Annotated in this window: 42 protein-coding genes and 2 pseudogenes; 7 read left to right on the forward strand and 37 right to left on the reverse strand. The window is 40.2% G+C overall.

Annotated features, from left to right (window positions below; genetic code table 11):
- Positions 1-76: 76 nt before the first annotated feature.
- The 24 genes and pseudogenes from DUT71_RS19360 to DUT71_RS19480 all read right to left on the reverse strand — a co-directional run.
- The gene (locus DUT71_RS19360) at positions 77-2,350 is read right to left on the reverse strand and encodes a multicopper oxidase family protein (RefSeq protein WP_113664199.1); all 2,274 of its coding nucleotides are present in this window, start codon (positions 2,348-2,350) and stop codon (positions 77-79) included.
- A 13-nt stretch (positions 2,351-2,363) separates the two neighbouring features.
- A complete protein-coding gene (locus tag DUT71_RS19365; RefSeq protein ID WP_070566710.1) occupies positions 2,364-2,819 on the reverse strand; it encodes a heme-binding domain-containing protein in 456 nt (151 codons plus the stop codon).
- Between the two features lie 32 nt (positions 2,820-2,851).
- On the reverse strand, positions 2,852-3,268 hold the full coding sequence (locus tag DUT71_RS19370; protein ID WP_113664200.1) for a hypothetical protein: 417 nt from the start codon (positions 3,266-3,268) through the stop codon (positions 2,852-2,854).
- A gap of 26 nt (positions 3,269-3,294) precedes the next feature.
- Positions 3,295-3,819 (reverse strand): DUF305 domain-containing protein, encoded by a 525-nt coding sequence (locus tag DUT71_RS19375; RefSeq protein WP_113664201.1) that lies wholly within the window; start codon positions 3,817-3,819, stop codon positions 3,295-3,297.
- Positions 3,820-3,830: 11 nt separating this feature from the next.
- Positions 3,831-4,490 (reverse strand): DUF3347 domain-containing protein, encoded by a 660-nt coding sequence (locus tag DUT71_RS19380; RefSeq protein ID WP_113664202.1) that lies wholly within the window; start codon positions 4,488-4,490, stop codon positions 3,831-3,833.
- Positions 4,491-4,495: 5 nt separating this feature from the next.
- Positions 4,496-6,616 (reverse strand): heavy metal translocating P-type ATPase, encoded by a 2,121-nt coding sequence (locus DUT71_RS19385; protein WP_113664203.1) that lies wholly within the window; start codon positions 6,614-6,616, stop codon positions 4,496-4,498.
- A gap of 18 nt (positions 6,617-6,634) precedes the next feature.
- On the reverse strand, positions 6,635-6,940 hold the full coding sequence (locus DUT71_RS19390; protein WP_113664204.1) for a phosphoribosylpyrophosphate synthetase: 306 nt from the start codon (positions 6,938-6,940) through the stop codon (positions 6,635-6,637).
- A 14-nt stretch (positions 6,941-6,954) separates the two neighbouring features.
- The gene (locus DUT71_RS19395; protein ID WP_113664231.1) at positions 6,955-7,830 is read right to left on the reverse strand and encodes a DUF3347 domain-containing protein; all 876 of its coding nucleotides are present in this window, start codon (positions 7,828-7,830) and stop codon (positions 6,955-6,957) included.
- A 727-nt stretch (positions 7,831-8,557) separates the two neighbouring features.
- Positions 8,558-8,779: a heavy-metal-associated domain-containing protein gene (locus DUT71_RS19405; RefSeq protein WP_024566625.1), complete on the reverse strand. Its 222-nt coding sequence runs from the start codon at positions 8,777-8,779 to the stop codon at positions 8,558-8,560.
- Positions 8,780-8,878: 99 nt separating this feature from the next.
- Positions 8,879-11,290 carry a heavy metal translocating P-type ATPase gene (locus DUT71_RS19410; protein ID WP_113664206.1) on the reverse strand — a complete coding sequence of 804 codons (2,412 nt, stop codon included), beginning with the start codon at positions 11,288-11,290 and terminating at the stop codon, positions 8,879-8,881.
- 88 nt (positions 11,291-11,378) lie between these two features.
- The gene (locus DUT71_RS19415; protein WP_024566623.1) at positions 11,379-11,942 is read right to left on the reverse strand and encodes a helix-turn-helix domain-containing protein; all 564 of its coding nucleotides are present in this window, start codon (positions 11,940-11,942) and stop codon (positions 11,379-11,381) included.
- A 115-nt stretch (positions 11,943-12,057) separates the two neighbouring features.
- Positions 12,058-12,882, reverse strand: a complete 825-nt coding sequence (locus DUT71_RS19420; protein WP_002981101.1) for an RteC domain-containing protein — start codon at positions 12,880-12,882, stop codon at positions 12,058-12,060.
- 335 nt (positions 12,883-13,217) lie between these two features.
- Positions 13,218-15,263, reverse strand: coding sequence for a heavy metal translocating P-type ATPase (locus DUT71_RS19430; protein ID WP_113664207.1), 2,046 nt, complete (start codon positions 15,261-15,263; stop codon positions 13,218-13,220).
- A gap of 18 nt (positions 15,264-15,281) precedes the next feature.
- Entirely contained in the window at positions 15,282-16,556 is a 1,275-nt protein-coding gene (locus tag DUT71_RS19435) for an efflux RND transporter periplasmic adaptor subunit (protein ID WP_076390103.1), read from the reverse strand.
- A gap of 2 nt (positions 16,557-16,558) precedes the next feature.
- Positions 16,559-20,926 carry a CusA/CzcA family heavy metal efflux RND transporter gene (locus DUT71_RS19440; protein ID WP_113664208.1) on the reverse strand — a complete coding sequence of 1,456 codons (4,368 nt, stop codon included), beginning with the start codon at positions 20,924-20,926 and terminating at the stop codon, positions 16,559-16,561.
- Between the two features lie 143 nt (positions 20,927-21,069).
- The gene (locus DUT71_RS20620; protein WP_311394713.1) at positions 21,070-21,396 is read right to left on the reverse strand and encodes a DUF6660 family protein; all 327 of its coding nucleotides are present in this window, start codon (positions 21,394-21,396) and stop codon (positions 21,070-21,072) included.
- A 23-nt stretch (positions 21,397-21,419) separates the two neighbouring features.
- Complete coding sequence (locus tag DUT71_RS19450; protein ID WP_113664210.1) at positions 21,420-21,863, reverse strand: Fur family transcriptional regulator; 444 nt, start codon at positions 21,861-21,863, stop codon at positions 21,420-21,422.
- Positions 21,864-21,884: 21 nt separating this feature from the next.
- On the reverse strand, positions 21,885-22,007 hold the full coding sequence (locus tag DUT71_RS20560; RefSeq protein ID WP_262484119.1) for a hypothetical protein: 123 nt from the start codon (positions 22,005-22,007) through the stop codon (positions 21,885-21,887).
- A gap of 15 nt (positions 22,008-22,022) precedes the next feature.
- Complete coding sequence (locus tag DUT71_RS20420) at positions 22,023-22,208, reverse strand: hypothetical protein (protein ID WP_205313999.1); 186 nt, start codon at positions 22,206-22,208, stop codon at positions 22,023-22,025.
- 76 nt (positions 22,209-22,284) lie between these two features.
- A complete protein-coding gene (locus DUT71_RS20580; protein ID WP_089741001.1) occupies positions 22,285-22,491 on the reverse strand; it encodes a GDCCVxC domain-containing (seleno)protein in 207 nt (68 codons plus the stop codon).
- A complete protein-coding gene (gene merTP / locus DUT71_RS19465) occupies positions 22,491-23,093 on the reverse strand; it encodes a mercuric transport protein MerTP (RefSeq protein ID WP_089741003.1) in 603 nt (200 codons plus the stop codon). The genes DUT71_RS20580 and merTP overlap by 1 nt, the downstream gene beginning before the upstream one ends.
- Positions 23,087-23,464, reverse strand: a complete 378-nt coding sequence (locus DUT71_RS19470) for an ArsR/SmtB family transcription factor (RefSeq protein ID WP_024566613.1) — start codon at positions 23,462-23,464, stop codon at positions 23,087-23,089. The genes merTP and DUT71_RS19470 overlap by 7 nt, the downstream gene beginning before the upstream one ends.
- Positions 23,465-23,613: 149 nt before the next feature.
- Positions 23,614-24,012, reverse strand: a pseudogene (locus tag DUT71_RS19475) (conjugal transfer protein TraG); the annotation flags it as partial.
- A gap of 138 nt (positions 24,013-24,150) precedes the next feature.
- Positions 24,151-24,717 (reverse strand): annotated as a pseudogene (locus DUT71_RS19480) (phage integrase SAM-like domain-containing protein); the annotation flags it as partial.
- Positions 24,718-25,877: 1,160 nt separating this feature from the next.
- Between DUT71_RS19480 and DUT71_RS19485 the strand changes: the two are divergent.
- Complete coding sequence (locus DUT71_RS19485; protein ID WP_113664211.1) at positions 25,878-26,117, forward strand: hypothetical protein; 240 nt, start codon at positions 25,878-25,880, stop codon at positions 26,115-26,117.
- 126 nt (positions 26,118-26,243) lie between these two features.
- Here the strand turns inward: DUT71_RS19485 and DUT71_RS19490 are convergent, their stop codons facing one another.
- The 4 genes from DUT71_RS19490 to DUT71_RS19505 all read right to left on the reverse strand — a co-directional run bounded on the left by DUT71_RS19490 (position 26,244) and on the right by DUT71_RS19505 (position 36,380).
- Positions 26,244-28,154, reverse strand: coding sequence for a T9SS type A sorting domain-containing protein (locus DUT71_RS19490; protein WP_113664212.1), 1,911 nt, complete (start codon positions 28,152-28,154; stop codon positions 26,244-26,246).
- Positions 28,155-28,175: 21 nt separating this feature from the next.
- Complete coding sequence (locus DUT71_RS19495; protein ID WP_113664213.1) at positions 28,176-31,184, reverse strand: T9SS type A sorting domain-containing protein; 3,009 nt, start codon at positions 31,182-31,184, stop codon at positions 28,176-28,178.
- A gap of 135 nt (positions 31,185-31,319) precedes the next feature.
- The gene (locus tag DUT71_RS19500) at positions 31,320-33,074 is read right to left on the reverse strand and encodes a RagB/SusD family nutrient uptake outer membrane protein (RefSeq protein ID WP_113664214.1); all 1,755 of its coding nucleotides are present in this window, start codon (positions 33,072-33,074) and stop codon (positions 31,320-31,322) included.
- 12 nt (positions 33,075-33,086) lie between these two features.
- Positions 33,087-36,380: a SusC/RagA family TonB-linked outer membrane protein gene (locus DUT71_RS19505; RefSeq protein ID WP_113664215.1), complete on the reverse strand. Its 3,294-nt coding sequence runs from the start codon at positions 36,378-36,380 to the stop codon at positions 33,087-33,089.
- A 238-nt stretch (positions 36,381-36,618) separates the two neighbouring features.
- Between DUT71_RS19505 and DUT71_RS19510 the strand changes: the two genes are divergently transcribed.
- Both DUT71_RS19510 and DUT71_RS19515 read left to right on the forward strand, forming a co-directional pair.
- Positions 36,619-37,371, forward strand: a complete 753-nt coding sequence (locus tag DUT71_RS19510; protein ID WP_113664216.1) for a rhamnogalacturonan acetylesterase — start codon at positions 36,619-36,621, stop codon at positions 37,369-37,371.
- Positions 37,368-38,141 carry a rhamnogalacturonan acetylesterase gene (locus DUT71_RS19515; protein ID WP_113664217.1) on the forward strand — a complete coding sequence of 258 codons (774 nt, stop codon included), beginning with the start codon at positions 37,368-37,370 and terminating at the stop codon, positions 38,139-38,141. Before DUT71_RS19510 ends, DUT71_RS19515 begins: the two co-directional genes overlap by 4 nt.
- 19 nt (positions 38,142-38,160) lie before the next feature.
- Here DUT71_RS19515 and DUT71_RS19520 read toward each other — a convergent pair whose 3' ends face one another.
- The 4 genes from DUT71_RS19520 to DUT71_RS19535 all read right to left on the reverse strand — a co-directional run bounded on the left by DUT71_RS19520 (position 38,161) and on the right by DUT71_RS19535 (position 43,003).
- Positions 38,161-39,345, reverse strand: a complete 1,185-nt coding sequence (locus DUT71_RS19520) for a putative glycoside hydrolase (protein WP_113664218.1) — start codon at positions 39,343-39,345, stop codon at positions 38,161-38,163.
- Positions 39,346-39,495: 150 nt separating this feature from the next.
- Positions 39,496-40,251, reverse strand: a complete 756-nt coding sequence (locus DUT71_RS19525; RefSeq protein ID WP_113664219.1) for a glucosamine-6-phosphate deaminase — start codon at positions 40,249-40,251, stop codon at positions 39,496-39,498.
- Positions 40,252-40,277: 26 nt separating this feature from the next.
- Complete coding sequence (locus DUT71_RS19530) at positions 40,278-41,717, reverse strand: Gfo/Idh/MocA family protein (RefSeq protein WP_113664220.1); 1,440 nt, start codon at positions 41,715-41,717, stop codon at positions 40,278-40,280.
- Between the two features lie 272 nt (positions 41,718-41,989).
- On the reverse strand, positions 41,990-43,003 hold the full coding sequence (locus DUT71_RS19535; protein WP_113664221.1) for a LacI family DNA-binding transcriptional regulator: 1,014 nt from the start codon (positions 43,001-43,003) through the stop codon (positions 41,990-41,992).
- Between the two features lie 235 nt (positions 43,004-43,238).
- Between DUT71_RS19535 and DUT71_RS19540 the strand changes: the two genes are divergently transcribed.
- Positions 43,239-44,456 carry a Gfo/Idh/MocA family protein gene (locus tag DUT71_RS19540; protein ID WP_113664222.1) on the forward strand — a complete coding sequence of 406 codons (1,218 nt, stop codon included), beginning with the start codon at positions 43,239-43,241 and terminating at the stop codon, positions 44,454-44,456.
- Positions 44,457-44,497: 41 nt separating this feature from the next.
- Here the strand turns inward: DUT71_RS19540 and nagA are convergent, their stop codons facing one another.
- Positions 44,498-45,682 carry an N-acetylglucosamine-6-phosphate deacetylase gene (gene nagA, locus DUT71_RS19545; RefSeq protein ID WP_113664223.1) on the reverse strand — a complete coding sequence of 395 codons (1,185 nt, stop codon included), beginning with the start codon at positions 45,680-45,682 and terminating at the stop codon, positions 44,498-44,500.
- A gap of 18 nt (positions 45,683-45,700) precedes the next feature.
- Positions 45,701-47,023, reverse strand: a complete 1,323-nt coding sequence (locus DUT71_RS19550; protein WP_113664224.1) for a sugar MFS transporter — start codon at positions 47,021-47,023, stop codon at positions 45,701-45,703.
- 237 nt (positions 47,024-47,260) lie between these two features.
- Here DUT71_RS19550 and DUT71_RS19555 point away from each other — a divergent pair, with 237 nt between their 5' ends.
- The 3 genes from DUT71_RS19555 to DUT71_RS19565 all read left to right on the forward strand — a co-directional run bounded on the left by DUT71_RS19555 (position 47,261) and on the right by DUT71_RS19565 (position 51,553).
- Positions 47,261-48,778 (forward strand): tagaturonate reductase, encoded by a 1,518-nt coding sequence (locus DUT71_RS19555; RefSeq protein WP_113664225.1) that lies wholly within the window; start codon positions 47,261-47,263, stop codon positions 48,776-48,778.
- The gene (locus DUT71_RS19560) at positions 48,778-50,430 is read left to right on the forward strand and encodes a UxaA family hydrolase (RefSeq protein WP_113664226.1); all 1,653 of its coding nucleotides are present in this window, start codon (positions 48,778-48,780) and stop codon (positions 50,428-50,430) included. The genes DUT71_RS19555 and DUT71_RS19560 overlap by 1 nt, the downstream gene beginning before the upstream one ends.
- 97 nt (positions 50,431-50,527) lie before the next feature.
- Positions 50,528-51,553 carry an FAD:protein FMN transferase gene (locus DUT71_RS19565; RefSeq protein WP_113664227.1) on the forward strand — a complete coding sequence of 342 codons (1,026 nt, stop codon included), beginning with the start codon at positions 50,528-50,530 and terminating at the stop codon, positions 51,551-51,553.
- Between the two features lie 503 nt (positions 51,554-52,056).
- Here DUT71_RS19565 and DUT71_RS19575 read toward each other — a convergent pair.
- The 3 genes from DUT71_RS19575 to DUT71_RS19585 form a co-directional block, all read right to left on the reverse strand.
- Positions 52,057-52,563, reverse strand: coding sequence for a TlpA family protein disulfide reductase (locus tag DUT71_RS19575; RefSeq protein WP_113664229.1), 507 nt, complete (start codon positions 52,561-52,563; stop codon positions 52,057-52,059).
- A gap of 294 nt (positions 52,564-52,857) precedes the next feature.
- Positions 52,858-54,183 carry a redoxin family protein gene (locus DUT71_RS19580; protein ID WP_113664230.1) on the reverse strand — a complete coding sequence of 442 codons (1,326 nt, stop codon included), beginning with the start codon at positions 54,181-54,183 and terminating at the stop codon, positions 52,858-52,860.
- 268 nt (positions 54,184-54,451) lie between these two features.
- On the reverse strand, positions 54,452-54,986 hold a 535-nt coding region (locus tag DUT71_RS19585), incomplete at its 5' end, for a hypothetical protein (protein ID WP_162796131.1).

The following is a 54,986-nucleotide window of genomic DNA, read 5'->3' on the forward strand; positions in this document are numbered from 1 at the left end:
GGGTGACCAGCTTGGAACGAAAGGCAGTGGTTACTTTCAACGAAATCTACAGTTTACAACCCTTAGTTATTTAATTTTAATAAGTCAATGCCAGCCCCACACCAAAGCCCATATCGCTATCATAGTGGGTACGTATACCTATATTCTTATTAATGATATACCTAAGTTCTCCCATATACTCTAAGTCGGTATTCACCATAAAACCACCTCTTAGTCTTTTTGAAATTGGTATATCTTCACGCATTAACTGCAATCTCACAATTCCATCATGATATACTTCTGCCTGAAAATTGACCAGCATAGGTAACGTATACATAAACCCTAAACTGAACGCCCTGCGGGTGTCTTTCTTGTTGGTTTGTCCAAATATGTTCTTTTCGTGTTCATCTTCTCCCATTTTACGGTAGCGGTAATCAAAACCTACAAAGGGCATGAACCATTGCATCTTTCCAATGTATCTACCTAAATGGGTTTCTACTTCATAACCGTGCATACTATTATAGCCTAAACGCCATTCTGTTCCTAATTGGTAGCGTGCATTCATTAGCATAGCTTCTCCATCATTACCATTGGTTGCAAAATCGTTTTGTGCCATAAAATGAGGCATATTACTTTCTCTTTGCAATTCTTTATAGGCTTTTGCCTTGTCGGGTAGATAGGGGTTATTGTAGTCTCCAACTTCAAAGACCCTGTTCATTCCCGCCATCATGTGATATAATATATGGCAATGAAAGAACCAATCACCTTCCTCATTTGCTAAAAACTCAATGGTATCTATTTCCATAGGCATGATATCCAACACATTTTTAAGCGGCGATTTTTCGCCTTTTCCGTTTATCACCCTGAAATCAAATCCGTGAAGATGCATTGGATGCCGCATCATTGAATTATTATAAATGGTAATCCGTAGAATTTCTCCTTTTTTTACAGGTATTTTGTCAGTTTCCGAAAGTATTTTATTATCCATGCTCCATACATAGCGGTTCATGTTGCCAGTAAGTGTGAATTTCAACTCTTTTACAGGCGCATCATTTGGAAGAGAGGTGTTATAAGGTGATTGCAACATAGCATAATTTAATGTTTTGATGTCTCCCAAGGCATTAGCGTTGTAACGGTTAGCGTCGTTATCCATATCCATACCCTCATGCTTACTGTGGTCTGCTTTTTTTGTTGCATCTCCGGTAATTTCGGGATACATCACTACATTCATGTCCATTTGGTTAAGGCTCATCTTCATGCCCATATCGTCCAAATCGCCATTCATTTTCATCATATCGTTCATCATCTTCATCCCCTCGAAATACTTCAATCGTGGGAGTGGAGAAATAAGCTGTTTGACCCCATCACCTATAAAGTAACTCGCAGATTGTGTCCTGTCTTCGGTTGTTGCTAAGAACTCGTAAGCCAAACCATCTTGAGGGATAGTCACTACAATATCGTAAGTTTCAGAAACGGCAATGATTAACCTGTCCACCTCTACAGGCTCAACATCATTCCCATCATTCGCTACTACTGTAATTTTTCCTCCAGCATACCGTAGCCAGAAATATGAAGACGCCCCTCCATTGGAAACACGCAATCTGACTTTGTCGCCTGCTTTTAGCTTTTTACCATCAATTGTTTTCAAATCGGTGCTATGGCTACCATTTATTAGGATTTTATCATAGTAAACGTCACTGACATCCATCGCCAGCATCCGCTTCCACTCGTTTTTTACCTTTACCCCTAATTTTCCCTCCTTAATAGCTTCAACATATGATTGTGTTGCGCCTTTCTTAATGGCCGCCCAATCATTTGCATTGTGTAGCATACGGTTGATATTATCGGGGTTAAGATTTGTCCACTCACTTAATATAATTGGAACGGTCGGCAAATCGTCAATTCCTTTTCTGAATGTCTTATCATCGCTTCTTTTCTTCATGATAAAACTTCCGTACATGCCAATCTGCTCCTGCAATCCTGAGTGGGAATGGTACCAGTGCGTACCATGCTGGATAATCGGAAAACGGTAGGTGTAGGTTGTGCCCGGTGCGATGGGTTTTTGTGTAAGCCAGGGCACACCGTCTTCTTTATTGGGCAGGAACACACCATGCCAGTGAAGTGATGTGCTTTCTTTCAATTGGTTGTGCACCACTATTTCGGCAGTGTCGCCCTCGGTAAAGGTAAGGGTGGGCATGGGGATTTGCCCGTTTACGGCAATTGCCCTTTTTTGCTTACCTGCATAGTTGACAAGCGTATCTTTTACATACAGCTCGTAATGCACCACTCTCTGTGCAAACAGCGTTTGCGTGCAAAGCAGTATCAGCACTGTTTGCAAAATTCTTATAGGTATTTTATTATATCTGTTCATGATTTGAAAAATTTTATTTAATGCTGTCTTCCATTGTGCTAAACCACGCTATCAAAACCTGCTTATCCTCCGGTGACAATACTGCATTGCGATGAATTAGTGTGTATGATGACAACGGCATTTCCCCGTCCTTAACCTGCCCGGCCATAGCCCTGAACTTGTTTCGCTGTCTGCGGACAGAATAGTCGCCAAATTCGCTAAAGTTGAGTTCCTCTTTCCCCTTTTTTATATGCTCTGCCATGTACCATGCGCCGGGCTGGATACGGCTGTACCACGGATAATGGGTATTGTTGCTATGGCAGTCATAACAGGACTGAACAAGGATAGCCTTTACATTTTGGGGTACGGCGTACACCCTTTCGATATGGGTGGCTGGCACTTCAACCGCCTGGTTCCGTAAGGGCTGAAAGAACTGTATGGCAATCAGGACGACAGCCAGCCCCAATATGATTTTCTTCTTTATGGTCATAATTATTTTATTGTGGCTTCATCTTTTTGTGTCTACTGTTTTTTCACATACTTGGCATAATTCTCCTTGTTTTCAAAATAAGAAACTTGACCGTTATTTCCTGTCACAGCAATCACCGCATTCGCTTTGTCTACCTGCTTATGGGAATAGGGGTCTATCGCCATCCGCACGGTCGCATCTTTTGGAATACGTTCCTTACACATTTCGCAACATCCGTAATAGGTTTTACCATCAAATTTTACGTCAAACTGCCTTTTGCCCATATAGGCATCGTTGACCATGCAGACTTCATCCGATGGAACCAATTCACCTATTTGGTTACTATGCCCGTGGCTTTCCGGAGTTGCCTGCGAATGCTGTGTCGCTTCATCCTTATTTGACCCTACCTGTCCGCAAGCGGTGAATAGCAGGGCTGATAAGGAAATAAAGCCGATTATTATTTTGTTCATGTCCAAACTTGTTTTTTTAAATTTTATTATTTACTTTCTTCAAACTCTTTTAGCTTGCGCTTCATTAGTTCAATTTCTTCCGCTTGGGTTTTAAGTATATTTTTTTGCAGCTCTATCAGTTCCGGGTCGGTCAGGTGTGCCTTTTCGGACATCAATATGGCTGCTGCGTGATGGGGTATCATACCCTTTGCAAACTGCTTGTCCCCGACATTGATTTGTTCCCTGATACCAAACCATGAAAAGATGCCAACAGCAACCGAGATGATGGCTATCGCCCAATTCATCTTCCTGTTGGGGTACATTACTTTCATTATCGCTAATTCGATAAGCAGCATTGCCGAGGTCATCAGCAGGGTCATGTACAAATTGTTGATATTGGGTATCAGGTTCTGCCACCCGTCAATCATGGCGTACATGATAAAATACATCACTGCGAACATGGCTAAAGCCATCACCGCAAAGCGTTTGTACATGGCCGAAGCATGTTTTGTATTGTGCGTGCCATGCTCCGAGGAATGACCCGCATGGTGACTGTTTTGCATATTTTCCATAACCCTGAATTTTATTTGCTGTTAATTGTTTTTTCCACCTTACCGCAGGTCAGCATTTTAGAACCGTAGTAAGGGTTTTTGATTTCCTTGTTTTCGCTGAACCAAACAGCACCCTTACCGTCATTGAACATCGGGCAATGGTCCTGATACAATGTTTGCGATGTACCGAACAAATCAATCAGGTCTTTCAAATCTTCGCCAAGCGAGGCCAAATGTTCCCGTTGGTGGTGAATGTTGCCAACATTTTCGTTGATATGTTCCGCATGTTCTTTTGCATCGTCCGCTATTTCCATGTACTGTTTATGCTTATCGGCAGGAATAGCTTTCAAGTCCACTTTATTCAAAGTGGCTAATAGTTTTTTTCCTGCACTGGCTGCAGCTTTGTCATTGTCTGAAACAAGGGCATTCTTTAATGAAAGATAATCTGTAACGATGGGTGCGATAGAAAATTTCTTTTCTTGTTCAGTTGCTGTTGTTTGCTGACCGTTCGGTGTTTCACTTACGCCAGGCGCAGCTATCGTATCACCTCCGTTTGGTTGGGAAACTGTCTGTTCTTGTGATACATCTGAAGTATCGTTTGAAGATTGCTCGTTCTTGTTCGACACCTGATTGCATGATACTGTTATAAATGCCATGGTAACGGCAATAATTGATAATGTTAGATTTTTCATTTTATTTATTTTTTGATTTTTAAAAAACTTGCGTTAATAGCCACTACAATGGTACTTACACTCATCAGTACAGCGCCCATGGCAGGACTTAGAATAAAATTTGGATAGAGTACGCCTGCTGCAAGCGGTATTGCCACTACGTTGTAGCCAACCGCCCATATCAGGTTCTGTACCATTTTTTTATAGGTAAGTTTGCCGAAGTCGATCAATTTGACCACGTCCCTCGGATCGCTGTCTACCAATATGATATCCGCTGTTTCGGCAGCAACGTCCGTACCAGAACCAACGGCAATACCGACGTCTGCCTGTGCCAGTGCCGGTGCATCGTTCACACCATCACCTGTCATTGCCACGACTTCGCCTTTATCTTGAAACTCTTTTACTTTTTCTTGCTTGTTGTGTGGAAGCACATTGGCTAAATATCCGTCCATTCCTAATTTCTCTGCTACCGCAGCAGCAATCTTGTCGTTATCCCCGGTGAGGAGAAAGGACTTAATACCCATTTTTTTGAGCTCATCAATCGCTTGTGCCGAACCCTCACGGATGCTATCTGCCAACGTAATGATGCCGATTACCTGATCATCAATGAGAACGAAGTTTACCGTTTCGGCTTCCTGATTGATTTCGGCTGGAACTTCTGGCATTTGAAGGTGGTTTTCGGTGAAATAATTCGGACCGCCAGCTACGACATTTTTACCGTTTACAACACCTTTTACACCTATGCCCTGCATATAGCTGAAGTTTTGAGATTTCCATAAGTTGAGGCTCTTTTCTTTCAACGTAGCCATGATGCCTTTTGCAATGTGGTGTTCTGAATTTTGCTGTACTGCGGCAGCGTACTGGATAACCTCATCGGCATTATATTCCTCTGTTAATGGAATGACCTTTTCTACAGCATGTGAGCCTTTAGTGAGCGTTCCTGTCTTATCAAAAATGACTGTAGAGAGTTTTCGGGTTGTTTCAAACGCTGTTCGGTTGCGGATAAGCAGACCATTGGTTGCAGAAAGCGTTGTGGAAATGGCAACTACCAACGGGATTGCTACGCCCAATGCGTGCGGGCAGGCTGTTACCATCACTGTCACCATTCTTTCAAGCGCAAAGGCAATATCTCCACTGCTTGCATACCAATAGGCAAATGTGGCTATGCCCACGGCAATGGCAATAAAGGTGAGCCATTTGGCAACTTTGTCCGCAAGGTTTTGCGTATTGGACTTAGTGGCTTGTGCCTCCTGCACAAGATTGATAACCCTGTTCAGGTAGCTGTCTTTTCCAACGGCTGTTACCTTAACTTTCAGCGCACCATCGCCATTGATAGAGCCTGCGATGACCTTTCCGTCCTTTTCCTTTTTTACGGGAACACTTTCTCCGGTAAGCATACTCTCGTTGATATATGAAAGCCCATCCAGAACCAATCCATCGGCTGGAATTTTTTCACCCGGTTTTATGATAGCCGTTTCACCGCTTTGCAGGTCTTCGAGCTTTATCTTTACGGCTTCTCCGCCACGTTCCACGGTAACATCGTTGGGCAGCAAAGCCACCAATGACTGCAATGCCCGTGAAGCAGCCATTTGGGAACGCATTTCCAGCCAATGCCCTAACAGCATGATGTCAATAAGGGTTGCCAGTTCCCAAAAGAAGTCCATACCCTGCAAGCCAAATACAACGGCTACGGAATAAACATAGGCTACGGATATGGCAATGGCGACAAGGGTCATCATGCCTATGGCTTTGGCTTTTATCTCGCCAATCATTCCTTTTAGGAATGGCAAGCCTCCATAGCTATAAATCACCGTACCCAATGCCAGCAGCACATATTTATCGCCATTGAAAGCAAGGGAGAAACCCAACCATTGCTGTATCATGTGAGACAGGAGCAGGATAGGGATTGTAATGACAAGGCTTATCCAAAAACGTGTGAGGAAATCGCCTGTATGATGTCCCTCATGTTTATTAAAGGTTTCATCAGCATGGCCATGTTGAGAATGCCCGGAATGCCCATGTTCTGATGTGTGTTCATGAGAAACTGACGCACCGCCAACGGGAACCAATGCCATGCCACAGAGCGGGCATTTGCCCGGTTCGTCTTTTAGCACCTGTGGGTGCATAGGACAAGTATATTTTTTCATAACAAGGGGTTTTAAAAGTTATGTTGCACTTAATTTTTTTGCCATCTCATGGGTCATTTCTTCGGCATAAGTACCATAGGCATCAACAAGTACGCCTTTATTCTTACCATCATTGGACGATATGGCATAAATCACGGCATTGTTATCAGGACTGCTGTCGAGGCTTTCAAACCTATGAGTTTCCGTAACCGTAAAATCCTCCGGTTTTAGTTTCAGGCTCCTTGACGTACAGTACAGACAGTCCGGCAACAGACTAAAGTCCATACTGTACCCACGTTGTCTTAGGTCTTTAAGCGCCTGCACCATGTCATTGTACTGTACCATAGCTTTCAGACCTGTTATTTAATGGTTTCGACCGTACTGCCGCAGGTAAGCATTTGTGAGCCGTAATATGGATTTTTAACGGCATTCTCCTTACTTAGCCAATTGGCTCCCTTACCTCCATTGTACATAGGGCAGTGCTGGTAATAAACGGGGGTATCCTGCTTAGAAACTTTGGCAAGTGTGTAGATGCTTTCCGAAAGTGCCGCAAAAGCACTTCTTTGTTTTGCAACATCTTTTGATTTTGAAATGCTTTCCGCATTGGCCGTCAAATCCTGCATCACTTTCATCCAAGCCGTATGTTCCTCTGCCGATAGCTTGTTCATATCGACTGCTTTAAGGGATGCAGCCAATTCAGCGGCTTTGGCAGATGCGGTCGCCGCATCGGTTTTTATCAAAGCGTCTTTCACTGAAAAGTAGTTGTCAAATACAGCTTTTAGCTGTGATTGGTTTTGAGCTGCATCTTTGTTAGCTGCCATTTGGCTATGGTCGTGATTGCCATGTCCGGCATTCATGTCCATGCCAGCCTCTTTGTTTTTGGCAACCGTCTTCACGGGTCTATCATACTGGCAGCAACCAGCCAGTTTAGCATATACGTCATCCGGCGCACGGAACTTCTCGCTGTCATAACCAGCCAAAGCGATACGTTTCAGGATTTCATCCTGATTTGTTTTGTCGCCGTCATACGTGAGCGTAGCCATCTTGGTATCTTTGTTCCAGTCCACACTGGCTACCTTTTTTACGTTACCTGCTTTTTCGATGGTGGCTTTGCACATACCACAATTGCCATAAATTTTTACGGTTTCCGTTTTCGCATTCTTGATTTGTGCAAACACGTTTATTGATGATAGTAATACGGCGATTACCATCACTATTTTTGATAATGATTTCATAATAATATACATTTTCGGAAAAGGGGTATTAGCAAACCCATTTCCCTTGAATTTTAAAATAAATAGTACAAATAGGGGATTTGCAAAAGCCGGAATAGCTTTTGACAAGGCACACCTATGGCTATCAGGCCATAGTTTTAGCTTATTTTAGGAGGTAGCCAAATGAAGAAAAATCCCGAAGAATAGTAGGCTTCCTTGAAACCGAATTTTTGCTTTTTAACTTCAGCAAATGGATTTTTAGCTTTTAATTCGATTGGGATTGGTAAGTATAGGGAGGTAGTTGAAGCACTGCATCTGCAAGAGCTATGTGAACAACCACCATCGCAGTTGCCGCTTTTGCATTTTTTGCAGGATTTGCCCTTACAACCTTTTTTATGTTCTGATTTTTTGGATTTCTCTTTTGAGCAGGACCGCTCGGTCTTTGTCGAATTTTTGGAACAGGCAAAACTCTGGCTTGGTATCATAAAGAAAACCAGACAGAAGAGTGTCAAAATGCCTATATGTATTCTATAATTTTTCAACTCAACAAAGTTACAAATAAGATTGGTTTTTTATATTGTTTTTACATTTTTTTTTGCTATATAGGCAAAATTTCTCTATATAAACAAACAATGTTACGACCACAACAAGATATCCTCTTTCTTCAGGGTTTGATGAAATGCCTTTTTCGGCAACCCAACCTTCAGAAAATTCGGTCGGAAAAAGGACATTTCAAAAGGTAGTTGGCTTAGGCATTCAAAGGTTCTATTTTGAAGCCTGCCTTTTGTACGGTCGATATTACTTCCTGCTCGGTAATGCCCTCGGACTTCACTGTAAGTACCTTGTCCTTGTTGGCCGTGTCCACTTCCCAATGGCATATGCCCTCTGCCTTGTCCAAGTGCGGTTTTACAGATGCGATACAACCGCCGCAATTGATGTTCGTCTTGAATTGAAATTGTTTATTTTCCATTGTTAATAAATTTTAAAGTTATCTGATTATGCAAATTTCCGTACTATTCAGTTCAGTATTGTTGTGTAATTTCTTGTTTGATTTGTGAGATTTACTGTTTTATTTCTTCCACTTCAACCGCAGGCTGTTACTGACCACGCTCACACTGCTCAATGCCATTGCCGCACCCGCAATCATCGGGTTGAGCAGGAAGCCGTTAACAGGGTAAAGGATGCCTGCCGCTACCGGAATGCCGATTACGTTGTAGATAAACGCCCAGAACAGGTTTTGCTTGATGGTGGCTACGGTCTGTTTGGACAAGCGTATTGCCTGCGGTATTTTGGTCAGGTCGGATGAAATGATGGTCATCTTGGCTACGTCCATTGCGATGTCGCTGCCTTTGCCCATTGCGATACTTACATCGGCTGTTGCCAATGCGGTGCTGTCGTTGATACCATCGCCCACCATTGCCACTACCTTTCCTTTACTTTGCAGTTCTTTCACAAAGTCGGCTTTGTGCTGTGGCAAAACTTCGGCTTTGTAATGCTTGATGCCTGTCTGCTCCGCAATGGCTTTAGCGGTAGCTTCATTATCTCCGGTCAGCATATACAGGTCAATGCCCATTTCCTGCATGTCCCGGATAGCCTGCACCGATGTTTCCTTAATCTTATCGGCGATAGCGATTACAGCAAGAGCCTGTTTGCTGTTTGCAAACCAAATAACGGTTTTGGACTGTTTGCCCCATTCTTCGGCCTGGTCTTGTAATTCGCGGGCAATGGCAATGTTGTTTTCTGCCAATAGCTTTTTGTTGCCTACATAATAGGTTTCGTTGTCATGGTCTGCTTTTGCGCCTTTGCCCGTAATGCTGTCGAACATGGATAAAGAGGTGGTCGCTACCTCATCAAGATGCTTCACTACGGCTTCTGCCAATGGATGCTCGGATTGCTTTTCGATGCTCAAAAGGATTTCTTTTGCGGTGTCCTCATTGTTCAGCCATTTAATGCCCGTTACCTGTGGTCTTCCCTCGGTGATGGTTCCGGTTTTGTCCAAAACGATGGCATTTACTTTTTTGGCCAGTTCCAAACTTTCGGCATCCTTTATCAAAATGCCTTTCTCCGCACCTTTACCAACGCCTACCATAATAGCGGTGGGTGTCGCTAAGCCTAAAGCACAGGGGCAGGCAATGACCAATACCGTAACGGCTGCCAACAGACCTTGAACAACCCCGTTTTCGCCTCCCAAAATCAACCATAGTGTAAATGTCAGGATGGCAATGCCTATCACTGTGGGAACAAAGATGCCCGCAATCCTATCGACCAGTTTCTGTACGGGTGCTTTGCTTCCCTGTGCATCCTGCACCATTTTGATGATGTGGGCAAGCATGGTTTCTCTGCCCACTTTTACCGCCTTGAACCGGAAGCTGCCTTTTTGGTTAATCGTTCCTGCAAATACTTTTTCTTTTTCTTTTTTCAATACAGGTACAGGCTCACCGCTTAACATGCTTTCGTCCACATACGAATTGCCCGATATGACCATGCCGTCTACCGCAATCTTTTCACCGGGCTTTACGAGTATCACATCGCCTGCGCTTACGTCTTCGATAGCGGTCTGCTTTTCCGTTCCATCCGCCTGTACCACGATGACCGTTTTTGGCTGCAAGCCCATCAGCTTCTTAATGGCAGAAGAGGTGTTGCCTTTGGCTCTTTCTTCCAGCAGTTTCCCTAACAGGATGAATGCGATAATAACGGCAGCCGCTTCAAAATATACGTGGGCGTGCAGTCCCCGTTGATGCCAAAAGTCGGCAAACAGCATATTGAAAACACTGAACAGGTAGGCAATACCTGTACTCAATGCCACCAGCGTATCCATATTGGCGGAACGGTGCTTTGCCTGCTTCCAAGCGTTTACAAAAAAATCCCTGCCCAACCATATTACAACGGGTGTGGAAAAGAGCCACATTATCGGGTCTGCATAGGGCATATCCATAAAGAACATTCCTATGATTACCACGGGCAGGGAAAGGATAATTGCCCAAATGGTCTTGTTTTTCAAGGTTCGGAATTTCTTTTCGTGGATGGCTTCAAGCGTTTCCTGCTGCTTGGTTTCGTCTTCAATCAATAGGTCGTAACCTACTCCCTGAACCGCTTTTTGCAGGGTGGAGGCATCGGTCATATTGGGCAGATATTCCACGGTAAGATTGCCCGTTGCAAAGTTCACGGAAGCATTAACTACTCCCGGTTGGTATTTAACAATGCTTTCGGCACTGCCCGCACAGGATGCACAGGTCATGCCCAATACCGGAAAAGCACTTTTAACCGTAGGAACTCCGTAACCTAAATCTTTAATTGCCTTAACAGCTTCGCCTACGGTTTCATTGCTATCTACTGTAATCGCTGCCCTGCGGTTGTTCAGCTCTACTTTATGGGTTTCTACGCCTTTTACCTGTGCCAATCCCTTTTCAACGATTAATGCACAGTGTTCGCTTTCTACATCCTCCAATGGAATGTATATATTTTCTCTGTTTGTCGCCATATTTGCCTGCTTTAATTAACAATACAAAATTGGCTATTATATTTATTGGTACTGTTGTGAAATTTTGGATTTGATTTGTAAGATTTACTTACACTTTATCCAACGGTTTTCTTTTATCCTCTTTAATCTGTTTGAAATGGCTTGGTGTTAGCCCGGTAACTTTTTTAAACTGGTTACTCAAATATGCCACGCTCGAATAATTTAGGCGGTTCGCAATCTCACTTAATGACAACTCATCATACACCAACAATTCTTTGACTTTCTCCACCTTTTGGGCGATAAAGTATTTTTCAATGGTTGTACCCTCTACCTCTGAAAACAGATTGGACAGGTAATTGTAATCGTGATGCAATTTGTCACTCAATACATCGGAAAGGTTGGTTTTTACATCACTATCCTGATGGTGTACCAGGTCAATGATAATGTTCTTTATCTTTTCTATTATCCTGCCTTTTTTATCGTCAATTACTTCAAATCCTAATGGCTCTAAAGTTTTGGACAAATTCTCTTTTTCCAGAGATGTTATTTCTTTGGAAAGAATAACTTCGCCCAGTTTTATATTTTTAGCATCTAATCCCAGTTTTTCCAATTCGTTTTGTACCACCATAATGCAACGGTCGCAAACCATATTTTTAATAAAGATTGTATTCATATTTATTTACTGACTACGTTTAGTATTTAATACATAAGCAATAAACAAATTTACAATTTAAGTTTAATTACTCTGACTTCTTGCCAAGAGGAATAAAGCCTGTGTACATATATACTTACTGTTTTTCATCTTGTTCGTCCATTTTCTTTATCAGTGCTTCACACAGCCTGTCGAGGAATTTCGTTCGGTTTATTTTGCGGGCTTTAAGTTCCATAAACGTATGGTAAAAGTCGCCTAACTCAATATTGAAGGCATCTTCAAACGTTTTGGCTATCAATTTTATTTCTGTATTCCCATTGTTAAATGCACCGTGGGAGTACAGTGCATAAATGAGTTCCGTGAGTGCAGTTTTGCTTGCTGTCCATATCAACGAATTATCTGAAACCTTTTTAACGTTGATGTTATTTAACCTGTCTTCCAAATATACCTGTATCAGGTCATTAGCAATTATCTTGGCAACCTTATAATCGTGCGAAGTAGAAAAGCGATGGTCTGCCTCAAAATAAAAAGTGTCTAACCATAGTCTTATATCGTGCTTGCCACGTACAAAAAATTGTTCGTCAAAGAAAGAATTATTGCTACGGTAATACTTATAAAAATCAAGGTTATTTTCAAAGAACCTTTTTAGCTTTTTCAGTTCTTTGACAAAATATTTCTTGGTACGCTTATTTCCATACGGTCTTCTCGTTTCGATTTTATAGATGGCATTATAATAGATGAGCTTTGAAACGATAATTGGCTTTTGATATTTAAAAAAGCGAATTTCTTCATCAACATTCTTAAATCCTCTTTTTAAAATATATTTTTTTACGTCGAATAAACATTTGATAATAAGTTGTATAACTGCTTCAATGCGTTCTATCGAACAGTCTGCTTCAATCTCAAATTCTTTGATTTCGTTTTCCAGCTTAGCCAGCGTTTCGTTATAAAATTTATCCATCCGTTATCCTAAATCTATTTTTTAAACAATAATAGAGAAGCCCAAATACTGTCATATTTGAAAGAAATTTGCATTTTCGGGTTTCTCTTTTGGAACTTTGGTTTTTGCTCGATACAGAACTAATAAGTCCATTTTTAGTGATAGGGATAGATATAATAGTGTCTAATTTTATGTATATCAAAGCAATAAGACACAGAGCTAAAAAATATCCCAAAAAGTATCATAAAGAGCGAAGGTCTTTTCTTCTTCTTCTTCTCCTTCGACAAATTGACATTTGATAACTTTTGCCTTTCTTACGAATTGTCTGTTTTATTCATCATTAGGATGTTCTAATCTTAAAATTTCATCCGCTGTATCCTTACTGCGTTTAGTATAGCTAATAAGGCAACCCCAACATCGGCAAAAACAGCTTCCCACATAGTCGCTAAGCCCCCAGCTCCCAAAACTAGTACAATAGCTTTTACTCCGAATGCTAAAGCTATATTTTGCCAAACGATTTTCTTTGTCTGCTTGCCTATATTGATTGCCATAGGTATTTTACTCGGTTTGTCGTCTTGTATTACCACATCTGCCGTTTCAATGGTCGCATCGCTTCCCAAACCGCCCATTGCAATACCCGCATCGCTCAAAGCCACAACAGGCGCATCGTTTACACCGTCGCCAACAAAAGCAACGCTTCCGCCTTTGGCTTTAATTTCTTTAACTCTGTTTACTTTATCTTCAGGCAATAAATCTCCGAAAGCATTATCTATCCCCAACTGTTCCGCTACATACTTTACAACCGTACTTTTATCTCCGCTAAGCATAGTAGCTTTAACATTGAGCTTATGCAATAGATTTATGGTTTCCTGTGCGTCTTCTTTTATGCTGTCCGCAATGGTAATGTAACCAACAAACTTTCTATCATAAGCCACTGCGATTACCGTGTAGACAATGCTGTTCGGGTCTATGTCATAAGTAATAGAAAATTTATCCATCAGCTTAAAATTCCCTACCAATAATTCTTTCCCATTTACATTAGCCTTTAGTCCGTGTCCTGCAATTTCCTCTATATTTTCTAATGGGATATTGTGGTTTACATCGCCTACATATTCTTGAATGGCAGTTGCTACGGGGTGGCTACTATGGCTTTCCAAAGCATTGACCATTTCTAAAATTTCTTTCTCATCAAATGCCTTGTCAAATACAACTTCCTGAACTTTAAATACGCCCTCCGTCATTGTACCTGTCTTATCCATTACTACATTTTGTATGCTGGCAAGAACATCCAAAAAGTTGCTTCCCTTAACCAATATTCCATTTTTACTCGCTGCCCCAATTCCGCCAAAGTAGCCTAAAGGAATACTTATTACCAATGCACAAGGGCAAGAGATAACAAGGAATACCAAAGCACGATACAACCATTGGCTGAACACATAATTTTCTACAAAGAAGTAGGGCAATGCTGTAATTAGAATAGCTAACAGTACAACTATCGGTGTGTATATTTTTGCAAACTTTCTAATGAATAATTCTGTCGGTGCTTTTTGAGCAGTAGCATTTTGCACCAATTCTAAAATTTTACTCAGCTTGCTATCAGTATATGCAGTTGTTACTTTTACTTGTACAACGGTATTTAGGTTTATCATTCCTGCTAATACCGTATCATCTTTTGCTTTGGTGTCGGGCTTGCTTTCGCCTGTTAAAGCTGCTGTGTTGAATGATGCAGTTTCGGATAATAATGTTCCGTCTAATCCTAATTTTTCGCCGGGCTTTAATTGTATGATGTCACCAATGGTTACTGTTTCCGCCTTTACTGTTTTCGGTTGATTTTCTTTTAGAATAGTTACTTCATCGGGGCGTTGGTCAAGCAAGCTCTTGATATTTGCTTTCGCTCTTTTAACTGCTAATGACTGAAAGACTTCGCCAACAGCATAAAACAGCATTACAGCGACACCCTCTGGGTATTCACCAATGGCAAAGGCTCCAATAGTGGCAATACTCATTAGCAAAAATTCTGAAAAAACATCGCCTTTGCTAATACTTTCAAAAGCTTCTTTAATTACAGGAAATCCGACTGGTGCATACGCTATTATATACCAAACAGTTCTTACCCAACCTTGAAACCATTCAGGTTTCAAGGCATTGTCTAAGTAAATAGCAATTAGCAATAGTACCAAAGAAATAATTCCTGGTAAAAACATTTTTATAACGCTATTTTTATCAACAGCTTCACTTCGTTCATTACTCTTTTGATTGACTTTTTTATCCGTTGAGCAACAAACATTATCAGTACTCTGCCCTGTATTTGTTTGGGCATCGTTTTTGCTTTCCTCCGTGCAGCAGAGTTGCTTGCCGTGTGCATCATAAATATGCTTGTGATTTTTGTTCGTATTTATCATCGCTTTTGTTTTTATTGTTTAATCTTCGTCTTCGCCAGTATTAGATAATTTAGCATTTACAAAAAATGCTCCTCTTACCACAATTTTTGCATTTGCAGGAATTTGATTTACAAAAGTTATTGCGGTATAGCCCATATCAGATACTCCTTTCAAAACTTCAACTTTTTCAAAATTCATATTGGCTTTATCTTCCTTGCGTTCATTTTCTTCTCCACCCTTATTTTCTTCTTCTTTATGTTCCTCAACTTTTTTATCGGTTTGAATGAAAACATAATATTTCCCATCGGCATTTACAATGGCGTCATTAGGAACAGCAGATGTCGTAATATTATTTAAGCTTACAATACCTGTAATATTCATTCCATCTATTAAGCCATTTTTATTGCCATTTACCCGACAGTGAACGGCAATGGTTTTACTCTCATTTTCAAATGACGAACCGATACTGAAAACCGTAGCATCATATACGGTTGTAGGATTATTAGTAAGTGTAAAATGAATGATTTGTCCCACTTTTATTTTCGGTAAATCCTTTTCAAAAACCTGTAAATCCAAATGCAAAGAACTGTTATCTACAATTTCTATAACTGGCGAAGAAACATCGACATAGCTTCCAATCTTGGCAAATACATTGCTAACCGTACCATTCAAAGGACTGGTTACCACCAATGCTGATTTCAGATTGTTATTTGAAACGGACCCCGGATTAATACCCATTAATTGTATCTGCTGTTGTAAAGAAGCCCTGCGAGTACGTAAACTATTTAATTCGGCTGTGGCACTTTGCAGATTTTTCTTTGCGCCTGCATTGCCTTCATTTAGCTCTTTCTGTCTTGCTAACTCTTGTTCGGCAAAAGATATTTTGCTTGCAGTACTTAGATATTCTTCCTGTAATTGTATGAACTGCGGATTGGCAATAGTGGCAATTACTTGTCCTTTTTTTACATAATCTCCGATTTGCACATTAAGCATTTTTATAACACCACCATACAAAGAAGTAGCATTACCTTTATTGTTATTGGGCACTTTAAGGTTTCCATTAGCCTTAATGGTTGCCGTTAATTCCTTTTGTTCGATAGTTCCTAATTGTATCCCAACTATTTTTATCTGTTCTTCAGAAAGTGTTGCAATAGTTGGCATTTCTTCTTCGTTGTTTGCTTCTGCTTTTTCGCCAGCTTTGGTTTCGGAAGATTTATTCTCCGCTACTTGCTTATCATTTTTACAGGCTGAAAAAGCTAATAGAACGACAATCATTGCCATTATATACCTTATTTTATTTATATTGAATTTCATTTTTATTTATTAATTAATGAATAAATATTGATTACGGATTGGTTTACTTGCTGAATACTTTTTAGGTAATTCAATTGAATATCAGTTGTGGTTTGCAATGCAAAAAGATATTCCACATAACTGATGTCGCCAGTTTTGTATCCTAATTGAGCTGCCGCTACAATCTCCTTAGCGTTAGGTAATGCTTCCTGCTGAAAATAATTGAACTGATGCATATCCTGTTGGTATTGTTGCAAGGCATTCTGCATTTGCGTTGTCAATACTTTTTGTTGCTGTTGTGCATTGGCTTCGGCTGCTTGCTTTTGGTAATCCAAAGATTTTATCCGGGCTTTAGTAACACCATAAGTTATTGGAATAGCAACACCAATATTTACAGAATTAAAACGGTTACCAGAATTGAAATATTTCTCCGCACCATTTACTGTTTGAAAGCCTATCAAAGATTGATTTGTGTAACCTATCGTAAAATCGGGTAAACCTTGCGAACGTTCTACCTTTTTGGTCTTTTCTGCAATAACTGCATCCTGATATAAGGATTGAATTGCAGGATGATTTGCTACTGCATCATTGTCCAGCAAATTACTGATTTGTAAAGGTTGAAAAATTCCATTTTCTGCAATAATAAAATCTTCTTTAGTATTCATCAATGTTTTCAGACTGGCAACTGCATTATTTAAAAACACTTCATTCTGTTTCAACAATAAATTGATTTCCCCTTTCTTAGCTTCTGCTGTACTTATATCCACTTTTTTAGTATCGCCCGTTTTGTAACGAAGCTTTGCAATGCCTATGAAATCACCATATAAGCTGTCCAATTGTTGCAATTGTTTTTGATTGTGTTGCAGGTACAGAATTTGATAATAATACGTTCGTACCTGATTTTTTAATTCTAAAACACTTAGGCTTTTCTGTATTTCTTTACCTTTTATTTCTGCATTAATCAATTGCTTTTTTGCTCCAAATAATGAAGGAAATGGAATTGTTTGAGCGACCTGAAAAGACTGGTCGAATTTGGTGCTGTTGTATTGTCCCAATTGGGCGTTAAAATCGAGTTTTGGTAATTCTCCGGCTGTTTTTTTCAAAACTTTACTCGCTTCAATTTCCAAATCTGATGCTTTAATACTTTGATTATTTTGAAGGGCAATGCTAATTGCCTCATCAACACCCGATAAATCTTTCGTTTGTGCATTTGCTGTAAAACCTACCAAGGATAGTAGCAATACAATGATAGTTGCAATGGGTTTCACTTTGAATTTTCTTTTTAAATTAATTTTTGAATTGAAAATGATGTACAATAGCGGCAGTACAAATAGGGTAAGGAACGTTGCGGTTACCAAACCACCGATAACTACGGTCGCTAAAGGTTTTTGTACTTCTGCACCTGCACTACTGCTTAATGCCATTGGTAGAAATCCTAAACTGGCTACTGTTGCAGTCATCAATACTGGACGCAGACGAATTTTAGTTCCTTCAATTACTCGTTTCAATACATCTTTTATTCCTTCTTTTTCTAATTGGTTGAAAGTTCCAATCAATACAATTCCGTTGAGAACCGCTACTCCGAATAAAGCGATAAAGCCAATGCCTGCACTGATGCTGAAAGGCATACCACGAAGCAACAAAGCCAACACGCCACCAATGGCACTCATCGGAATAGCGGTAAATATTAAGCCTGCCTGCTTGAAGGAACGGAACGTGAAATAGAGCAATACAAAAATCAATAATAAGGAAACTGGGACTGCTATCATCAATCTATTACTGGCTTCCCGCAAGTTTTCAAACTGTCCGCCATAAGTGAAATAATATCCAGGCGGTAATTTTACCTGCGCATTTAATTTTTGCTGAATTTCTTCTACCACACTTTGTACATCCCTGTCTGCAACGTTGAACCCGATTACAATTCTTCGTTTACCAGCTTCACGGCTTATCTGTGCGGGTCCTAATTTATAATCAATAGTTGCAACTTGTGACAATGGAATTTGATTACCGGTTGGTGTAGGTATCATCAGATTATTTACATCTTCAATACTACTTCGGTAAACGCTATCCAATCGTACTACCAAATCAAATCTTCTCTCATTTTCATAAACTACACCTGCGCTTTTTCCTGCAAAAGCAGTGCTTACCACATTGTTCACATCTTCGACATTAAGCCCATAATTAGCAATACGGGTTCTGTCATATTCTACATTGATTTGAGGTAAGCCGCTTACACGTTCTACCTGTGGAGTGGTAGCGCCTTTTACACTTTGTATTATTTTGCTAACTTTTTCAGCATTCAAAGCAAGTGTATCTAAGTTTTCACCAAATATTTTTACTGCTACATCTTGTTTAATACCTGTCATTAGTTCATTGAAGCGCATTTGAATAGGTTGGCTTTTTTCAACAGTTACACCAGGTATTACACTTAATTTCTCTTCTATTGCATCTCCTAATTCATCATAGGTTTTTCCTGATTTCCACTCACTTTGGGGCTTCAGAATAATCATTAAATCTGTTGCTCCTGGTGGCATAGGGTCAGTAGGTACTTCTCCAGCTCCGGTTTTACCAACGACCATTTTCACTTCATCAAATTGCCTGGCTAATCTCGATGCAAGCATCGAAGTTTCAATACTTTGTGCTAATGAAGTTTCGATTGGCATCTTAAATTCAAACGCAAATTCCCCTTCCTGTAATTGAGGTATAAATTCTCCTCCCATTCGGCTAAATAACAGTAGGGTAAAAGCAAATATGGCAATGGTAATACCCACTAACCAATATTTTATTTTAATGGCTTTTTCTAATAGTGGCTGATACCTTTTTTGTAGCCAGTTCATCATTCTATCTGAAATCGTTTCTTTGTGTGTTGGCTTTTTAGATAGGAATAAAGCACACATCATCGGGATATAGGTTAAAGATAAAATCAACGCTCCAAAGATGGCAAAACCTACCGTCTGTGCCATTGGGCGAAACATTTTTCCTTCTACGCCTACCAATGTAAGGATGGGAATATAAACAATTAATATAATGATTTCTCCAAAAGCTGCACTACTGCGAATTTTGGAAGCGGATGCAAATACTTCATTATCCATTTCCTGCTGAGTAAGCCTTTGTGTGGATTTTCGTAAACCTAAATGATGCAACGTAGCTTCTACAATAATTACCGCCCCATCCACAATTAATCCAAAATCTATTGCTCCCAAACTCATTAAATTGGCACTTACGCCAAAAATGTTCATTAAAGCCAATGCAAATAACAATGCTAAAGGAATGGCAGAAGCTACAATCAATCCGGCTCTGAAATTTCCTAAGAAAAGAACCAATACGAAGATGACAATCAAAGCTCCTTCAATAAGGTTTTTCTTAACAGTATTCATTGCCCTGTCTACCAAATCTGTACGGTCTAAATAAGGTTCTATCACAACATCTTCAGGCAAAGATTTTTGTATAGTGGGTAGTTTCTCTTTTATTTTTTCTACCACATTGTTGGCATTTTCGCCTTTCAGCATCATCACTACGCCACCTACTGCATCTACCTCTCCATTATATGTCATTGCTCCGTAGCGTACTGCATTACCAAAACGAACATCTGCCACATCTTTTATAAAAATGGGGACACTTCCGGTTTCGTTCTTTACACTGATATTTTTTACATCATCTAATGAAGTGACCAAACCGATACCTCGGATGAAATAGGCATTCGGTTTCTTATCAATGTATGCACCGCCTGTATTTTGATTATTTTTTTCTAATGCTGTGAAAATATCGGTAACACTCACACCCATTGCCTTTAAGCGGTTAGGATTTACAGCCACTTCATACTGTTTCAGCTCACCACCAAAACTATTCACTTCTGCAATACCGGGTGTACCGAAAAGCTGACGTGCAACAATCCAATCTTGCATTGTTCGCAGTTCTTTAGCATTGTATTTATTCTCGCTACCCTTCTTTGGGTGGATAATGTATTGGTACACTTCACCCAAGCCTGTACTTACTGGAGCAAGTTCTGGTGTACCAATACCGTTAGGTATATTTTCTTCGGCTTCTTTTAGTTTTTCATTGATAAGTTGCCTGGCAAAATAAATATCTACTTTGTCTTTAAATACAACCGTAATTACTGATAAACCAAATCTTGAAATACTTCGAGTTTCTTCCAAGCCTGGAATGTTGGCAATACTTTGCTCAATGGGAAAGGTTACTAATTGTTCTACTTCCTGACCAGCTAATGTTGGGCAAACTGTAATTATTTGCACCTGATTATTGGTAATATCGGGAACAGCGTCTATTGATAGTCTTGTAACACTCCAAACTCCCCAAATGATGAGCAACAAGGTCATTATACCGATGACAAGCTTGTTTTTAATACTGAATTTTATGATACTGTCTAACACAATTCATTTGATTAATGATTAATAATAGTGGATATAAGTTCTTTTTTTAATACAAAAAGAACAGCTAAATGTACGACTTACATAGTACGCTTCTTTATTAGTGGAGGATATGCCCCACCTATAAATACATTTGCTAAAAAATATTAAGCATTAATCTTTGGCGGTTGCCAAATGTTTCCGTGGTAATTGGAAATGAAATTGAAAGCCCAAAGTGGGAATTTTTGCTGTTTGCCGAAACTCGGCTTTGTTTCATTTATTTTGAAAGACTGAAACGTAAAATTTACAATGGTATGGCAACAGGTGCAAGAACAAAAAGGGCTACATACGTCATTGCTACTTTTCTGACCTTCATTTGTTCGAGTAAATTCTGATTTTGTAGTATTGTCTATATTCATACCGCACGCATCAGTACAGGGCATTACGGATAATGCCAAAAAATAGATACTGAATAGGATTACAAATATTTTCATCAGACCACAAATATAAAATATATTTAGTGCAATCGAATTGCAAAGTTTAAAGGTATATTATTACTACAACGGTCGCATTTCCCCTTGAGAACCAAATTAGCTCCTTCTAATTTGAAGTTTTGGGGAATTTTGATGTTTGGAATTTCAGTTTCGGTAAGACAAAAAGTATGTTTACAGTCGGTACAATAAAAATGTGTGTGTAGTTCTGATAAATCGCAATTACATCCGGATTGACAAAGTGCATATTTTACCACCCCACTTCCATCATCAATGGTGTGGATAAGTTTGTGTTCCAGAAATATTTTGAGTGTTCTGAATAAGGTAACACTATCTGCTTTTTCAAACTGTTCTGCCAACTCTTTATGGCTTACCGCATATTGTTGTTTCAGTAGCTTTTCAACCACCAACAAACGCATAGCAGTAGGTTTTATGGCTCTTTGTTGTAAGATTTTTTCTAATTCATTCATTGTGATTTAATTTACTATTGTCTAATCATCATTATCGTCTTCGTCAACTGATATTTGCTCAATGATGCTGTTTGCTGCACTGTCAGAGTATGCACCATAACCATTTACGAAAACACCTTTTGCTCCATCTTTTTGGTTTCTCATCGCATATAAGATAGCCTAATCTTCCAAGTCATTAAGCCCAGTAAAACGATAAATTTTATCAATAACAATGTTGCTTAAATTAACCTTATCGCCATCTATTTTGTATGAAACGTTTTCTTCCAATAGATTAAAATCTTCCGTGTAACCTCTTTGTCTTAATATTTCAATTACTTCTGATAATGTTTTTTCTGTTGATAGCACAGGTACTCATTGTAAATTTTTAAAATAATAGTTGGGAAACCGGACATTTTTTATTTTTTCTCTCAATCGAGTTCTTTTAGCAACATTTTTTATCTTGTTGTATTGGTGGACAGGGAATACTTCCATAACTACAATACACACAACAATCGCCTTTTAATGGTTTTAAGCGTGTCTTACAGCTTTCACATTCATAAAAATATTGGCAAGCATCTGTCGGCATTGTTTCCTCTTTTTTGTATCCACAGTTTGGGCAAGTTATTACGGATTGTAATTTAATTTCCATTATGATATAATTTTACTTTTTAGTGATTTGTATCCTGTCGAATTGATAGCTTTTTCTATTTCTGCTATACTTGTTTGTTTGTTGTCAAACTTAACAATGGCGTTGCCTTTCTCATAGGAAACCACAACTTCCACAATTCCTTTTAGTTTGCTAATCTCTGTTTTAACGTGGTGTTCACAACCTGAACAAGTCATCCCTTTAATTGTAAACTCAACTTTTTGAAGTTTTGAAGTTTGGGTAATAATTGCTTTACTTTCGGTCTTTGGAAAAAAAATGTGAGCATAAAGCGGAAATGATAAAAGTAAAGCCGCCATAACGGTAATAATTCCTAAAAATGATTTTGTTTTCATAAAGTTTGATTTTTCAGTTGTTTCACAGTTGCAGTCAATTTTCTTTTGCGGTTTCAATTTTTGATACCAAGCAAAAGCAAGCACTAAAATAGTTAACCCGATAAAATATGGACGAAAAGGTTCGAGCCAAGAGAAAGTTGAAGCAAGTCCACTTGTTCCTGCTATGAGAGCCAAAACAGGTGTAATGCAACATAATGAAGCTGCTATTGCTGTCAAAAGTCCAGTCCCAATTAGTTTTCCGTCCGTTACCATATTGTTTCTAAATTTTTTTTATCGTCAAGTATTTTAAAAAATGGGTCCAACATTTTCTCATACTCTTTTGTCAATGAGTAAAAAATGGTTTGCGCCTCTCTTTCGGTTTCAATAAGCTTTCGGTCTTTAAGTTTTCTCAAGTGCTGAGAAATCGCTGAAATTGTCATTCCAAGAATTTCACTCACATCACAAACACAAAGTCGTTTTTCTTCATAAAGAAGAAACAGAATTTTCAGTCTTACATTGTTTCCAGTCAATTCAAGTGCGTTCGACAAATAGTCAAACGAACTGTGGAGTTCCGAAACTCTTTCTTTACAGCGATTGATTTGTTTAATGTCTGCCTGTTGTCGTGTACAAGAAGTATTATCCATAATGCAAATGTAACTAATTTGTTTATTTAAGCAAATGCTAAATTATGAGTATTAAAATTTGGCATTTTATATGTTGACGTAATGGTGCTGTTACTTTTAATTCTTCTAACAATATATTAATAGAAAAATCACAAAAATATTTAGTATAATCATTCTTTCTGCACCAAATGCTGTAAGTTAGGGTCATTCTTGATACGCTCCATTTCACTAACAACAATATTCAGAATGTCTGATTTTATCTGCTTGTAATTGTTTTCTATTTCCTGCTTCATCTTATCCTCGCCCTGCTCATTTACAAAAGATAAGATTTGCGGTATTTGCTGATAGGCTTTGCTTTCTGCCGCTACCTTTTCATTGTCCACTACAATTTCGGCGTGAAATATCTTCTGCTCGATACGTTCATCAAAGTTATCTGATACAGAACCAACAAACAAACCTTGTGTAAGTGTTGAGATTTTGGAAGCCGGAATAAGGCTGTCTAACTGTGTCGAAATAGAGGTAGATTTATCATTGCGGTTAATCGTCATACTCTGGCGTTTCTGCAATAAGCAAGCACTGGCTATTGCTTCTTTATCTTGATAGTTAATCAATCTATGAGTAATAAATGTTCCCATCTGACTAAGTGTGCCAACTGGAATATCTCTCGGCATTTGTGTTGATAAGCATAAAGGCATCGTGTACACCCAAACTGTATTGTGGGAGGACTGTAAATCGTACCGGAGGTAAAAATCAAACTCCCGGATAAAATCGGAAGTCAATTCCCGAAAAGCCATATCATCACTATGATAGCGTTCCTTTATAAATGTGGTAAGATGATTGTAAACTGTGATATACTTGTTGTAGGTGCTTTTTGAGCGTTCTTCTTTTTCGACCAATTTTTTAAAATCCTCATTTTGGTCGTTGAAAACCTTTAGGATAGCATCGTCCATTATGCCTACACCCAAAAATGATAGCTTTACCTTTTGGGCAGTCGCAAAGCCCTCGTGCTTCAGCATATCTTCATAAATCTTGTCGATACGCCCACGTATGTTATCCAGTTTTTTATTGATGCTTAATGCTTGCGCACTTTTGCCCTGAACTCTTCCGTGTTTTAAATCCCAATTATTGGGGTCAATTTCTAACTTTGTTCCGAAAGTTTTCGGGGTTCCGTCAATGGTAATACGTGCCATAATCGGGGCATTACCGTTCTTTTTCAGTTCGTTCTTTTTCAAATAGAAAAGCAGTTTGAACGTCGATTTTTTTGTCTGCTCCATAACTCAAATGTTTAACGTTTAAAATTAAATTACATTGAGTTACAAGGGAACGTAGAAAAGAGCGCAAAAAACTGAAATATAATCAGTTAAACTATACTGTTACCTTTGTCAATCGGTAACGAATTAGTAACCTAACCTTGTCAATTTAAGCCCCAAACCTATCAGACACCGACTTCCGAACTAAGACTACTCTTTTTATAAAGCCTTGTATAGCAAAGGTTTTAACCGTTTTGCTTATTTTTGCTTTTTACTAATCTTTTTTATAAAAAGTAAATGCCATGATAAATTTAACCTCAATACTTGCCGGCCTGTCTTCTATCTTTCCCGAATTTCTGTTCGGCTACTTCGGGGGTATGGAATTGCAATTGGAATTGCAATATAAAAGTAGAGTCATTTTGGGTAATTTCTGTTTTATTTCTAATCCCGGCAATTCCTCTTTCTGCTCATACTTTGTAATACTAGCTCCCTTTTAAGCGGCTGCGGAACCTATGACTGGCGTATTGTATCCATTGTAGCTATAGAAAGAAAATAAGTTCCCTTTCAATGGGGCTGTTCTTTGTGACCGTTTTCCAAGCATCCGCAACGGTCGAACCTGCTCTCGAATGCCCCATGCTCCAGCCCACAACTCTAGGTTTCCCAGGACGATGATCGCTGTAAGGTATAGCTATCAATACTTAAAATCTGCTGCTTTAAGTATTGATAGTAGATAAAAAGATGTTTAATTTATGATTGTAGTTCTTTTTTCGTTTTTAGCAATAGATGTAATGATTATTTGAAATCATCTAAAGGGTCTTCGTTAATTTTTGAAATTCTAATCAAATCATAAAGAAGATTTTTTGAAAAGCACCCACTATAGGGAGCAAAGATTTTAAAGTCCGAAAATCACATAAAACCCCATTTCTAGCTAATAGGATGGGGTTTTTTATTTCCATAATAGGAAGTTTCCTACCTCCATTTTGTCTTTTCAATAGCTAAACAATGTTAAGTTTTACAGGAAAAACTGTTGAATTTAGCGTATGACTTTTACAAATATTTAACAAAGAAAATCCCGCGATTTAGGACTTCCGGTATCCGTAAACGCAATTTTTTTCAAGTTAAAATGGCAACAGTTGATGCAAAAATCTACGTTCACCATTACAGCTTAAATAATTGGAACGTAAATGGACGCCAAGCAACAGTGTACATTTGATGATGAGGCCGTTGCTGTTGAATTTTTTAAAATTGTCAAGCATCGATTGTTGGACATTAGCCATTGGGCTGTGCTGGCGGGTAGCGGAACGTCTACCTTTCAATTAACCAATGCATTTGGTAATCCAGCGGTGCGTTTAGCTCAGGAAAGAGATTATATTCAGATCGATATTCCAGGTCCGGGTCCAAGTGCCGATAAGAGATTTTTCTAAAAAAAACCTCTCCTGACACTTAGAGAGGGTTTTTTTAGGTGCTTTATTCTAATGTGACTATAGTTGTCTGAATTTAGGTTTAGTATAGTATTGGCATCGGTTCATGCGGTTTTGTTTGTCTGTTTGTTATTTTTTTATAAACTTTAATACAGATTTATTCCCTCCTTTTTTGAATTGAAGGAAATAAACGTTGGGCGCTATATGGCTAATTTTTATGCTTGTGCTCGAAGTTCCCGTGGCAGCTGTTGAGGACAGAACTAGCTTTCCAGTTGAATCGGAAATATCAATGACGGAATTGCCGTCTGCAACTGGATGGATTAGATTAATCGTTTCGCTGGTAGGGTTGGGATAGATGGACAATTTCAATTCGGAGGAGTTGTTGATAACCCTGATGCCGCTGTAATCAAATTTTCCATCCCTATCTAACTGCTTGAGGCGATAGTATGAAGTTGAGGGGAGAGGTGCATAATCGTAGAATGAATAATTGTTCGTACCTCTGGTATTTTTTGATAAGGTTCGGCCGATAGACTTGAAATTAACACCATCTAAACTTCTTTCAATCATAAAACTTTCAGTGTTCACTTCATTCTCGGTAGCCCAGCTTAGGAATACTTCTTTTGAAAATTGGGGGCCTTTTAGTTTTGCATCAAAAGAAATGAAATTTAGTGGTAAGGTAGCGCTATTTTGGAGTGCGAATGTTCCAAAACTTGTCATACCTAATATTTCAGCCTGTAGGAATCCGGAAAGATCAGGCCCTGTAACGGTGGTATTTCCCACTGAACTCCAAGTTGCACCATCTAATTTGATCAATGAAACATCTTGGGAAGGATTGAATCCACTACCATGATCGGCTGTTTTCCAATTCAATTTAAGATTGGCAATTGCTCCAGGACCATCAGTACTGATTTCCCATTTTTTGTTTACAATCTGTGTACTCGATGTTGGGACATCAAAGTTATCGGAAATCCTAACAGAAAAATTGTTTGTTACACCCGTATTATTTATCGTTACAAAATTTGGCGAAGCTGCCGATTGCAGTCCTAATGGAAAGGTAGTAGCTTGGTTATCTACTTTTCTGATCAGGGTTCCATTGCCAGCTACTTTAAAGTAATTGCTTCCCGTTGCTATTAAGGTTGCTTTTGTAGCGTCAATGATGCCATTATTGTTTAGGTTGATAGAGATATTACCATTGTTTGATGCTGAAGGAGCAGCATTTATGAGGTCCAGTCCAGCACCTAGTTTTAATAAACCATTCACATTTACGGTAACATTGGACGCTGCATTGTTCGCAAAAGGTATGACATAAGAAGTTACTGTTGATTCGCTTAAATCTAAAGTGCCATCTATATTGTAAGTATAACTTCCTGCTTGATTGGTTACCGTGTTGGCTCCTACGTGAAAGAAACCGGATGGGTTTGCTATTTTAACCGTTTTTTGTGGATTAATGGTCATGGTAAAGTTTTCTGCAGCAACACTTGCTGAACTATTGGTGTAGGCGGTAAATGGTGCAGTAGCATCCGTAAGGGTTACATCTTGGTCTATTTCTATGGTAACGTTTTTGGTATTGCCCTGCAATGCCCTTAATCTTGCAACCCTACATATGCCTGTACCCGTTAATTTGAAGCCAAGCGCTACCCCCGACGTTTCTAAGATCAATGCTCCGCCTACCCCTTCTTCTGTTCCGCCAATACGCCCATTATTCAAAATGGTAACACTTGCAGTTCCTGCATGTCCCATTCTTAAATATACCGTGGTTTCTCCGGCATCTCTTACCGAGCGTAGCACTGCTTGCTGTTCTACGGTAAGTGCATTACAGCTTGTACTGGCAGCAATAGTCACCGTGTGGCCTTCTCGTACCGTGTAGTTTCTGGTACTGACTACAGAGGTGGCTGCCACCCAGTTTCCACCACTATAGGTTTCCCAAGTGGAGATATCGCCCCAGTTTCCAGATTTAACGGAACGATAATCGCCTGTATTCTGCGCTCTTGCATAGGCAATAAAGAAAAAGGCGAGTAAAAGAGTAATTGTTTTTTTCATATTTAAGTTTTGTTTGATGGATCAGTTTTTAAGAAATATGATGTTTTGCTGTATCGAATTATTTTTGAAAACAAGCAAGTAGCTTCCTTGGGGCAAACGGGATATATTTATGGTACTATTAGCTTGGTTGATCAAAGGATGGTAACAGGATAGGATTTTCCCTGTCATATCGGTAATGGTGATGGTTGATCCAGCTGAGGCGGCAGAGTGCTGAACATTGATTTGCTGGTTAGCTGGATTAGGATAAACCATAAATGCATTTTTTTCATTGGAAGCTTTTTTTGGTGTTGGCCATGCTTTCAAAGCTAATGTGCCTTCAATGCCTCCAATGGTAATTGAATTACTATAATGGATTATTTCCGAATCGTTATTTCTGCTACTTCCTACTTTGTAATAAACAGCACTAGTAGCAGAAAAGATATCCTCGAAACTATAATTCGTTTTGTTGATATTGGAGGCTATGTTCTTTATCTTGGTGAACGTAAGACCATCTGTTGAGCGGTACAAAGCAAAATCTGATTGATTGTTTGCCCAGTTGATTTGGAAATCAATCTTTACGGTATCTCCATTATTTATTCTGCTTCCAGTAATGCTTGTGAAGACTGTCTGTTGGTCTGAAGGAGGGATGCCGTTGATGTATTTTTCAAGGAAAGTATAACCGTCGGTATCAAAAGCATTAGGGTTTACACTAGTTGAATCTGCGGTATGGCCATTCTGCATTGCCTCCCACCAATTGGGTAAGCCATCATTGTCGCTGTCGTCAGGATAGGCGGTGGTATGGAGTGTTGGCCATCCGCCAACGGTATATTGGCTATCAATCATTCCTGATGGGGAAACCATCCCAGAAACAGAAAAGCTAGGATCACCGAATGTTGCGATTCCGGTTTGTACCTCTTTTACAATACGCCTGTCTACGGTATCTCGCTTAGGTAAAGAAGCACCCGCATGGTTGAGCACATCAGTATAGGCATCGGTAGCACTTTGCGTGTTAATGGCAGTGTGCATCAAAGGAGTGTTTACTTTTATCGAATCTAAGCTGATGCCAGCGGCGATATCCACACCCAACCAATTATCTGCCGTAACATCGGCAAAACCATTAACATAATTGCCGGTGATGTAAAACTTGCCATGTCGAATAGCGGTACTGTTGCTATAACTCAGTAGACGTTTCTTTCTTGAAGTCCCAACCGTAGCCGGTCCGCTTTTGTAATAATTGTTCACCATGTTCTGATGTCCGCCTATGCCGCCATAAGTGCCACCGTACCAATTGAAAATAACGTTGTTTCGGAAATCCACGTACTCGAGGTCTGGTTGATTGTTGTTTTCGCTGCCAGAGAACCTGGGGTTTCTATTACTATGACTGGCTAATAGGTTATGGTGGAAGGAACTGTTTTGCCCACCCCATATTCCACCGTAACCGTGTGCAGTAGGTTTTGGATGTGCGGCCATGTATAAACTTTCGCTGAGGATACTCCATTGTAAGGTGAAATCTGCTACAGCATAAAAAGATGCGGCTTCATCAGTGGACCAGCTAAGTGAGCAATGATCTACAATAATGTTTCGATAAGGGTTCTGTATCGGCGTACCAAAAGCATTGTACATGGCATCTACCGCTTTTGTGGAATCTCCTGGCCTGGTAATTACATCGCCTGGTCTTGATCTCAAATATCTGACGATGACATTGTTGGCGCTAATGCTTAATCCATAGTTGGCCAAGCAAATCCCTCCGCCTGGTGCCGTTTGGCCAGCAATTGTAATTCCGTCCTTTTGTATCACTATAGGACTTTCGAGAAAGATAGTTCCCGAAATTTTAAATAATACAGTTCTGTTGCCTTCACTTACGGCGTCTCTTAAACTTCCCACTCCTGCATCATTTAAGTTAGTAACATAGTAAATCTGTCCGCCGCGTGCCCCAGTTGCATTTCGCCCGCCACCTTCGGCACCGGGAAAAGCGATTTGGGCCATTACCTTGGTTTGTATTTTCAGCCTTATATTTTTAGAGACCAAATATTTATCACTAATGGCAGAGGTTGTCCAAGGATATACCCTCAGGTAAAAAGATTTCCCGAAGGGAACTGGAATATTTAAGTCTTGGAACAGATGTTCGATGGGCGTAGAGCCAGATGCAAGCGCAACAGCTGGGGCTAAATTGCTGAAATTAATACCGTCTACAGACCATGCAATGTTGGCTCGTGCGTAGGCAGATGAATTGAAACTTAAAGGAACACTAATTTCTTTAACAATTGCGTCATGAGCAGCTGTAGGTGTGATTTTATATTCGATAAATCTGTTTGCATTGAACGTAGTTTCGGCAGGCCAAGATTTTGAAGGCGGTAATGTTCGTTGTCCTCCATTGCTGGAAACATAATTTTGGATATCGAGATTTTGTAATCTTTGGTTGCTTGCTGTTATATGACCATTTGTGGTAGCGGTTTGATCTGCTGTTAGTGCCCAGGTTGCTTGTGGAGAAATGCTGGTATTTCCATTTATTTTTATGTTACTAGCTACTAAATACTTGCTGGGAATGATAGCGGTGGTCCATGGATAGAGGCGTAAATACAAAGTATCTCCCTGATGAATGTTGATATTTAGATTGTCAAAGGTATAGGCAGTAGGAGTAGCGCTTGAGTTTAATTTAATGGTGCCAGCGATGGGAGTGAAATTGATTTTATCTGTAGACCATGCAAGGTTAGCTCTGCCTGCTGAAGAACCATTGAAACTTAATGAAGCTTCAATTTTATTAACGTTAAGTGTTTGCCCCAAGTTGGGAGCAATTGTATACTGCATGTATCTACTCGTATTTGCAGCACTTTCGGCAGGCCAGCTATTACCTATGGGAATTGTTCTTTGACCTCCGCTGATGTAGTCGACATGTTGAAGTGCCGATAAGAACTGGCTATTGGCGTTAACGGCGCCGAAAACATTTGCATTCTGATTGCCTGTAAGCGCCCAAGTGGTTATGGCATTTTGTGCCTCCACTGTACAATAGGACAGCATAATCGTCGTGAGGATACTTAAAATTCTTTTCATAATTGATAGTTTTCATATTGATGAACTGAATTGTTGGCGCAATAAGGCTCTTCTTCGATTTTCAAAATCGAAAAGTATGTGCTAAAAGTTTTCGGTACGGTAGCTTATACCGCCTAGTTTTCTGTGGCTCTTTTCTTACTTTAACTTTGGATTGGTGTCCACTACCGACTGGGGCAGAGGAAATAGTTCGCTATGGTTTGGCTGAAACATCTGCGCTACGTTGTTTACCCAAGTATCGGTAAGCGCAATGATCCAGTTCACTCTGGTAAAGCCAGCTGGAGCAGGGCTAGGCGTAGGTTTATACAAAGAGTGGCTCCAAATTACTTCTGTTGAAGATGGTTTATAGTACATGTATTGAGGCAGATTGTTGTAGGGTGCTTGCTTAAGTCTCATTTTGGTAAGCTTTGCCCTAACCTCAGTAATTTTCTTGCCCAATAGATTCCATCTGATCAAGTCGTATTTTCTGATGCCTTCGCCTCCGAATTCGAAATAACGTTCGTTCACAATAGCGGTATGGAAAGCATCATGGGTGGTTGGAATTGTTCCAATTAGAGATTCGTTGCCTCCAAAACCTCTTTTTCTTACTTCCTTTAAAGCAGCAATGGCATCAGGTGTAGGATTTTTGTTGAGTGCGTTGTCTGCTTCGGCAAACATTAATAGCACATCAGAAAATCTGATCAAAGGCCAGTTCAATCCTGTGGCTTGCGTAGCAGAACTTAATCTGGGGCTGATCCAATCTGAACGGAATTTCCCACTGGTCATGTTGAGTAGTGGTTGTACGGTCTTGTAATATTCGGGGCTATTATAGTAGGGTGCTGCGGTTACATCTCTTCTCACATCTAGAGAGTCAAAGTCATAGAAGTAGGTAGGAATAATCCTCGTTTGGCCATTGCCTAGCAAAGCAGTATTGCCTGGGACATAAAATCGTGGTCCATCATAATAACCAATATTGCTATCTGTTTCCCTTTGCATCGCCACTTCAAATAAGACCTCGCCAAAGGGGTCTATTTTATAGGAAGCTATACCATCTTTAAAGACAGCTTTAAAACTCGGATTGAGTGTATGTTGATCGCGGCGTTGCATTAGATCGAAACATTCGTCTCTGGCAATCTTGTAGAATTTCAATGAATCTGCTCGCTGTTCCATCATTTTTGGAGATCTCCTTAGCGAATATCCAGCCCTGAACATGGCTAGTTTTGCTCGTAGGGCTTTCACTGCCCCTTTGGTAATTCGTTCGTCTGAAACAACTTCTGTTCGCCATGGTACCAGGTTGCTTGCCAGCTCAAGATCATTGATCAGTCGGTTGTAAATGGTATCCCTATCTGTTCTCGGTAAAAACAGGTCTGGCTGATCTATGGAAGGTTCAAAAGGAGCTGGGATATCTCCCCAATTTCTGATCAATTCAAAATAAAACTGAGCCCTTAGGGTAAGTGCTTCGCCGTGTAATCTTTTCAACTGTTTTTTCTCTTCTTCTGAGCCATTCTGGTATAAGGCCATGCCAGGAATGTTCTTGATACAGATATTCGCTCTTTCTATACCCGCATACAGTTGTTCGAAAGGTAATGTCAATTGCGCATTGGTAGATTGTACGTTGTATCTAGATAAATCCCTTGAACTATTGTCGGGAGCGGTAGTATTTAATACGCCCACCATCTCATCGTTATCGTAGGGATAGATGAGGCTCAACCTGCTGCCGTATGCCTGCAGTCCCGCAAGCCTGTCGTAGGCACCTAGTACTGCACTTGTGGCATTAGGTACGGTACTGAATACATAACGTTCATCAAATGCTGATGGAGGGGTTAGGTCAAGGTATTTTTTACAAGCTGAAACCGTGAGTATTAGTAAACCGCCTATTGCTAATAAATAATGCTTGAAATATTGTCTTTTCATTATGCTTCTAGTTTATAATGATAGGTTAAATCCGAAAACAAATGTTTTGCTACGAGGGTAGGCGGAATAATCGACACCTGGCGTAACGGGTACTGATCGTCTGGCGTTTACCTCTGGGTCATAGCCTGAATAGTTGGTGAATACTGCCAAGTTGTTTACCGTGCCATATATCCTTAACCTGTTGATCTTGAATTTATTTGTGAGGGCAGAAGGAAGTGTGTAGCCTAAGGTGATATTGTTGATTCTTAGGAAGGAGCCATCCTCTATTGCCCATGAAGTTGGATACCATGCACCAGTTCCGCTAATAGGGATCCACATGGAGGCATTTTTATTGATTTCTGACAATACACTTGGAGGGGCTCCCTCCACAAATTGCTGTCCGCCAACGGTTACTACCCTTTGTATGAGTTGGCCATTTTGATCGATGGTTTTCCATCTGTTGGTTACCATATTCAAAGCATTGGAATAAGAACTATACGCGTTGGTGAACTCAATTTTATTGGCGTTATAGACATCGTTGCCGTAAACAAAGTTTACGAAAATGCTCAGGTCGAAATTTTTGTAGGCGAACTGTTGGTTAAGACCACCGCTAAATTTAGGATTTGCATTTCCGATAATGGTCTTATCGTTATCATCAATAATGTTGTTGCCGTCCAAATCTTTCAATTTCATCCAACCAGGTTGTGCAATGCCAATAGCACCCGAAACATCGGCAACGCCGCTTTTAAGTGTATATCTAGAAGTTGCTGCATCATAGTTGAAATCGTTGGTGGTATAGAAACCGTCAGATACGTAACCGTACATGGTACCCACAGGCTGGCCTACTTTTACAATATAATCTGCTGGTTGTCCAGAAATGCCAAATCCCGAATTTTGGAGATAAGAATTTTGTCTTTCAGATAGTTTTTCAATCTTATTCCTGTTAAATGAGATGTTAAAGTTAGCATTCCACGTAAAGTTCTTATTCTTAATCGGCACAGCATTTAACTGGAATTCGAACCCTTTGTTGGAAGTATTTCCTACATTTTGTAGTTGTGTTACGTAACCAGAGGTAGACGGAATGGGTACATTGATCAAAAGATCGTTTACTTTGTTATGATAGGCATCAACGGTAAGTTGTATCCTCTCCTTCAAAATTGAAACATCTAAGCCTATATTTCGAGAAATGGTGGTTTCCCAAATCAGATTTTTGTTTGCCAGATCAGTGACTACAAATCCTGGAACTAGTTGTTCGTTAAGACCATACCTTGCACTTGCGCTAAAAGTATTCTGGAATAGATAGTCGTTGATCCTATCGTTGCCAGATGAACCATAGCTTAAACGAAGTTTCAGGTCTGATATTAATGGAATATTTTTCATGAAATCTTCTTGAGATATTCTCCAAGCCAATGAACCTGAAGGAAAGTAACCCCATCTCTTATCATCTGCAAACCTTGAAGATGCATCTGCTCTTAAACTAAATGTTGCCAGATATTTCCCTTTGTAGGAATAATTGGTTCTTTGGAAAAAAGAAACGCTCCTTGTTTCAGATTGGAATGTTAGTGGATAAAGTACGGGTGTGGTTAATAAAGTACCAAGGTTTAGCTGTCCCAATGCTTTATCTGCCGTAATACCTGATGGGAAATTTTTTAATTGTATTTCTTGACTTTTATTTTTGATGGTATAAAATTCATTTCCTAATATCACGTCTAGCTTGTGGGATTGCGATCCTTTGAGATTGTAGGTCAGTACATTGGAAATATTTAGATTGTCCCTGTCATTGTCAATCACACCTACCATGGGAAGCCTTGCACCTAAGGTTCTTGCTCGAGAAGTGACCCCGTCTTCGAAAATTTGGGTGTTTTGCATGTTATAGTTGACCCCAGCGGTAGATCTGAATGAAAAGTTCTTGTTAAATGTGTAATTCAGGTAAGCATTTAGGTTGGTGATTTTAGTTTCTCTGTTTCTATATTGGGCATTGCTTAATGCTACGGGATTGATGATGCCTATGGCATTGCCTGTATTGGTATCTTCATAATAGCTTTCATCAATTTCATCCTCTGCGAGGTTACCCATGTTGAAAGGACGGTATTTGATGGTGTGACGTAGCATATTGTAAGTTGTTGAGCCAGCGTCAGAAGTGCCTGCACCCAAAACATTCTGTTTGGTATATCTTACATTGAAGCCTACTCGGAGGGCATTACTTACCCTGTGGTCGAATTTGAAGTTGACCAATTTTCTGTCAAAACCAGAGTTTAGCATAATCCCATCCTCGTTGTTGCTCGTTAAGCTTAGGTTGTAGGTGGTTAATTTGGTTCCGCCCACTATACTTACATTATGTGTTTGCATAAAGGCATGATTTCCGAAGGTTTTTTCCTGCCAGTCTATTGCTGGAGTGCTTTTGTACTGATCTAGCTTATCCCATGTGCCATAAGTATTTTCAAAGGCTGTTTCTGTGTTGCTCAAGCCTCTTGAACGTTCGTATTGACGTATCACAAAATCATAAGGGCTCATCACTTCTAGCTTGTTGGCTAGGCTTTTCACACCCAATATGTTATTGTAGTTGACTTGGGTTTTCATCTCTTTACCTCCTTTGGTAGTGATAATCACTACGCCATTTGCACCCCTAGCACCGTAAATAGAAGTTGCCGAGGCATCTTTCAGCACATCTACCGACGCAATATCTTGTGGCGATAGTCCGGTTAAACCATCTTCAACTTGAATTCCATCAATAATATATAAAGGCTCATTACTTTGTGTAATGGATCCACCTCCGCGGATGGTGATTTTTATGTCGGCTCCTGGTGCTCCTTCCGAAGTGGTAACCTGTACCCCAGCTAAACGGCCAGTAAGTGCTTCGGCGGCAGAATTGACAGGGATATCTTTAAGTTGTTTTTCATTAATGGAAGATACGGATCCTGTTAAGTCTTTACGTTCTACGGTAGCATAGCCAATGGCTACTACTTCGCTTAATTGTAGGGATTCTTCTACCAAGTAAAAATTGATCGTAGTTTGTCCTGTCACTAGAATTTCTTGTGGAATGAACCCCACGTATTTTACAACCAAAATCTTATTAGCAGAGGATAAAGGCAGGTTTAGCGAATAACTTCCATCTTTGTCGGTTTGTGTGCCTACGTTGCTACCTTTTAAATTGATGCTCGCCCCAATCAAAGGTTTGCCGCTTTCTTTTCCCAGTACCTTTCCTTGTATACGTGTTTGGGCCTTTGCTACCATCGTGCTGCCTATGATCATCAAAATCGTAAGCTTTAACAGTCTTATCGTTGCCCAAGTCTCAAGGTTTTTATAGTTGATGTTAAATACCTTCATGAATAATAGTTTTGGTTAGTTGTTGCCGGGGTGGTCTCCCGTTAAGCTTGGCGCTTAAACAAGATTACATTTTTATGATGAACAAACCCATCAAATGACGGGAAAAATCAATGGAAGCGTTCTCGACAACGTTACCGTAGATTTTTAGGCGTTTAAATAGGCGTATGCTTTTTAGTGTACCCCAACAATCCGATATTTATAAACCAAATTAGTTTTTAAAACCTTAATCGAGTTGTTAATGAAAAAGATGAGTAAAATATTTTCGGCTACTTTGTGCCTATTGGTTTGTTGTTCTTTTATTTTCCAAAAGGACAAGATCACGTTATATACCATCGGCGATTCGACCATGAGCAAAGCCAATACCACAGATAATTACCCAGGTAGGGGCTGGGTGCAAATGATCGATACTTTTTTTAATGGTGAAATAAATATAGTAAATCAGGGAGCAAGTGGCCGTAGTTCCAAATCTTATAGAGACGAAGGACATTGGCACAAAGTTATTAGCCGTGTTAAAGAAGGAGATTACGTTTTTATCCAGTTTGGGCATAACGATGCTAAACCAGATTCTCTTCGTCATACTTCTCCACAAACTACTTTTAAGGAAAACCTGAGAAATTACGTTCGCGAAGTGCAGGCAAAAAAAGCAAATCCTATTCTATTCACTTCTATCGTTAGAAGAAATTTTGACGAAAAGGGCAAATTGATAGATACCCATGGAGAATATGTTACCGTGGTTAGGGACTTGGCCAAAGAGATGGGCGTTTCCCTGATCGATCTTAATAAGAAGACCGCCGAACTGGTAGAAGCGATGGGACCAGAAGAATCCAAAAAACTATATATGTATGTTGACGCCGGCGTAACCCCTAAGCTTCCCAAAGGTAAAAAGGATGACACGCATTTGTGTGAAGCGGGTGCTCTAAAGGTGGCTGAATTGGCCGTAAAAGGACTACGTGAGATCAATAGTCCACTGGCTAAATATTTGGTGTTATGAGGTTAACTTACAGAAATATAGTGGGGGTATTTGCAATTGCGATAGCCCTATTGGCTTTTAAATGGCCTGAGGAAAAAATAACCATACATTCCATAGGCGACTCAACCATGTGCAATTTTGACGATAGTTATCTCAACAAGTTTGGAGGAGAAGGCTATCCGATAAGGGGCTGGATGCAGATGATGCCTGCATTTGTTAAACCTTCGGTAAAAATCAACAATGCAGCAAAAAGTGGTAGGAGTTCCAAAAGTTTTAGAGATGAAGGTTGGTGGGATAAGGTAAAATCGCAGATAAAACCTGGAGATTACGTGTTTATTATGTTTGGTGGAAATGACCAAAAAACAGATAGTTTACGACATACAGACCCTTGGACAAACTATAAGAAAAATATGGCAAGCTATGTGAAAGAAACAAGAGCTTTGGGAGCCAAACCTATTTTGTTCACTTCACTTGTAAGAAGAAAATTTGATAAGAATGGTAAATTGGTAGATACCTACGGAGAATACATCTTGGCCGTGAGGGCATTGGCGAAAGAATTAGATGTTCCGATGATTGATCTGTATCAATTGAGTATGGACTTGGTTCAGAAGTATGGCCCCGAAGCGTCGAAAAAACTGTTTCTAAACATAGCACCTGGGCGTTTCAGTAAATTACCTGAAGGTAAAAAGGACGACAGCCATTTGTGTGCATACGGTGCCGAAAAAGTAGCTGAGCTAGCGGTAAATGAAATTAAAAAGCAAAAATTGGATATTGCCTCCTACTTCAAATAAGGTGGTATGGATATCGAACCTATTGAGTTGTTAAAATACTTGCAGAAGCAGCGGGCATTAGCAAGTATCCTTCGATAATTTCTCCGCTTAATGTTTTCCATTTGCCTTTGGGCAGTGTAATCGTTTGCGAAGATTTGGAAGAAGGGTTCACGATCACCAATCCCTTACTGAATTTCCTTGTCCATAAACCATTTGATTCCTTTACTGCAGCGGCAATTGCTTTACCAATATCAGTATCCATTTCTTTACGATAAAAATAATGATGATAAATGGCGTTGCCGGTATAGCTGCACATTGCCAAAAGGCTCTTTGGACCTCTGCTCAACAGATAACTGCCAATCACGTAAGATACTTGGTCTTCGGGCCAGTCTTCAGCTTTTTCACCCCTCATTTGGTTAATGGAAATATACCCCTTTTGCTGGGTGACTTTATTGATAATGGCAATGGCTTCTTCCCACTTCTTATCGGTTACCTTAATTCCTTTATGTGCAAAGCCATTCTCGTCTAACCAAGCATCTACCGCATCAATGGTTTTAATGATCACGTTTTCTGGCGCTGTAGTCGCTTTTATATTGGCTACAACGGCTACGCCTAGTGGGTTCAGTTTTTGCTTTAGGAACTGCATCCAGGCAATCATGTTTTCTTGAAATACAGCGTCATTCTTCTTTCCTGTATAAAGCGTTATCCATTCAGTTCCTTTAAATCTGCCCACAGCTTTTGGCCAATTCCCTAAATCTACATTGTCCATGGCCACCATTTTATAACCGGCATTAACCGCTGGCATAATAAATTTTTGTAGGTAAAAATCTCTTACTTCTGGGTTAGAAATATCTAATGGAACCAGCCCGCCATAGCTGTATACGTAACCATAGGCAGGTGTTTTTTTATCTTCTTGATACATGACCCAATCAGGATGGTTTTCTTGATACCACTTCAGGTCTAGCTTTCTATCAGGATTACGGATGGAGGGGAAATACTTGCTGCCCGATACACCTTCTGGTTGTTGAGCCGTACGGGATCCCCAAATGTAGTATACCTTGTTCTTGGACTGTTGGTAAAGCGACTTATCAGCTATTTTATTATCAAAAATCTGTGCTAGAGGCAACCCATTTTCTGGTATCCCTGAAGAAAGAAACAAGGTTTGCGCAAGGCTGGCTTTTGACAGGATGATAATAAGGATTAAAAACAGTGTGGACTTTTTCATTTTAATGACGTTGCTGATCTGAAGATAAAAAAGGGATGGATTGCATTTATTCCAATTGGATAACCGCTGATGAGAGCAATAAGCACTTAAATATTTAAATAGAGCCCGACAGCGAAGCTCTATTTAAATAATCTCCTGTAAAAATAGGAATTAAGCTTCTTTTTCCTCTACTACAGATGAAAGTAGGCTGGCAGAGGCTTTGTCCAAATAGAAACTGCAGTTGGTATGTTGCTGTAGGATGCTGGCAGGGAATAAATTACTAACAGACTGCTCTAAGCTATCTTTTACCGCCTGTGCTTTCCTTTCATCGGGTACTGAACAAATGATGTGTTTAGATTTCATGATCTGTTTTACCGACATGCTGATAGCCTGTTTAGGAACTTCTTCTAGTGAAGTGAACCAGCCTTCTCCAAATTGTTGGTTACGGCATTTTTCATCTAGGTCCACAATCAGGTAAGGTTCTTCCGTATCAAAATCTGCTGGTGGATCGTTAAATGCAAGGTGGCCATTTTCTCCTATACCAACCAAGGCAACATCAATGGGACGGGCCAGGATAGAGGATTTAAGTTTACTGATCTCCTCTTTTGGATCAGTTTCCCCATCAATAAGGTAAACTTCTTTCAGCGGTTTTACTTTAGCCAAGAAACGTTCTTTCAAATATTTTCTAAAGCTGGCCGGCTCACTGATCGGTAAACCGATGTATTCATCTAAATGAAACATAACAACTTTACTCCAGTCAATATCTTCTTTAATTAATTGATTGAGGGTTTCAAATTGGCTTGTGCCTGTTGCAAGTATAATGTTTGCCTGTCCATTTTTGTTGATGGTTTCCCTTATCAAATTGGCCGCAAATCTTCCTGCAACCTCGCCTAAACTAAGCGGGTTTTCAGAAATCGTGATTTTCATGAATGAATTATTTGAGTTAAAAAAAATTAAAATGTTGAGTTGTTTCCTCTTTTGGGCGAAACTCCCGTATTGGCACCAGCAAGTAATTTTACATCAACTGGTTGATTGGTCTTCCACTTGCCCCTTGTGAAGTCTGGAACATCAATGGAGTTGGACCTATTGGCTACAGACTTTTCGCTTAATGGGCCTAGTGCACTCCATAATGCACTATCATACACATCAATATCCAATGGGATACCGTTGCGTAGGCAGTCGATGGTTCGCCAGTCCATGATGAAATCCATACCGCCATGCCCACCAAATTTCTTAGCTACGTCGCCTATTTTCTTCGAAATTTCATGCTTGTATTTTTGTTCCAACGCCTTAAATTCTACTTCATTGGCCCACTCGTGGCCCACTGCAATTTTTTCTGGAAGTGGAAATCCCTGTGCAGTTGCCTTGGTACCACTTACCAGATGTATACGAGAGTAAGGCCTTGGAGAGGTAACATCATGCTGGATCATGATAGATTTGCCATTCTGGGTTTTGATGATGCTGGTATTCATATTTCCCCTGAATGATTTGTTTGCATAAGGCTGATAGGTAGGATCTTTCTCAGCTAGTTCTTTGGCTCGTTTGCCCATCATAAAGTCATTTGAAGACAGAGAAACCAAATAATCCATTTTATCCCCCCGGTTGAGGTTCATGATTTGGCTTACTGGGCCCAAACCATGTGTTGGGTATAAATTTCCGTTGCGGAAATTTTCTTTTAATCTCCAGAAATCGTAGTATTTGTCCTTTGAGAAATTACCTTCCATTAAGTCATGTAGGTAGGCGCCTTCACAATGTACAATCTCTCCAAAGAAGTCTTGTCTGGCCATATTCAAGGTCAACAGCTCGAAAAAACCATAACAGCAATTTTCCAGCATCATACAATGCTTTTTAGTCCTTTCTGAAGTTTCTACCAATTCCCAGCAGCCCTCTATGGTAGTGGCCGCAGGAACTTCTACACATACGTGCTTACCATGGTTCATTGCATATACCGACATGGGCGTATGCAGGTGCCAAGGCGTAGAAATGTAGATCAGATCAATATCATCCCTTTCACACATCTTCTTCCACTCATCCTCTCTATCTGTATATAAGGTAGGCTGGTGCGGACTACCCTTAAGTTTCTGTTTGGCGGCATTTGCTTTTTCCGACCTAAGGTCACAAAGGCCTTTGATCTCAACGTTTTCAATGTGCGAAATCCTAAAAACAGCTGCTGCGCCTCTATTTCCAAGACCGATAAATCCTACTCTTACGGTATCTAGTTTCGGGGCGGCGTAACCAGACATATTAAAACCATCACCACTTAAAATAGGCTGCGTGTTAGGGCTTGTATCTAAATCGATAGGACCGGTAAAACTTTGTAAAAAACCTGCTCCAGCAATACTTGCTCCCGCTAATCCAGTTAGTTTTAAAAATTCTCTACGATTATTTTTCATCTCTATATACTTATAAGCCTATAATGGGTTGACTTTTATTAAAAAAGTTAATGGTTAAATCTGTTACTGTTTACCAAATGTATTAAATACGGAGTTACGTTAACACCCATTTAAAGGAATAATTAGCGAGAACGTTACCGAGAGCGTTTTCGAAAATAGCGAATGGGTTTGTCCCTAAATTTCGGCCGAAAATTTAATGGAAATGGATTTAACGGGAAGGGATTGTCTGTTGATTTTTTTGCTGACGAAGTGATGCAAAAGCTCAAATTGGCCTAAACCTTAGAGGTTGATTCCCTAATAATTAGCTTGCCTGGAAAAATAACTTCTTCGGGATGGAAATGTTTTTTTGAAATATGTTTCAGTAGCAGCTCACAGCTTTTTTTCCCTATTTCCAAAGCAGGCTCAGCAATAGTGGTTAAAGACGGGGAAATGATTTCGGACGATGGATCGTTGGTAAAGCCCAATACTCCAATTTCCTTCCCAATTTTGATTCCCTTGCTTTTTAGGGTTAGCATGGCGCCAATAGCCTTTCGGTCATTGGCGGCAAATATGGCATCGGGCCTATTTTTGCATTTCAATAGTTGTTCAACATCGCTTTTTCCATCTTCTTGGGAAAAGCCAGAATGTATGATCCAGTCTTCGCTTATTGGAAGGTTATGTTTAGAAAGGGCATCTTGATAACCCTTTAACCTATTTTGTGTAAAGGTAAGGCTTGCTGGTCCCGCAATATGTGCAATTTTTTTATAACCGTTGGAAATCAGATGCTCTACGCCTTCAAATGCACCATTATAATCATCCTGCATTACTTTGGAGGTTTCGATATGATTGGCTACGCGATCAAAAAATACTACGGGTATGCCATTGTTGATGACCTCCTCGAAATGACCGGATGCATCTGAATTAGAAGCTATAGAAACCAAAAGTCCATCTAGACTTGTGATAGGTAGATTTTTGATGATATCTAGTTCACGTTCGGGCGAATCATTGGTAACGTACAGCACAATGGTATATCCACTTTGGTAGGCAATCTCTTGTATACCGGTAATTACGGTCGAAAAATAATAATTGGTAATAAAAGGTAAAATAACGGCGATGTTATGGCTACTGCCTTTGGCAAGTCCTGTGGCATTAAAATTGGGCTTGTAATTTAACTTGGCAGCCATTTCCAACACTTTTTCCCTTGTTTCCACATTTACATCATAAGTATCCCTTAACGCTCTTGATACCGTAGATACTGATATGTTTAGCTCGCGGGCGATATCTTTTATGGTAATGAAATGCTTCATGTATTTGGTTGTGGCAAGGTTGAAGGTGTGAAAATATCAAATTCTAGTGGCATTGGCAAGTTGATGACAGATAATGAAGGTGCCGTTATCTGTAACAAATGTATATGGGTTTGGAATTAGCCTCATTTTGTAACCTGTGGTAATTTCGAGAACGTTTCCGCTATTTTAGATCCACAAAAAGGAATTCAGGCAAATGGAAATCTATAAATTAGTTTCATAATTAAATAGAATCACCATGTCAAGAATGTTATTTACAAGAAGAAGATTTCTTTCTGCCGGAACTTTGGCCCTTTCGGGAGCGGCCTTATCCTATGCTGGACTAACTTCTTCTTTTGCTGCTGCAAATAAGGAAGTGATTAGAGTTGGTGTTATTGGCACGGGTACGCGGGGTACTGGTTTGGCCAAGTTGATCAAGAGTTTGGAGGGGATTACGATTACCGCCTATTGTGATATATTGGATGTGAATGCGGAAAAGATAAAAGCGCATATCTCTACAAAGGCAAAGCGATACAGCGATTATAGAAAACTATTGGAAGACAAAGAGGTAGATGCCGTGATCATTGCCACGCCTTTGTATCTGCATTATGTAATGGCCAAAGATGCCCTATCGGCAGGAAAACATGTTTATGTAGAAAAGTCAATGACCTACGATATTCCACAGGCTTTAGATTTGGAGAGGCGAGTAAATAGTGCTGGCTTGGTTTTTCAGGTCGGGCATCAGTATCGATATTTTGGCTTATACCATCGTGTGAAAAAAGCTATTGATGAAGGGTGGTTGGGCAAGGTAACTCATTTTGAATGCCAGTACCATCGTAATTCCGACTGGAGGTTTCCTGTGCTGGAGAAGGGTACGGAACGTATCGTAAACTGGAGAATGTATAAAGAATATTCGGGTGGACTCATGGCCGAGTTGTGTGGACATCAGCTGGATATTGTAAATTGGATGACAAATGCGCATCCTGAACGAGTAGTAGGTATGGGAGGAATCAATTATTGGAATGATGGAAGAGAAACCTATGATAACGTAAGAGCCGTTTTTGAGTATCCGAATGGTGTAAAAGCTAATGTGTCTTCGATTTTATCTAATGCCTACCATGGTTATGAAATCAGAGTGTTGGGATCAAAGGCTACTTTACAGATAGAAAGGGACGAGGCCTTTATTTATGCTGAGGCCGTTAAAAAACAAACTGGCGTTGTAGATGGCGTCACTGGCGCTACCTTGCTAAATGCCACTCAAGGCAAGGCCACGAAATTGGAATTTGCTTATCAGGATGAAGCAAAAAGAGATCCTTCTTCTTACGCTTTGTTGGATTTTGCCACTTGTATCAGAGAAAACAAAAAGCCATTTGCGGATGTGAAAAGTGGTAAGTACGGCGCCATTGCGGTGCATATGGCTAACATGGCGATGGACAAGGGAGATGTGCAGTATTGGCAAAAGAGCTATGGCGTTTAAACATCGCCATAGGCTTCTTTATGAATGATGACAGCGTTTCTTTAAGCTCGATAAACGATATTACCATTTACAATAGTGGTATCGATATTGATATCATCATCGAAAATAACCAGATCTGCATCCTTGCCAACAGTTACGCTGCCTTTGCTATCGGAGATCCCCATGATTCTTGCTGGTGTTGCCGTAGCCATTTTAACGGCTTCCGTTAAAGGCACCTCGGCCTGTTGTACCATTGTTCTTACCAATCGGTCAAAAGTAGCTACGCTTCCGGCGAAAGAGGAACGGTCTGGTAATTTTGCCACCCCGTCTTCAATGATCACTTTTAAGCCAGTATTAATGTTGCCCAATATACTTTCTCCTTCGGGCATTCCGGCACCACGCATGGCATCAGTAATCAATGCGATCCTATCTGGGCCCTTAATTTTATAGATTAATTTTAGAAGTGGTGCTGGAAGGTGGACACCATCTGCAATGATCTCTACGTCCATTGCATCTATTAAATAACCAGCTTCTACCACTCCCGCATATCTATAGGCATTTCTTCTGGTTACCCCCGACATGGAGGAGTAGAAGTGGGTAGCGAGGGTATAGCCATTTTCAAAGGCTTCCAAAGCTTCTTCGTAGATGGCGTCGGTATGGGCAATGGCTGCTAAAATTCCTTTTGATTTCAGATAGCGACCAAATTCCATTGCACCCTCTAGTTCTGGGGCGGCACTCCATCTTGCAATGTGTTTTGAATGGGCAATTACCGCTTCATATTCTTCAGGATCTGGATTTCGGATGTACCTTGGATCTTGGGCACCTCTTTGGCTCAGGGCGAAATAAGGCCCCTCTAGGTGCATTCCAATGAATTGGGCACCTTTTGAGTTTTTAAGATTTGCTTTTTCGTAGTCTTCTAAGGTTTTTAACAGATCTGCCCTTTCACTGGTCAGTGTAGTAGGAGAAAGAGAGGTGGTGCCATACCTTGCATGCGCTTCGGCCACTTTCAGGAAAGCTTCAACACTGCCGTCCATAAAATCGTGGCCACCTCCACCATGCACATGGATATCTATAAAACCCGGCGAGAGATACTTCCCTTCTGCATCAAAACTGTCCGCTTCGGGAGCATCAATATTTCCTTGGCTAACTTCCTTTATTTTTCCTTCATCTATCAGCACGCTGCCCAACTTAAGAATTCTATAAGGAGTGATGATGTTAGCGTTATGTATTTTGATTTGCTTTTTCATTTATGTTAAATTCAGTGGTTAGATAGACCATTTTCTTACGCGATAACCCTTAACTGCATAAAATACAAGGAAAAGATAACATGGCAGCAATACCCAATATGCCTGCCTTAAATCGTATAAATCTGCAAAGTGGCCATATAATAAAGGCATAATGGCGTTGCCACATAAACCCATGATCATAATCGAGGCCCCAAGTTTTGTAAAGCGTCCCAAACCCTCCAGTGCCAACGGCCAAATACCTGCCCATATCAGAGAATTTGCCAGCCCAAGTAAAACTACAAACCAAATGGATATATCTGCAGTGTGGCCGAAAACAGTAATATCTCCTTTGCTAAATAAGATCAAGAGGGTGAACACCGTGCCCATTAATGTACATGCCCTTAAGGCCGTAATTTGGCTAAAGAAGCGAGGAATACAAACGATTCCGATACAGTATCCGGTAATTGTTGCCGCAAGTGTATAGGAAGGGAATACTTTGGCCTCCATTAGTTGAATGTGCATGGAACCGGCATAGCCTATAATGGTATCAATGGCAATAACCTGGGTGCCAACATGTAGAAAAATTGCAATGGCACCCAAAATAAGGTGCGGAAATTGAAAGATACTTGTTTTGCCCGAATTGTTTTCTGCCACCTCTTGGCTTTCATGTTCGGTATTGATTTCTGGAAGCGGTGAGTAGTAAACAAATAAACCGAGCCCAACTAATATTGCACCCACTACGGTATAGGGGAGAATTACCCGTCTGATGAGTTCATTTAGTACGACGTTTCTTTCCTCTGGAGACATTAACGGGATTTGTTTGAACAGTTCCGAATCAGTAGATTTTAGGATGACGGCCGCAAAAAGTAAGGGCGCTAAAATACCAGCACCTTTGTTGCAAATTCCCATAATGCTAATACGCTGTGCTGCCCTTTCTTTTGGCCCCAGAACTGTAATGTACGGATTTGCTGCGGTTTGCAGAATTGCTAGTCCAGCACCTATTGAAAACAAGCCGATCAAAAATATTTCGTAAGTCCTAGTGTAGGCTGCAGGTATAAAGATAAAGGCACCAATGGCCATGGTCCAGAACCCTACCATCATCCCTTTCTTAAATCCTACGGATTTTAGGAGGTAGGAAGAAGGAACAGACATCACAAAATAAGAGATGTAGAATGCAAAAGCGACCAGGTACGATTGAAAATTGGTCAGTTCACAAGCTATTTTAAAATAGGGAATGAGTATGGCATTTACCCAAGAAACAAATCCAAAAATGAAAAATAATAGCCCTATGATAAATATGGATATAATGGTATCTCTTTTACTGAGCGAGCCTACTTCTACGGTGTTGATGTCTTTCTTCATAAATGATCAATGCGTCCTGTTCGGATAATGGTTAGTATCTGGTTATAAATGTTGAACTAGGCTAAGCTATTTATTTTTTTATGCTTAAACTGAAATATTCCGATAGAAAATGAGCGGTAGCGTTCTCGGTAACGCTTGCATAAATAAAATGGCCGATATGCTAACTCTCCAAGAGATTAATTGATAGAATTGCATATTAATCAAAGGAAAATCTTCTAAAATTATTAAGGAGGAATAATGAAATTAAGTAGGTCAACATTTGCGGAAATAGCGGGTTCAGTCGAGTTGCCCGGCCCCGAAGTTTTTAATTTGCCGGAGAAGGTACTTCAGTTTGGTACTGGTGTACTGTTACGCGGCTTGCCCGATCATTATATTGATCAAGCGAATAAACAAGGGGTTTTTAATGGTAGAGTTGTAGTCGTTAAATCAACCGATAAGGGAGATACGAAGGACTTTGAGGAGCAAAATTCCCTATACACGTTATGCGTAAGAGGGATAGAGAACGGCAAAAAAGTGCACGAGGATATCGTAAATGCTTCTGTGAGCCGAGTATTGAATGCAAATGAGCAGTGGGAGACTATCTTGGATTTTGCGGCGAGTTCTTCTTTAGAGCTCATCATTTCCAATACCACTGAAGCTGGAATAGCATTTGTTGATGAGAATGTATTGGTATCACCTCCAATTTCCTTTCCGGGTAAGTTGGTGTCGGTATTATACCATCGTTTTAAAATGTATAATGGTGCTAGGGATAAGGGCCTGGTCATTATTCCTACGGAGTTGATTGCAGACAATGGAGATAAACTTAAGGAAATTGTTCTGAAATTGGCAGTAGGCAATAAGCTGCCTTCTCCTTTTTTAGACTGGCTGCGGGAATGTAATACTTTCTGTAATTCTTTGGTTGATCGTATTGTTCCAGGTAAACCAGACGAAGAAACACTTCAGGCACAAAAAGACGCGTTGGGATATGAGGACGGCTTGCTGATCATGGCCGAAGCCTATAGTTTATGGGCGATACAGGGGGATGAAAAAATCAAAAGTAAACTGACTTTTGCCACGGTAGATAAGGGCGTGATCATCACACCTGACATTGATCTGCACAGGGAACTAAAATTACGATTACTAAACGGCACCCATACACTTAGCTGTGCTGTTGCTTTTTTAGCAGGTTTTGGAACCGTGAAACAGGCAATGGAAGATGAAAACATGGAGGCCTTTATTGCTGGTTTGATGAAGTCAGAAATAGCTTCGGCCATTCCCTATCAAGTGCCTACCGATGCAGCAATTGATTTTTCCGATAAAGTGCTAGATCGTTTCAGAAATCCTCATATTAAACACCAATGGTTGAGTATTTCGATGAACTATACGTCAAAACTGAAGGCCAGAGTGGTGCCTTTATTGAAAAGATATGCCGAACTATTTCATAAAGCGCCAGAACTGATGGCATTTGGATTTGCCAGTTATATCCGTTTTATAAAAGCTGAAAAAATTGATGGCCTTTACTATGGCAAAATCAATGGAACCAAGTATTTGATCAACGACGATAAAATTGAACATATCTATCAACTGTTCCTAAATAATGAAGGGAATATTGTTCAGGCAATATTGAAGGATACCGCTTTATGGGATACGGATCTATCGATGTTGCCAGGTTTTGAAGCATTGGTAAATGGGTTTTACTTGACAATGGCCAATGCCGATACCAGTGTTAAGGAACAATTAATGAACATCATCGAAAATAAGATAGACGCATTGTAATGACACAGAAAATATTAAAAGTACATCCCTCAGATAATGTATTTGTAGCATTGGTAGATTTGGGAAGAGGAGAACAAGTTCAATACAAGGATGAGGTTTATGTCGTGCTTGATGATGTACAGGCCAAACATAAATTCCTTGCACAAGATTTGAAAAAGGGAGCGGAAGTTATCATGTATGGCGTTTTGGTAGGTAAGGTAGTGCAGGATTTGCAAAGAGGGAATTTATTGACCACCCAAAATATAAAACATGCGGTTTTAGGTTTCGAAACACAGCAAAGACAACTGCAATGGAATAAACCAGACGTAAGTGTTTGGCAAGATAGAAGTTTTATGGGCTTTCATCGTGAAGATGGCAGCGTAGGCACCAGCAACTACTGGTTGGTTATCCCTTTGGTGTTCTGTGAAAACAGAAATATAGATGTTTTACAGGAAACTTTGGTGGAAGCTCTGGGGTATAAACGGCAAAATAATTACCAATCGCAAGCAGATCAGTTGATAAAGATGTACACCGCGGGTGCAAAGTCAGAGGACTTGTTACAAGCGGAGGTGTTTGTTGAAGAAAAGCACATCAAATCAAAACGGGTTTTTCCAAATGTTGATGGGATCAAGTTTTTGAAACATGATGGTGGTTGTGGCGGAATTAGACAAGACGCAGAAACTTTGTGCGGTTTACTAGCCGGTTATATTACGCATGCGAATGTGGCTGGAGCAACTGTGCTAAGCTTGGGCTGTCAGAACGCCCAAGTTTCGATCCTGGAGAAAGAAATAGTGAAAAGAGACCCTAATTTCTCGAAACCATTTTACGTGTTGGAACAGCAAAAGATAGGGACAGGGTCTGATATGATGAGTTTGGCATTGAAACAGACCTTGGCCGGTTTGGCAAAAGCTGATGAATGCGAAAGAAAACCGGCGCCGTTAAGTAAACTGGTGATTGGTTTAGAATGTGGCGGCTCAGATGGCTTTTCGGGCATTTCTGCAAATCCAGCAATTGGTTATACTTCCGATCTGTTGGTTGCCATGGGTGGAACGGTAATTTTGGCCGAATTTCCAGAGTTATGTGGGGTAGAACAAAGCTTGAGCGATAGGTGTGTAACGATAGAAGAAGCAGAGAAATTTGCATCACTCATGAAAACTTATGAAAAACGTGCCATTGAATCAGGCTCTGGTTTCGACATGAACCCTTCTCCTGGCAATATTAGGGACGGGCTCATTACCGATGCGATAAAATCTGCCGGAGCAGCCAAAAAAGGTGGTATTTCCCCAATAGTAGAAGTATTGGACTACCCTGAAAAGGTTACAAAGCAAGGGCTAAATCTGTTGTGCACACCCGGTAACGATGTAGAAAGTACCACTGCCGAAGTGGGCTCTGGCGCTAATATTGTGCTGTTTACTACAGGTCTAGGTACACCCACTGGAAACCCTATTGTACCAGTGGTAAAGTTAAGTAGCAATAATGCGCTTTATCATAAAATGCCAGATATTATCGATTTTAACACTGGAGGGATCATCGATGGTAAAGAAACAATTGAGCAAGTTGGAGAAAGGATTTTAGAGTACGTGATCAAAGTTGCTAGCGGTGAAGTTGAAGTTAATGCAGTTCGCCATGGGCAGGATGATTTTATTCCATGGAAAAGAGGGGTTAGTTTATAATTTAGATGAAATTTAACTAGATATTTCGCTAATTATTTAGCTGTTGGTATTTTAGCGAAGTTGATGGTTTTTTTTCACACTCTTTAGCAACCTCGCAATGTGTAAAATTAGCTTATACTTATTCCCTTTGCTGCTGTTTTTGGGCGCTGCACCAGCTATAAAAACATTCCGTATCAGCGGTAAAGCCCAAGGAACCAGCTATCATATTACCTATTATGCAAAAGATAGTATTATTTCAAAAACGGATATCGAAAACCTGCTTAAGGAACTGGACAATTCTCTTTCCATTTACCAACCAAACTCGCTCATAAGTCAGTTTAACAACTCGGCAAAAGGTCTTAAAGTCGATAGACATTTACGTAAGGTGGTACAAGAATCTTTGTCGGTATATAAAGAAACCAATGGTATTTTTGATATCACGAGTTATCCGATTTTAGCCGCTTGGGGATTTGGCACCGAGAAGGTTGTGGGGTTTCCAGATTCTGCAAGGATTGATAATTTGATGCTTTGCGTAGGTTCCGATAAGATCCTTCTACAGAATGATTTTTTGGAAAAAACTGTTCCGTGCATAAAATTGGATGTAAACGGCATTGCCCAGGGGTATAGCGTAGATGTATTGGCCAATTTTTTGGATAGCAAAAAGATAGATTGCTATATGGTTGAGATTGGAGGCGAATTAAAGGTAAAAGGTAAAAAACCTGACGGAACTTACATGAAAGTTGGAATTGAAGGTCCGGCAACAGATAATAGGGACGAGCCTTTTGTAAGAAGGATTGTTACCCTCAAAAAAGGGGCAATCACTACGGCTGGAAATTATCGTAAATATATCGAGAAAGAAAACAAGCGCATTTCTCATCTCATTGATGCGAGGACTGGCCACCCAATAGAAAATGAAATGATCAGTGTTACTGTTGTAGCAAAAAATGCCATTACTGCAGATGGCTATGATACCCCTCTGATGGGAATGAACCTAAAAGAAGCGCTAGTGTTTATGAGGAAACATCCGGATATGCAAGCCTACTTTATCTATAGAAAGTCAAATGGGGCCATGGCCGACACAGCTACAGTGGGATTTTACTCACTGATAGATAGTGATAAATCTGGGCAAGCTGGTCCTGATTGAGGACAATGGTGTAGTCATATTGCCAATTTTTTAATGGTTTTAAAAGGTAAATTGATTTTTGAGGGTCATGGCGCCGCTGCCACCGGCAGGAAGCGTTCATGACCCTCATGATGTGTTCCTGCCGATAGCGGGAAGGTTTCATGACCCTCATAATTGGCTGCTGCCACCGGCAGGAAGCTTTCATGACCCTCATGAAGTGTTCCTGCCAATGGCGGGAAGGTTTCATGGATATTTTGGGGTATTGTTGCCAAAACCATTCATACGATATAGGTTTTGAGTATCAGTGCACTGGCTTTCTTCTTTATTTATCCATAGGCATCGGTTTAAATTAGGCAAAGATGCTTTAGCTCTAACACTAGGCATGGTTTAATCTTTTTAGTTTTAAAAGTCTAAAATATAGCGCACAACAAAGTTTAGCGTTGTTAGGGGCTAATTTCGATGATCACTTTATAAAATGCCATTAAGGGTTTTTACCAAAAATGCTTTGGCAACAATGCGTGATACTAAGGAAATTTGCGATCGATCACTCCCTGAAGCTTTTCTTCTGTCAAATGTCTGCCATAGCCGATCCAAATCACTTCATTGTCCCGTATCAGATACCACTGGTAGCCAAATTTTTTCGACCAATTTCTACGGAAATCACCATTCACATCGTAGGCAATGGGGAAACGTTGGTGATAAGGGTTTACCGTACCGTCATCTTTAAAATACCTTTCTATTTCTTCCTTAAAATCATAAGTAGACTGGCTAATAAATACGATTTGGTCCTTAAATTTTTCGTAAAATTGATTGAGCTTTGGAACTTCTTCTATACAGTTGTGACAGGTGGTTGACCAAACTTCTATAAGATAGATCTTGTCCTTGTCAAATTTGGTTAGGGGCTGGCCTTTTATCCACGCTACATCAGGATATTTGTCGACCTTGTAGCCGACCTGAAATTGTGCCAAGGCGGGGTACGCTGTTAACCATACGATGATCGACAGCAAATAGCTTTTTAGTTTTGTTTTCATTTCTTTGATGTTTTAAAAGTTTAAATTTTTTAAATTATGGGAGTTGCTATATCTATTGAGCAGATTTAGACGTGCCCATGTTCCTCATTGGCAATCATGAATAACTGGGTTTTGTGTATTCGTTTGGCACTGCGCTAAACAAAACCATGGTGATATACATGGGCGTTTAGTAATATTGCTATGCAGCAAACCCGGGCCTTGGTAAACTGGCCATCTATTTACTTTACAGTTTTCTGCTTTCCTACAGCAGTTTATTTTATTAGCTTTTGCCAATACGAATGGTCCAAATGGTTTCTATATTTTCTTTGCCCGTAATATTGCTGATTGTAATAATTCATTGCTCCAAAGCTTAAACTGTTCCTTTGTAGGTAATATGTCCTTTTTCAGCGAAGCCAGCAATTCGGTTAATATATTGGTTAGCTTCTGTTTTGAGGGCTTTTTTGACAGGGCATCCCTTGTATTTTCGGCCAGCTTTATGGCCGCATTTTTATCGTTGTTTTCCCAGGCCCTTCTCACAAGACGATGGATGAAATCAAGGTTGTCGGGATCAATGCTGAGCGATTTCTCTGCAGCTTTGAACAGGCTCTGGTCGAGGTCGGCATTTTTTTTCAGCTCTGGAAAATAACTTTTGCTATCAGCGATATTCCTTAGCGCTACGGGGTTGCCATTGGCAGCAATAAACCGGTCTATCCATGGCTTGATTGCCTTAAAACCCCCAGATGCTTTCATTTCACTGGTACTTTCAAGCAATGCCGAAATAGAGGCGTAGTCCCCTGGGTTTTTGTTCAGGGAGGTTTTGGCAGCATTGTCCAAATATTCCCATTTTTTATTGATGCGGAGGGTGCGGTAATAGTTGCGCTTCACTTTTTCGGTAGGGTTTTCCTCAAATTTTTTTTGAAAATAAGCCAGGGCTTCCACAGGTTTGTCCATTTTTTGGTATAGGGCCCCTTTTAGTTCCAGGCCCCGATCATCATAGGGTTTTTTATGGAGTATGGAATCTACCATGGACATGGCCTTTTGGTAGTCCTTTTTTTGCTCGATCAAATCCGTTATGTGCTGGTATATTTTTGAGGGGTCCAGGGCCTCTGCAACCGCAGGGTCGAACTTGCGGTCAACCAACAGTTGGAGTATCTCGGCCGACATTTGATCAGGGTGGGGAGTCCAGACCACCCGGTTGTTCTGGATCACAAGTGTCCGGGGGATGCTCGTAATTCCAGCGGGTTTCAACCATTTTCTGTCAAAATCCTTTTGATGGTCATAGGCAATGGGGTAGGCCATGTTGGCCCCCTGTTCTTCTACAACTGCAACCATTCTCTCTTTTTGGTCGGCCACAGCCTGGCCAACAAACACAATCTTGTCCTTAAATTTTTGGTACAGCTCGTTGAGGTGTGGGATGGCCTCAATGCATGGGCCGCACCAGCTTGCCCAGCATTCGATGAGATAGGTTTTTTCTGGGTCAAATTTGGTCACGGGCTTACCCTTGATCCATTCAACCTCGGGATATTGGTCCACCGTTGAGCCAATGCCAAAGGTAGGCTTGGCAGCAGGCTGTTGTGCCCAGGCACAGCTGGCAAATACCAGTAACATCAGGAGGATGTGGGTTTTAACTTTTGTTTTCATTGTTATATCATTTAAGTTTTTAGGGGAAATGATTCTGCTGTGGCATTGGCGCAATATTTATCCCAAATCCAAGTTCCGCACTAGGGAAAAAATTTTCAAATTAGCTTTGAAATCCTAACACGTAGCGTTAGAAAAATACTGGCCATGAATTTTCTCGTTCCTATACTAATAAAGCGCTAACTGGGTGTTGTTTAAGTTTATGTTATGGTCCAATTTTTCCTTGAAATAAACTTCAAGCTTGTGGATCGTAATTAGGACTTTTGCTAGGTTAATTTTTTAATGGAACCCCCAAAACTCCTTTTAAAGCTCTTGCACGTTCTTCTTTGCTCATCGGTGGTATAATCAGGTCCGTCCATTTGTTAAACTGCTCTTTTGTAGGAAGGATATCCTTGTTCAGCGAAGCCAGCAATTCGGTTAGTATACTGGTAAGCTGTTGTTTCGAAGGACTTTTGGAAAGGGCATCCCTTGCATTTTCGGTCAGCTTTATGGCTGAATTTTTATCGTTGGTTTTCCAGGCGCTTTGGACCAGGTTAAAAATGAACTTTACGTTATCGGGATCAATGCTGAGCGATTTTTCTCCAGCCTTAAACAGTTTCCGGTCTATTTCTAAATTGTCTACCTTTTTTCCCCATGCACTAATATTCGAAATCATTTCTAAGGTTTTGGGACTAACGCTGATGTCAATGGCCTTATCAAGCTGTGTGACCAGCTCGGTTGGGTCGCCTACGTTGTTCGCTAATGCTTGGTATAGGTGTAGATTTCGTTGAAAGTAACCACTGCCTTTCGTTCCAAGCTGGTCACCC

Origin of the sequence: Pedobacter nanyangensis (assembly GCF_003313505.1) — a bacterium.
Taxonomy (GTDB): domain Bacteria; phylum Bacteroidota; class Bacteroidia; order Sphingobacteriales; family Sphingobacteriaceae; genus Pedobacter; species Pedobacter nanyangensis.

Coding starts and splice junctions, on each gene's coding strand:
- DUT71_RS19360 (WP_113664199.1), bottom strand. CDS start 2,350: ATGAACAGATATAATAAAATACCTATAAGAATTTTGCAAACAGTGCTG.
- DUT71_RS19365 (WP_070566710.1), bottom strand. CDS start 2,819: ATGACCATAAAGAAGAAAATCATATTGGGGCTGGCTGTCGTCCTGATT.
- DUT71_RS19370 (WP_113664200.1), bottom strand. CDS start 3,268: ATGAACAAAATAATAATCGGCTTTATTTCCTTATCAGCCCTGCTATTC.
- DUT71_RS19375 (WP_113664201.1), bottom strand. CDS start 3,819: ATGGAAAATATGCAAAACAGTCACCATGCGGGTCATTCCTCGGAGCAT.
- DUT71_RS19380 (WP_113664202.1), bottom strand. CDS start 4,490: ATGAAAAATCTAACATTATCAATTATTGCCGTTACCATGGCATTTATA.
- DUT71_RS19385 (WP_113664203.1), bottom strand. CDS start 6,616: ATGAAAAAATATACTTGTCCTATGCACCCACAGGTGCTAAAAGACGAA.
- DUT71_RS19390 (WP_113664204.1), bottom strand. CDS start 6,940: ATGGTACAGTACAATGACATGGTGCAGGCGCTTAAAGACCTAAGACAA.
- DUT71_RS19395 (WP_113664231.1), bottom strand. CDS start 7,830: ATGAAATCATTATCAAAAATAGTGATGGTAATCGCCGTATTACTATCA.
- DUT71_RS19405 (WP_024566625.1), bottom strand. CDS start 8,779: ATGGAAAATAAACAATTTCAATTCAAGACGAACATCAATTGCGGCGGT.
- DUT71_RS19410 (WP_113664206.1), bottom strand. CDS start 11,290: ATGGCGACAAACAGAGAAAATATATACATTCCATTGGAGGATGTAGAA.
- DUT71_RS19415 (WP_024566623.1), bottom strand. CDS start 11,942: ATGAATACAATCTTTATTAAAAATATGGTTTGCGACCGTTGCATTATG.
- DUT71_RS19420 (WP_002981101.1), bottom strand. CDS start 12,882: ATGGATAAATTTTATAACGAAACGCTGGCTAAGCTGGAAAACGAAATC.
- DUT71_RS19430 (WP_113664207.1), bottom strand. CDS start 15,263: ATGATAAATACGAACAAAAATCACAAGCATATTTATGATGCACACGGC.
- DUT71_RS19435 (WP_076390103.1), bottom strand. CDS start 16,556: ATGAAATTCAATATAAATAAAATAAGGTATATAATGGCAATGATTGTC.
- DUT71_RS20620 (WP_311394713.1), bottom strand. CDS start 21,396: ATGAAAATATTTGTAATCCTATTCAGTATCTATTTTTTGGCATTATCC.
- DUT71_RS19450 (WP_113664210.1), bottom strand. CDS start 21,863: ATGAATGAATTAGAAAAAATCTTACAACAAAGAGCCATAAAACCTACT.
- DUT71_RS20560 (WP_262484119.1), bottom strand. CDS start 22,007: ATGAGAAACCAAAAAGATGGAGCAAAAGGTGTTTTCGTAAATGGTTAT.
- DUT71_RS20580 (WP_089741001.1), bottom strand. CDS start 22,491: ATGGAAATTAAATTACAATCCGTAATAACTTGCCCAAACTGTGGATAC.
- merTP (WP_089741003.1), bottom strand. CDS start 23,093: ATGGTAACGGACGGAAAACTAATTGGGACTGGACTTTTGACAGCAATA.
- DUT71_RS19470 (WP_024566613.1), bottom strand. CDS start 23,464: ATGGATAATACTTCTTGTACACGACAACAGGCAGACATTAAACAAATC.
- DUT71_RS19485 (WP_113664211.1), top strand. CDS start 25,878: ATGGACGCCAAGCAACAGTGTACATTTGATGATGAGGCCGTTGCTGTT.
- DUT71_RS19490 (WP_113664212.1), bottom strand. CDS start 28,154: ATGAAAAAAACAATTACTCTTTTACTCGCCTTTTTCTTTATTGCCTAT.
- DUT71_RS19495 (WP_113664213.1), bottom strand. CDS start 31,184: ATGAAAAGAATTTTAAGTATCCTCACGACGATTATGCTGTCCTATTGT.
- DUT71_RS19500 (WP_113664214.1), bottom strand. CDS start 33,074: ATGAAAAGACAATATTTCAAGCATTATTTATTAGCAATAGGCGGTTTA.
- DUT71_RS19505 (WP_113664215.1), bottom strand. CDS start 36,380: ATGAAGGTATTTAACATCAACTATAAAAACCTTGAGACTTGGGCAACG.
- DUT71_RS19510 (WP_113664216.1), top strand. CDS start 36,619: ATGAAAAAGATGAGTAAAATATTTTCGGCTACTTTGTGCCTATTGGTT.
- DUT71_RS19515 (WP_113664217.1), top strand. CDS start 37,368: ATGAGGTTAACTTACAGAAATATAGTGGGGGTATTTGCAATTGCGATA.
- DUT71_RS19520 (WP_113664218.1), bottom strand. CDS start 39,345: ATGAAAAAGTCCACACTGTTTTTAATCCTTATTATCATCCTGTCAAAA.
- DUT71_RS19525 (WP_113664219.1), bottom strand. CDS start 40,251: ATGAAAATCACGATTTCTGAAAACCCGCTTAGTTTAGGCGAGGTTGCA.
- DUT71_RS19530 (WP_113664220.1), bottom strand. CDS start 41,717: ATGAAAAATAATCGTAGAGAATTTTTAAAACTAACTGGATTAGCGGGA.
- DUT71_RS19535 (WP_113664221.1), bottom strand. CDS start 43,003: ATGAAGCATTTCATTACCATAAAAGATATCGCCCGCGAGCTAAACATA.
- DUT71_RS19540 (WP_113664222.1), top strand. CDS start 43,239: ATGTCAAGAATGTTATTTACAAGAAGAAGATTTCTTTCTGCCGGAACT.
- nagA (WP_113664223.1), bottom strand. CDS start 45,682: ATGAAAAAGCAAATCAAAATACATAACGCTAACATCATCACTCCTTAT.
- DUT71_RS19550 (WP_113664224.1), bottom strand. CDS start 47,023: ATGAAGAAAGACATCAACACCGTAGAAGTAGGCTCGCTCAGTAAAAGA.
- DUT71_RS19555 (WP_113664225.1), top strand. CDS start 47,261: ATGAAATTAAGTAGGTCAACATTTGCGGAAATAGCGGGTTCAGTCGAG.
- DUT71_RS19560 (WP_113664226.1), top strand. CDS start 48,778: ATGACACAGAAAATATTAAAAGTACATCCCTCAGATAATGTATTTGTA.
- DUT71_RS19565 (WP_113664227.1), top strand. CDS start 50,528: ATGTGTAAAATTAGCTTATACTTATTCCCTTTGCTGCTGTTTTTGGGC.
- DUT71_RS19575 (WP_113664229.1), bottom strand. CDS start 52,563: ATGAAAACAAAACTAAAAAGCTATTTGCTGTCGATCATCGTATGGTTA.
- DUT71_RS19580 (WP_113664230.1), bottom strand. CDS start 54,183: ATGAAAACAAAAGTTAAAACCCACATCCTCCTGATGTTACTGGTATTT.